Raw genomic sequence first — 57,052 nt, forward strand, 5'->3', positions numbered from 1 at the left:
GTACTTCCTGCCGGGAGACAAGGGCGCGACCGTGCAGCTGACCGTCTACAACTTCCTCGGCCAGTTCAACGCGCAATGGAACTTCCTGTTCATGGACATCCTGCTCATCACCATCCCGATGCTCGTGATGTACATCATCTTCAACCGACAGATCGTCGCCGGCATGACCTCCGGCGCAGTGAAGGGGTGACCGTGCCGACCGCCACCAGCGTCAGCGTCCTGCTCGAGAGCGGCACGTTCGGCGAGATCGTGATGACCCGCACCCCGCGCCTGTCGTGGGCGACCGCGACGGACGCGGCCGACTGGGAGCAGGACGGCGCCGAGGTCGAGTGGGACTCGACCGGCGGCGCGCTGATCCGCGAGCTCGCGGGGCCCTCCGCCGCCGCGGTCGCCTGGCCGTTCTCGCCCCTCGCGACCGGGCAGCGCGGCACCGTCCGCGTGCGCGTCCACGCGAAGGCCACGGGCTGGAGCCCGTGGAGCGAGCCCGTTCCTGTCCGATGCGGTGTCACCGACGGCTGGTCCGCCGCGTGGATCGCGCATCCGGGCGCCCGAGCCGAGCAGTGCCCGGTGCGCCTCCGCCAGGCGGTGAGCGTCCGTCCCAAGCTCCGGTCGGCGCTCCTCTACGCCACCGCGCACGGCGTCTACCAGGCCTCGGTCGACGGGATCCCCGTCGACGACGAGCGCATGAAGCCCGGCTGGACCCACTACGGCGACCGCGACACCTACGCGTGCACGGATGTCACGGCGCTCCTCACGGAGGGCACCCACGCGGTCGCGGTCGACCTCGCGGCGGGCTGGTACGCGGAGAAGTTCGGCTTCAACGGGCTCGAGCGGTACATCTACGGCTCGCAGCCCGCGTTCTCCGCGGTGCTGCGGCTCGAGTACAAGGACGGCACCGTCGAGGAGGTCGTCACCGACGGCACCTGGGACGTCACCGACGAGGGCCCGATCCTGTCCTCCGGCATCTACGCGGGCGAGCAGGTCGACGCCCGGCGGCGGGAGCCCGGCGGCTGGGTGCCGGCGGCGGCATCGCCCGTCACGCACGTGCCCGTGCCGCGCACCAGCCCGCCGGTCCGCGTCACGGAGGAGCTGTCGCCCGTCGAGGTGATCCGCACCCCGGGAGGCGCCACCGTGCTCGACTTCGGTCAGAACCTGGTGGGCCGGCTGCGGATCTCGGTCGACGGGCCGGCGGGCACCACCGTCACGCTGCGCCACGCGGAGGTGCTGGAGCACGGTGAGCTCGCGCTCCGACCGCTGCGTCGCGCGACGGCGATCGACCGCTACACGCTCGCGGGCGGCGGTCCGGAGACGTGGGAGCCCCAGTTCACGTTCCACGGCTTCCGCTACGCGCAGGTCGACGGCTGGCCGGGCGAGCTCGACCCCGCGGACGTCACGGCGCTGGTGATCCACTCGGACATGCGCCGGACGGGCGCCTTCGAGTCCTCGCACGGGCTGCTCGACCGCCTTCACGAGAACGTGGTGTGGTCGATGCGCGGCAACTTCCTGTCGATCCCGACGGACTGCCCGCAGCGCGACGAGCGGCTCGGCTGGACCGGCGACATCCAGGTGTTCGCCCCCACCGCATCGTTCCTCCACGACTCCGACGCCTTCCTGTCGTCGTGGCTCGAGGACCTCGCGCTCGATCAGACCTCGGACGGCTCCGTGCCGTTCGTCGTGCCCGACGTGCTCGAGTCCGCGGCGATCGGCACGGCCGCGTGGGGCGATGCGTCGACGCTCGTGCCATGGACCCTCTACCAGCGCTTCGGCGACCTCGACACGCTCGCGCGGCAGTTCCCGTCGATGCGGCGCTGGGTCGACTGGATGGCGTCGCGCACGGGGGAGAACCTGCTGTGGGAGGACGACTTCCAGTTCGCCGACTGGCTCGATCCGACGGCTCCTCCGGACCGCCCCGCGGATGCGAAGGCGGACAAGGACCTGGTCGCGACGGCCCACCTGTTCCGGTCCGCCGATGTGGTCGCCCAGGCGGCGGGCGTGCTCGGGGACGATGCGGCGGCGCAGCACTACGGCGACCTCGCCGCCCGTGTCCGGGAGGCGTGGCTCCGTCAGTACGTGACCGCGTCCGGCCGGCTCATGTCCGACGCGCAGACCGCGTACGCCGTCGCGATCGGCTTCGGGATCGTGGACGACGAGCGTCGCGACGCGATGGGGGCGAGGCTCGCGGAACTGGTCGAGCGGGCGGGCTACCGCATCTCGACGGGCTTCGTCGGCACGCCGCTGATCGCGGACGCGCTCACCGACACCGGCCACGCGGACGTCGCGGGCCGGCTGCTGCTCAACGACGAGAACCCGTCGTGGCTCTACCCGGTCACCATGGGCGCGACCACCATCTGGGAGCGCTGGGACTCGATGCTCGAGGACGGCAGCGTCAACCCGGGCGAGATGACCAGCTTCAACCACTACGCGCTCGGGGCGATCGCGGACTTCCTGCACCGCCGCGTCGCCGGGCTGGCGCCCGCGGCGCCCGGCTACCGGGAGGTCGAGGTCAGGCCGCTGGCGCTCGACGGGCTGGACCGCGCGAGGGCCACCTTCGAGTCGGCCTACGGCACCCACGAGGCCGGCTGGGAGCGGGTCGGCGAGGGGGTGCGGCTCCGCGTGGTGGTGCCGCCGAACACCCGTGCGACCGTGCACGTGCCCGGCGCCGACGCGCCGGTGACCGTGGGGTCCGGGACGCACGAATGGGTCGCCCCCGCGACCGTACGGACCGGAGGAACGGCGTCGTTCTCGGTCGACACGCCCCTGGTCGAGATCCGACGCTCCGACGTCGCCTACGGGGCGGTGCGCGAGGCGCTGATCGCGATGCTCGGTCGGGAGGGCGCGAGCGACCTGCTGCGGACCCTCGAGTGGGGCCCGCGCGGGACCTTCCGGATGCAGGCGCTGCTGCTGCCGCCGGGCGTGGTCGACGCGGTCGATCGCGCGCTCGCCGCGGTCTGACGCGGAACGCGAGGGGCCCGGCCGGAACCCGGCCGGGCCCCTCGCGCGTTCACCTGGCATGCGAACCGTCTCGCTGGCCGGCGCCGTCGCCCTCGCCGCGATGCTGTGCGCGTGCTCGGCCTCCGAGACGGACGTGCGCGACACCCGCGAGCCCGACGCCGTCGGGACGGTCGTGAGCGTCGAGGCCGGCGCGGGCTCGTTCGACGTCGAGTTCGCGCCCGACGCCGGCTACGAGTACTTCGACGGCACCACCTTCGCGTTCGCCGACGGCGGCGCGCTCGAGTCGGCGACGGGGGAGGCGCTCACCGCCTCGGACCTGGCGGTCGGGGACCACCTGGAGGTCTGGGTCGAGTCGTGCGCGGAGTCGTTCCCCGTGCAGTGCCCGGATCCGGTGGGCAGACTGGTGCCGTGACCCCGGTCGAGATCTCGCTGGTCGGCGGCCCCACCGCGGTGCTGCGGTATGCGGGGCTGACCTGGCTGACCGACCCCACCTTCGACCAGCCGGGCGTGTACGGCAACCTCGAGAAGACCGCCGGCCCCGCGTTCGGGCCCGAGCACATCGGACACGTGCACGTGGTGCTGCTGAGCCACGACCAGCACGAGGACAACCTGGACCGCTCCGGCCGGGCGGCGCTCGCGGAGGCGGGCCACGTGCTCTCCACGCCGTCCGCGGCGGACCGGATCCCCGGCGTCACCGGTCTGAAGCCCTGACACAGCGTCTCGGTCCTGGGCCATCACGCGCCCGTGACGGTGACCGCCGTCCCCGCGCAGCACGGCCCCGACGCGGTGGCCGAGCAGCTGGGCGACGTCACCGGCTTCGTGCTCGAGGCGCCCGGCTGGCCGACCCTGTACTTCTCCGGGGACAACTCGGAGACCGCGGTGGTCGCGCGCGTCGCGCGCCGCTTCCCCGACGTCGAGATCGCGCTCGTGTGCGCGGGCGCCGCGCGGGTCGCGCGCCTGGACGATGCGCTGCTCACCCTCGACGCCGCGCGCACGCTCGAGGTGGCCGGGCTGTGGCCCGCCGCGACGGTGGTGCCGATCCACGTCGACGACTGGGCGCACTTCTCCCAGCCCCGCCACGACCTGCGCGAGGCGGTGCGCGACGCGCCTGGTCGGGACCGCATCGTCCTGCTGGAGAAGGGCGCCTCGACCCGTCTCCCGCGCGCGAGCGCGGCCCTCCTGCACGCCTAGACTGGACGGGTGACACCCGAAGAGCTCTCCGCCACCATCCGCACGTGCCTGCTCGAAGGCATCGACGACTCGGACTTCCAGCTGTCCCCGTTCGACGTCCCGGAGGTGCGCGTCGAACGCCCCCGCCAGCGCGAGCACGGCGACTGGGCCACCAACGTGGCGATGCAGCTCGCGAAGAAGGCGGGCTCGAACCCGCGCGACTTCGCCGCCACGCTCGTCGAGCGGCTCGCCGCCGTCGAGGGCATCGACTCCGCGGAGGTCGCGGGCCCCGGGTTCATCAACATCCGCCTGGCGGCCGACGCCGCCGGCCTGCTCGCCAAGGGGATCGTCGACTACGGCAAGGACTACGGCCGGGGCGAGTCGCTCACGAGCCACACCGTGAACCTCGAGTTCGTCTCCGCGAACCCGACCGGTCCCGTGCACCTGGGTGGCGCCCGCTGGGCCGCCGTGGGCGACTCCCTCGCCCGGCTCCTCGAGTTCCACGGCGCGACGGTCATCCGCGAGTACTACTTCAACGACCACGGCGTGCAGATCGACAACTTCGCGCGCTCGCTCGTCGCGGCGATCCTCGGTGAGGACACCCCCGAGGACGGCTACGGCGGCGACTACATCCAGGAGATCGCCAACCAGGTGCTCATCCAGGCCATGGAGGTGGGGGAGAGGGACCCGCTCGAGCTGCCCCGCGAGGAGCTGCAGGAGTTCTTCCGCGCCCGCGGCGTGCACCTGATGTTCGACCAGATCAAGGAGCAGCTGCACGACTTCGGCGTCGACTTCGACGTCTACTTCCACGAGGACTCGCTCCACAAGTCGGGCAAGGTCGAGAAGGCCGTCAAGGAGCTCAAGGAGTCGGGTGCGCTGTACGAGGCCGACGGCGCCTGGTGGCTCCGGTCGACCGATCATGGCGACGACAAGGACCGCGTGGTGATCAAGTCGGACGGCCATCCCGCGTACATCGCCGGCGACATCGCGTACATCCGCGACAAGCACGAGCGCGGCGCCGACCGCTTCATCTACCTGCTCGGTGCCGACCACCACGGCTACATCGCCCGCCTCAAGGCGGCCGCCGCGGCGCTCGGCTACGACCCCGACGCCGTCGAGGTGATCATCGGCCAGCTGGTCAACCTGGTGAAGGACGGCCAGCCGGTGCGCATGTCCAAGCGGGCCGGCACCGTGGTCACGCTGCTCGACCTGGTCGAGGTGGTGGGCGTCGACGCCGCCCGCTACGCGCTCGCGCGCTCGAGCGCGGACTCGACGCTCGACATCGACCTGGACCTGCTCGCCTCGGCGACCAAGGAGAACCCGGTCTTCTACGTGCAGTACGCGCACGCCCGGACCGCCGGCGTCGCCCGCAACGCCGCCGAGTACGGCATCCACCGCGAGGACGGCTTCGACCCGTCCGCGCTCACCCACGAGACGGAGTCCGTGCTGCTCGGCGTGCTGGGCGAGTTCCCGCGCGTGGTCGCGCAGGCCGTCGAGTTCCGCGAGCAGCACCGCGTGGCCCGATACCTCGAGGACGTCGCCGCGGCGTTCAACCAGTGGTACGACCGCACCCGCGTCACCCCGCAGGGCGACGAGGAGATCACCGACCTTCACCGCACCCGCCTGTGGCTCAACGACGCCGCGGGCCAGGTGCTCCGCAACGGCCTCCACCTGCTCGGTGTGAGCGCGCCCGAGAGGATGTGACCATGAGCGCCACGGCAGCCCCCCACGCAGTGTTCTCGCACACCGTCGAGCGGGGGGAGGACGGGGCGCTCAGCGTCGGCGGCGTCGACGTCCGCGAGCTCGCCGGCCAGTACGGCACCCCGCTCTACATCATCGACGAGCAGGACATGCGCGACCGCGCCTGCGCGTTCCGCGACCAGTTCGCCACCGCGTTCGGCCGCCACGGCGCCGAGGTGGACGTCTACTACGCGTCGAAGGCGTTCCTGTCCTCGAAGGTGGCGCGCTGGATGCGCGCCGACGACCTCTGCATGGACGTCGCCTCCGGCGGCGAGCTCGAGATCGCGCTGCGAGGCGGCATGCCCGCGGCGCGGCTGGGCCTCCACGGCAACAACAAGTCCGACGCCGAGCTGCGCCGGGCCCTCGAGGTGGGCGTGGGGCGGATCATCGTCGACTCGTTCACCGAGATCGAGACGCTCGACGCGATCGCGCGGGAGATGGGCACGGTCGCCCCGGTGCTGGTGCGCGTCACCACCGGCGTGCACGCGGGCGGCCACGAGTACATCGCCACCTCCCACGAGGACCAGAAGTTCGGCCTCTCCCTCGCCTCGGGCGCGGCGTTCGAGGCGCTCCTCGAGTGCCACGACGCCGAAGGGATCGACCTGCGCGGCATCCACACCCACATCGGATCCCAGATCCTGTCGCTCGCGGCGTTCCAGGAGAGCGCGGAGCGCATGCTGGGCCTGCGCGCGTCGTTCCTGATGGAGGCGGGCGTCGAGCTCCCGGAGGTGGACCTCGGCGGCGGCTACGCGATCCAGTACACGCCGCACGGCGAGGCGCTGAGCCCGCACGATGCGGCCTACGGCATGGCGGACGCGGTCGCCGCCGCGCTCGCCAAGGTCGGCGGCTCCTGGCCGCACTTCAGCATCGAGCCCGGACGGGCGATCGCGGGCCCCGCGGGCATGACGCTCTACCGCGTGGGCGTGGTCAAGCACGTCGCCCTCGATGACGGCGGCGAGCGCCAGTACGTCGCTGTCGACGGCGGCATGAGCGACAACATGCGCACCATCACCTACGGCGCGGAGTACACCGCGACCGTCGCGTCGCGGCTCTCGGACGCGGAGCCCGCCCTGTCGCGCGTGGTCGGCAAGCACTGCGAGAGCGGCGACATCGTCGTCCGCGACGTCGAGCTGCCGCACGACATCGCGCGCGGCGACCTGCTCGCGGTGCCCGCCACCGGCGCCTACGGGCGCGTGATGGCGCACAACTACAACGCGATGCTGCGGCCTGCCGTGGTCTCGGTCCGCGACGGCGAGTCGACGGTGCACATCCGCCGCGACACCCTCGAGGACCTCTTCGCCTGGGACGTCGCGCCGGACTGAGTCCGCATCGTCCCGGACGGGACGAGGCCCGCGCCCCCCAGGGGGTCGCGGGCCTCGCGCGCGGTGCGGAACGTCAGACGGCGGCCTTGACCGCGGCCTCGAGCGAGGTCGGCGCACGGCCGATCAGCTGGACCAGGTCCGTCGAGCCGGTCTGCAGGTCGCCCTGGGCGATGGACGCGTCGATCGAGGCCCAGAAGCCCGCGGTGCCCTCGTCGAGGCCCGCCTCCACCATGCCGGCGGCGAGCTGGTCGACGGTGACGTTGGTGTAGGTCACCTCGGTGCCCGACGCGGCGGTGACGGTCGCCGCGAGGTCCGCGAGAGTGAAGTCGACGCCGGCGAGCTCGTAGACCGGCTTGACCGCGTCGGCGGTCACGGCGGCCGCGGCGGCCTCCGCGAAGTCCTGGCGCGTCGCGGCCGAGATCACGGCCCCGTCGGTCGCGCCGACGATCGCGCCACGCTCGACGTAGCCGGGGACCTGGCCCGTGTAGTTCTCGATGTACCAGGAGTTGCGCAGCGCGACCGTCTCGATCGGGGAGGCGGTGAGGCGCTCCTCGGTGGCGAGGTGCTCGGGTGCGAGCGCGTTCGAGGTGGTGTCCGCCTTGAGGATCGACGTGTAGACGATCCGCGACACGCCGGCCGCCTCGGCGGCCTCGATCACCGCGACGTGCTGGGGAAGACGCCGGCCGGGCTCCGAGGCGGACACGAGGACCAGGCGGTCGACTCCCTCGAGCGCGGTGGCCAGGGTCTCCGGCCGGTCGTAGTCGGCCTCGCGGGTGCGCACGCCCAGGGCGGCGAGCTCCTCGACCTTGTCGGTGTCGCGGGCCAGCGCGACCACGTCGAACGGGGAGAGGTGGAGGTCGAGCAGGGCGCGGACGATCTTCTCGCCCAGCTGGCCCGAGGCTCCGGTGACGGCGTACGTGGTCATGGTGATCCTTTCGAGACGCGGGGCGGTCTGCCCCTCCGACGCCCATACTAACTAAACGAAAGCGCTATCCATTCCACAGCGTTCACGTATCCTGAGCGCATGACCGAGGAGACCGGGCCGGACCAGGAGCTGATCGCGAACGTGTTCGCGCGCGGCTGCTCCTCGCGGGCAGCCTTCGAGACGGTCACCGGACGGTGGGCATCGCTGGTGCTGCTCGCGCTCGCCGACGGGCCGCACCGCTTCGGAGAGCTGCGCCGCCGGGTCGAGGGCGTGAGCGAGAAGATGCTCTCCCAGGCGCTCCACGGGCTCGAGCGCGAGGGCCTGCTGGTGCGCACCGACCATGGCACCCTGCCGCCGCGGGTGGACTACGCGCTCACCGAGCTGGGCGCGGACATCGCGGGGCGCCTCCGCGCCCTGGCCGACCTGCTGGAGGGCGCCGTGCCCGAGCTCGACGCCGCCCGCGCGGCGTACGCGCGCGACTGAGCCCCCGCATCGTCCTCTCTCCGGTGGCGGGCCCCGCCCGCGCGCGGTTGACTGGAGGGCGACGCGCAAGGAGGTGCGACCGTGACCGTGCAGCCCGAGCCCGACAAGAAGCCGAGCATCTTCGACCACGTGGAGGAGGAGGTGTGGGACGAGCCCGACGACGACCCGGGCGAGGCCGGATCCCCCGCCGAGGGCCCCATCATCTGACGCCCGGGCGCGCACGGCGCTCCCGGTAGAGTGGGGGCCGTGTCTGACCCCCTCAAGCCCGTCTCCATCGCCATCCTGGGCCCTGGCACCGTCGGCTCCGAGGTGGTGCGCCTCCTGACCGCGCAGGCCGAGGACCTCGCCGCGCGCGTGGGCGCGCCGCTCGAGATCGCGGGCATCTACGTCCGCGACACGTCGAAGGATCGCGGGCCGAACATCCCGCGCGCACTGCTCACCGACGACGCGTCGGCGCTCGTCGCGAAGGCCGACGTCGTGGTCGAGCTCATGGGCGGCATCGAGCCGGCGCGCACGCTGATCCTCGAGGCGATCGCCTCCGGCGCCTCCGTGGTGACCGCCAACAAGGCGCTGCTGGCGCAGCATGGGCCCGAGCTCTACGAGGCCGCTGACGCCGCCAACGTGGACCTGTACTTCGAGGCGGCGGTCGCCGGCGCGATCCCCCTGGTGCGTCCGGTGCGCGAGTCGCTCGCCGGCGACCACATCTCGCGGATCCTCGGGATCGTGAACGGCACCACCAACTACATCCTCGACGAGATGACCATGCGGGGGCTGGACTACGACGTCGCGCTGAAGCAGGCGCAGGAGCTCGGCTACGCCGAGGCCGACCCGACCGCCGACGTCGAGGGGCACGATGCGGCGGCCAAGGCCGCGATCCTCGCCTCCCTCGCCTTCCACCAGCGGGTCGCGATGGACGACGTCTACTGCGAGGGCATCTCCGCGGTCACCTCCGAGGACGTGATCGCCGCGCGCGAGACCGACCAGGTGATCAAGCTGCTCGCGATCGCGGAGCGCACCGCCGACGGCGTCGCCGTGCGCGTCCACCCCGCCCTGGTGCCCATGACGCACCCGCTCGCGGGCGTGCACGGCGCCTTCAACGCGGTGTTCGTCGAGGCGGAGTCCGCCGGCGGGCTGATGTTCTACGGCCAGGGCGCCGGCGGCACGCCCACCGCGTCGGCGGTGCTGGGCGACCTGGTGTCCGTGGCGCGCCACAAGGCGAGCGGCGGCAAGGGCCCGCACGAGTCGAACTACGCGGAGCACGAGGTGCTGCCGATCGAGGCGGCGCTGACGCGCTACTGCGTGCGCATGTCCGTCGAGGACCGCCCGGGTGTGCTGTCCGCGGTCGCCGAGGTGTTCGCGCGCCACGACGTCGGGATCGAGATCGTCCGACAGGTGCCCGGTCAGACCCACGCGGGGCTGATCCTGTCGACGTACTCCGCGCCCGAGCGCGATCTGCGCGCGACCGTGTCCGACCTCGAGGCGTCCGACGCCGTCGCCGAGGTCAAGTCCGTGCTTCGTATCGAGGGGGAGTAAGCCGTGGCGCACGTGTGGCGCGGGATCATCCGCGAGTACCTGGACCGTCTGCCGTTCTCCGCGGAGGACCGGATCGTCACGCTGGGAGAGGGCGGCACGCCGCTGGTGCCGGCGCCGTCGATCTCGGCCGAGGTGGGCGCGGACGTGTTCGTCAAGGTCGAGGGCATGAACCCGACCGGCTCCTTCAAGGACCGCGGCATGACCTCCGCGATCACGCAGGTGGTCAAGGACGGCGACCACACCGTGGTGTGCGCCTCGACCGGCAACACCTCCGCGTCCGCGGCGGCCTACGCGGCGCACGCGGGGCTGCGCTGCGTGGTGATGATCCCGCAGGGCAAGATCGCCGCGGGCAAGATGGCGCAGGCGATCGTGCACGGGGCCGACCTGGTGCAGGTCGACGGCAACTTCGACGAGTGCCTCGACATCGTGCGCGAGCTCTCGGAGTCCTACCCGATCGCCCTGGTGAACTCCGTCAACCCGTACCGCCTGCAGGGGCAGAAGACCGCGGCGTTCGAGATCGTCGACCAGCTGGGCGACGCCCCCGACATCCACATGCTGCCGGTGGGCAACGCGGGCAACATCTCCGCGTACTGGATGGGGTTCAAGGAGGCCGTCGAGGGTGGCAGCGCCACCCGCACGCCCAAGATCTGGGGAGTCCAGGCGGCCGGGGCAGCGCCCTTCGTGGCCGGGCACCCGATCAAGGACCCCGAGACGGTCGCGACCGCGATCCGCATCGGCAAGCCCGCGTCCTGGGACCTCGCCGTCGCCGCGCGCGACGAGTCCGGGGGCTGGATCCGCGCCGTCTCCGACGAGCAGATCCTCAACGCGCAGGCGCGCCTCGCGGCCGACGTCGGCGTCTTCGTCGAGCCCGCCTCCGCGGCGCCGATCGCCGGGCTGCTGGCCGCCGCCGCGCTCGGCGAGGTGCCGCGGGGCGCCACGATCACCTGCACCGTCACCGGCAACGGGCTCAAGGACACCGCGACGGCGCTCGCCGGACGCGAGGTCGAGCCGCTCGTCATCCCCGTCGATGTCGAGGCCGCCGCCGCGGCGCTGGGGCTCTGACATGCGCCTGGCCGCCGACCACGTCCGCGTGACCGTGCCCGCGACCGCGGGGAACCTCGGTCCGGGATTCGACGCGCTCGGGATGGCGCTCGGGGTGGTCGACGACCTGGAGGTGCGGGCCGTCGCCTCCGCCTCCGTGGCCATCGAGATCGAGGGCGAGGGGGCCGACTCGCTCGCACGCGACGAGTCCCACCTGGTGGTGCAGGCGCTGCGCGCCGCGCTCGACCACGTGGGCGCCTCGCAGACCGGCCTGCACATCCGTGCCGTGAACCGGATCCCGCATGGCCGGGGCCTCGGCTCGTCGGCCGCGGCGGTGGTGGCGGGCGTCGTCGCCGCGCGCTCGCTGATCGCCGAGCCCGAGGCGCTGCCGCCGTCCGAGGTGCTCCGCCTCGCGAACGCCTTCGAGGGCCATCCGGACAACGCCGCCCCCGCCATCTACGGCGGTGCGACCGTCGCGTGGAAGGACGCCGACGGCGCGCACGCCCGCGCGCTCACCGTGTCCGACGAGCTCGAGACCGCCGTCCTGATCCCGTCCTCCGTGCTGCCGACCAAGCAGGCGCGCGCCGTGCTGCCGGCGAAGGTGCCGCACGTCGACGCCGCCTTCAACGTGGGCCGCGCGGCGCTGCTGGTCCACGCGCTCGCCGGGTCGCCGGAGGACCTGTTCACGGCGACGTTCGACACGCTCCACCAGGGCTACCGCGCCGACGTGCTGGGACCCGCGACGCTGATGGTCAAGACGCTCCGGGACCGCGGCCTCGCGGCCGTGGTCTCCGGCGCCGGCCCGTCGGTGCTGGTGCTCGGAACCGGACTCGCGGAGGTCGGGCTCGAGTCGGGGACCCCGGACTGGCTGCAGGGCATCGGCGGCGACTCGTGGCGGGTGGTGCACACCACCAAGCGGGTCCCGGGCGCGCAGGGCGTCCGCCTGCAGAGCTGATCTGCCCCCACTAGCCCACCCCTCCCGGCCCACCCGCCCCTCCCGCCCCGCGGCCCTGGCCGGCCCACCCACCCCGCGGCCCGCGGCCCTGGCCGGCCCACCCACCCCGCGGCCCTGCCGGCCCACCCGCCCGGCGGCCCATGAAGCGAATCGTGTCGCTTGAGGACCGGTATCGACTGCTAGGAAGCGAATCGTGCCCGTGCGCGCAGTGCAGCGCGCACGGTCTCGCGGCACCACTCGGGCCGACGCGTGATCTGCGCGTAGGTGAAGTGGAGCGTGGAGATCCCGAGCGTCGCGAGGTCGGCGTCCCTCTCCGCGTCGGCCTCGCGCTGCTCGCCTGCGAGGTGGTACCGCGACCCGTCCAGCTCGACCGACGTCATCGTGGCGGGATCGAACATGTCAAGGTATCTGCGCTTCCCCCGTGCGATCACCGCGTGCTGACGGACGAACCGCCGGAACTCCGCTCCCGTGAACACCTTGGTGAACGCCTCGTGCTCGAGCCACGAGTGCACGCCCGACTCGAATGCGGCGATCACGTTCTCCAGCCCGGCTCGGTCTCGGATCCGCTGCCGAGCTCCGGCGCCCTCGCGGAGCTGGTGCGCGGTCAGCGCGCGACGCTGGAGCGCGGTCAGCACCGCGCCCACCCGCCGGTCCATCGGGCCGCGTGACCAGGCGTCGAGGGAGGCTTCTGTGATCCACGCGATGTCGAGCTCGCCGATCGCGGTGGACCCGGGCGCCGTGCCGGGCTGGAAGGTGCGCAGCCACGAGGTGCCCTCGATGCGCCGGCCACGCGCCGCGGCCACGAGGATCTGGCGTGGCGGCCGGTCGACGACGCCCCGCAGGAACAGTGCGCACTCGCCGGTCAGCACTCCGCGCGTCGCGGTCATCGCTGCGTGCGCGCGCGGCACGGTCGCGAGCTGGTGCGGCGCCGAGACGTACCGACCCGGGAGCACGGCGACCACCTCGCCCGCAGCGATCGCCGTCCGGACGGTGCGGGCGGAGGTCAGCGCGCTCAGCTCGGCGCGGGTCCATGAGCGGTCCCCGCGGTGGACGACCGGTGGGAGGCGGCCTGGGAGCTGACGTGGCATCGCGTCAGGATGCTGGTCAGGTCAGGTGATAGGGGCCTCGGCATCGAGATCTGTGGAGGAGCCGGCACAGAAGTCTTCATGGGGACGATGCGAGGGTTCAGATCGACACGATCCGCGTCATGAGCGGGGGTGGGTTGGAGGGCGGGGGAGGGATGGGGGGCGGGTTGGGGGGCGGGGGAGGAGGGGACTGGGGGCCGGGCTCGGGTCCTTCAGGCTCCCGCCTTGTCCTCCGGGTCCGGCTCGTCCGCCTCGACCGACGCCGCCCATTCCTCCGAGGGCGAGGCGTGGCCCAGCCCTGGCGCGTACTCGTCGATGATGAGCGTCTCGGTGGGCGGGCCGGAGTCCAGCGGCTCCTCGGCCTCCTCCCAGGCCGCGGGCTCCTGCGCCGCCTGCGGCTGCGGATGCGCGAGCGTCACCGCCGCGAGCGAACCGGTCGCGGGGCTCAGGTCGCCGACGCCCTCGGGCAGCGTGCCGTCCTTGCGCGCCCGGCGGAACGCCCGCCGCATCTTCAGCTCGTACGCGTGCTTGCGCGGCTGCGGGACGTTGACGTGGAGCAGGGGCCCGGACAACCGGATCAGCACCGCCACGGCCGTCGAGATCACGAGCGTCACGATCGGCTCCGTGGGCCGCGCGAGCAGCACGTACGTGATGCCCGCGCCCAGGCCCGCGATCGCGTTCGGCGGGCCCATGTACATGATCGACGAGGGTCTGCCCTGGAGCACGTCGCACAGCATCAGCCCTCCCACCGAGGCGATGGTGCCGATCACGACCGCCGGCAGCCACCGCACGCCCGCAAGAAGGGCGGTGTTGACGCCGACCACCGCGAACACGCCGATGATGATCGAGTCGAGCCACCACAGCAGCCGGCCGAGCTTCCGCAGGTAGTACAGGAACAGCATCCCGACGCCGGCGGCCGCCCCGGCCGCGATGAAGTAGGACGGGTCGCGCAGCGACTGCGGGGGGAGCCGTCCGAGCAGGATGTCGCGGATGATCGCACCGCCGAAGCCCATGGCGGCCGAGAGGGTCAGCACGCCCACCAGGTCCGTGTGCTCGTCCTCGCCCGCGCGGATCGCACCGCCGAGCGCGCCGATGAAGACGGCGGCGACGTAGATCCACTGGGGCATGTCGATGAGATCTGCTGCGACGATCACGGCACGAGCCTACGGGCGCGGCCCTAGGCTCGTCGCATGGGATCCCCGCGGACAGCTCTGGTGCCCCCGATGCCGGCGGTGCGGCTCGCCTCCACGGTGGTCGGCGTGCTCGTCGCAGTTGCCGTCGCGGTCGGGCTGGTCGCGGGCGTCGGCGCCGGGGTCGGCGCCGCGCTGGGCGGACTGACCGTGGTGATGGTGTCGCTCATGAGCGGACCGCGCTGGCATGCGGTCGCGCTCGGCGCGGCCGTCGGCGTCATCGCGGCGCTCGCGACGCTCGCGAGGGACGATGCGCTGCTCCTGGGCGTTCTGACCGCCGTCGCCGCGGCGGTGACGCTGCCCGTGGTGCTGCGGTACGGCCCGGTGTGCGGCACTGCGCCGGTGGTGGCCGCGGTCGCGGGGACCGCGGCGGCCGAGATCGGCCCGTGGGCCGCGGCGGTGGGCGTCGTGGTGGCCGCGGTCGCGGTGCCGCTGGCGCTCGCCGCCCTCGGGCTCGCGCGCCTGCCGGCCACCCCGCTTCCGCGTCGCACGACCGCGGCCTACGTCGCGGCGCTCGCCCTCGGGTCGGGGGCGGCGATCGCGATCGGGAGCGCCCTCGAACTCGAGCACGCGCTGTGGCTGGTGGTCGCGCTGAGCGCCGTGCTCGTGCCCGTGAGCGGCGAGACCACCTCGCGTGCGCGCCGCCGCGTGATCGGCACGGTGCTGGGCACGCTCGCCGGCGCCGTCCTCGCGTCGTTCCTGCCCACGTGGCTCGGGATCGCGCTGGCGGTCGCGGCGGCCGTCGGCGGCCTGGCCTGGAGCATCGCCAAGGACGAGATCCGCGGCTCGGCCTTCACCGCCGCGGTGATCGTGCTGCTGGCGGGCGCCGCGTCGACCGCCGGGGCCTGGGATGCGGCGCTGCAGCGGATCGGCCTCACGGTCATCGGGGTGGTCGTGGCGATCGCCCTGGCCCTGCTCATCGCGCGAGTCGAGCGGGAGGAGGAGGCGCCGTGACCATCCGGCCGGCCGCGCCCACGGACCACGACGCGATCGCGCGCGTCTGCCTCCTCACCGGCGCCCAGGGCGGCGATGCGACCGGACGCTTCGGCGACGACTCGTCGTTGAGCGACGTGTACGCGACGCCCTACCTCCACGGCCCCGGTGCCTTCTGCCTGGTCTGGGACGTCGATGGCGAGGCCCGCGGCTACGTGCTCGGCGCGGCGGACACGGGGGCCTTCCAGGACTGGTTCGTCGCCGAGTGGTGGCCGCACGTGGGCCCCCGGCACGTCGCGCGCACCGCCGCGGACGCGTGGCTCCTGCCCTCTGCGGCCGACCCCGGCCGCATGCTGATCCCGCAGCTCGCCGACTACCCGGCGCACCTGCACATCGACCTCCTTCCCGATCAGCAGGGCAGGGGCGCGGGCCGCGCCCTGATCGACGCCGCCTGCGCCCTGCTCGCGGAGCGCGGCGTGCCGGGCGTCCACCTGGTCGCGGAGCGTGCGAACCGAGGCGCGCAGGCCTTCTACCCGCGCGTGGGCTTCCGCGCGGTGGGCTGGGACGATGCGACGGTCACCTTCGCTCGGACCCTCCCGGGCGACCCGCCGGTTGCGAAGTGAGCACTCACTCACTTACGATGCGCTGGTGAACGCCACCCGCGCCCCCCGCATGTCCCCCGAGGACCGGCGCGCGCACATCGTCGCGGCGACCGTCCCGCTGATCCTCGAGCACGGCGCGGAGGTCACCACCCGCCAGATCGCGGACGCGGCGGGCATCGCCGAGGGCACGGTGTTCCGTGCGTTCGCGGACAAGCACGAGCTCATCGACGCGTGCATCGCGCACGTCATGGACCCGGCGGACTCGATCCGCGTGCTCGAGGGCATCGACGGTGCGCAGCCGCTCGAGGCCAAGATCGAGCAGGTGGTGACCCTGCTCCACGACCGCGTCGGGGCCGTGGTCCGCTTCATGACCGCCCTCGGGCCACGCGATCACGAGCGTCACCGCAAGGGCCGCCCCGGCGACCACCACCACCCTCCGCTGGGCGAGGTGACGGACGTGGTCACCGACCTGCTCGCGCCGGACGCCGACCGGCTGCGCGTCCCCGTCGCGACAGCCGTCGAATATCTGCGCATCCTGGTGTTCGGCACCGCGATGCCCTTCCTCTCGAGCGGGGCGGCGTCCGATCCGGCCCAGCTCGCCACCTTCATCCTCCATGGCATCGCCAAGGAAGGGGACTGATCCCATGCTCTGGCCGCTCCTCGTGAGCTCCGTCAAGCCGTACTGGCGCCTGCTGGTCGGCGTGATCGTCTTCCAGTTCGCGCAGGCGATGGTCAACCTGTACCTGCCGACCCTCAACGCCGACATCATCGACAAGGGCGTCGCCGTGGGCGACACGGGCTACATCTGGCGGATGGGCGGCTGGATGCTGCTGCTGTCCTTCGTGGGCATCGCGTGCACCATCACCGCGGTGTACTTCGGCGCGAAGATCGCGATGCGCGTCGGCCGTGACCTGCGCGGGGACATCTTCGGCCGGGTCGGGACGTTCTCCGAGGCCGAGGTCCAGCGCTTCGGCGCCCCCTCGCTCATCACTCGCACCAGCAACGACGTCCAGCAGGTCCAGATGCTCGTGCTCATGACCTGCACGCTGCTGATGACCACGCCGTTCACGCTGATCGGCGGGATCATCCTGGCGCTCGAGCAGGACGTCGAGCTCTCCTGGATCATGGCGGTCGCGATCCCGCTCCTGCTCGTGATCGTCTCCCTGATCGTGTGGCGGATGGTCCCGCACTTCCGCCGCATGCAGGTGCGGATCGACGGCATCAACCGGGTGCTGCGCGAGCAGCTGACCGGCATCCGCGTGGTGCGCGCCTTCGTGCGCGAGCACGTCGAGGAGGAGCGCTTCGGCGACGCGAACGACCTGGTGACGGAGTCCGCCCTCAAGGCCGGACGGCTCATGGCCGCGATGTTCCCGCTCGTGCTGCTCGTGGTGAACATCAGCTCCGCCGCGGTGATCTGGTTCGGCGGCTACCGGATCGACGCAGGCGAGATGCAGGTGGGCGCGCTGACGGCGTTCCTCAGCTACCTCATCCAGATCCTCTTCTCGGTGCTGATGGCGACCTTCCTCTTCGTGCTGGTGCCCCGCGCCGCCGTCTCCGCTGACCGGATCGGGGAGGTGCTCTCCACGCGCTCCACGGTCACGGTGGACGATGCGGCGGTCGAGGTCCCCTCGACCGGGGAGGTGGTCTTCGAGGACGTCACGTTCACCTACCCGGGCGCCGAGCAGCCGGTGCTCGCCGGCATCTCGTTCACGGCGCGGCGCGGCACCACCACCGCGATCATCGGCTCGACCGGCGCCGGCAAGTCCACGCTCGTCAACCTGATCCCGCGGCTCTACGACGCGACCGGCGGCACCGTCCGTGTGGGCGGCGTCGACGTGCGCGATGCCGACCTCGAGTCCCTGTGGACGCGGATCGGCGTGGTGCCGCAGCGTCCCTACCTGTTCGCGGGCACCGTCGCGAGCAACCTCCGCTACGGCCGCGAGGAGGCCACCGACGACGAGCTGTGGGAGGCGCTCGCGATCGCGCAGGGCGAGGACTTCGTGCGTGCCATGCCCGAGCGGCTGGACACGCCCGTCGCCCAGGGCGGCACCACCGTGTCCGGTGGCCAGCGTCAGCGCCTGTCCATCGCCCGCGCGCTGGTGCGGCGCCCGGACATCCTCGTGTTCGACGACTCGTTCAGCGCGCTCGACACGGCGACCGACGCCCGCCTGCGGGCGGCCCTCGACCGTGACGTCACCGACGCGACGGTGATCGTGGTCGCCCAACGCGTGAGCAGCATCGTCGACGCGGACCAGATCCTCGTCATGGAGGACGGCCGGATCGTCGACCGCGGCACCCACGCCGAGCTCCTCGAGACGTCCCCGACCTACCAGGAGATCGTCAGTACCCAGCTGCGAGCCGAGGAGGTGGCGGGATGAGCGAGCGCACCGAGACCGTCAAGCGCCCTCAGGAGCGCCAGCACGGCCCGATGGGTCCCGGCATGGGCGCGCCCTCCGAGAAGGCCTCGAACTTCGCGGAGTCCGGCAAGCGCCTCGCGGGGCTGCTCCGGCCCGAGCTGGCGCTGGTGGTCCTCGTGGTCGTCGTCGGCGCGGGATCCGTCGCGCTGTCCGTGGTCGGGCCCAAGATCCTGGGCAACGCCACCACCGTGATCTTCGAGGGATTCCTCGCGGGCGGGGTCGACTTCGACAGGCTCCACGGCATCCTGCTGTGGGTCGTCATCATCTACATCGGCTCGGCCATCCTGGGGCTGCTCCAGGGCTTCATCCTCAACGGGGTCACCCAGCGAACCGTGTTCCGGCTGCGCGAGAGCGTGGAGCAGAAGATCCACCGCCTGCCGCTCAGCTACTTCGACCGTCACCAGCGCGGCGACCTGCTCAGCCGCGTCACGAACGACATCGACAACATCTCCCAGACCCTCCAGCAGACGCTGAGCCAGGTGTTCATCTCGGTCCTCACCGTGATCGGCATCCTCGGCATGATGTTCTCGATCTCGTGGGAGCTCGCGCTGGTCGCGCTGGTCTCGATCCCGCTCACCGCGGTCGTCGTCGCCCAGATCGCCAAGCGCTCGCAGCCCAAGTTCGTCGCCCAGTGGAAGCACACCGGCGAGCTGAACTCGCAGATCGAGGAGGGCTACACCGGTCACGCGCTGGTCAAGGTGTTCGGCCGTCAGCGCGAGTCGCGTGCCGAGTTCGCGCGCAAGAACGAGGAGCTCTACGAGGCGAGCTTCGGCGCCCAGTTCATCTCGGGCATCATCATGCCGAGCGCCATGTTCATCGGGAACCTGGTCTACGTCGCGATCGCCGTGATCGGCGGGCTGCGGGTCGCGAGCGGCACCATGACCCTCGGCGATGTGCAGGCGTTCATCCAGTACTCGCGCCAGTTCCAGCAGCCCATCAGCCAGCTGGGCTCGATGGCGAACCTGCTGCAGTCCGGCGTCGCCTCCGCCGAGCGCGTGTTCGAGCTGCTCGACGCGGACGAGCAGGGCCCCGACCCTGACCCGGCGCAGTCGCCGGACGACGACCACGGCAGGCTCGTGTTCGAGGACGTGGCCTTCCGCTACGTCGAGGACAAGCCGCTCATCGACGGCCTCGACCTCACCGTCGAGCCCGGCCGCACGGTGGCGATCGTGGGGCCCACGGGCGCGGGCAAGACCACGCTGGTCAACCTGATCATGCGCTTCTACGAGCTCAACGCCGGGCGCATCACGCTGGACGGCACCGACATCGCCCAGATGACCCGCGAGGACCTGCGCGCCCGCACGGGCATGGTGCTCCAGGACACCTGGCTGTTCGGCGGCACCATCCGCGACAACATCGCGTACGGCCGCACCGGGGCCACGGAGGAGGAGATCCTGGCGGCGGCGAAGGCGGCATATGTCGACCGGTTCGTGCACTCGCTGCCGGACGGGTACGACACCGCGCTCGACGACGACGCGACCAACATCTCCGCGGGCGAGCGCCAGCTGATCACGATCGCCCGCGCGTTCGTGGCGCAGCCGCAGGTGCTGATCCTCGACGAGGCGACCAGCTCCGTCGACACCCGCACCGAGCTGCTGGTGCAGCGCGCCATGGCCGAGCTGCGCAAGGACCGGACCGCGTTCGTGATCGCGCACCGCCTCTCGACCATCCGCGACGCGGACCTGATCCTGGTGATGGAGAACGGCGGGATCGTGGAGCAGGGGAACCATGCCCAGCTGCTCCGGGCTAAGGGCGCCTACGCGCGGCTCTACGAGGCGCAGTTCGCGGCGCCGATCGACGAGGTCGAGCCGCCGCTCGACCCGGTCGACCCGGCCACCGGCGAGATCGCCACCGTCTTCGACGCGCCGGGCGTGGTGCCCCACTCGGACTCCCCGCGGCACGCGGGCGAGGACCTCGACGACCCCGACGTCGAGCGGGGCTGAGCCACCGGGACCACGGCACCCCCGCATCGTCCCGGCGCGCGCCTACGATGCGGGGGTGACCTCCTCCGCCATCCCCACCCCGTCAGGAATGAACCGCCTCTGGTACGGCGGCGACTACAACCCCGAGCAGTGGCCGCGCGAGGTCTGGGACGACGACATGCGGCTGATGAGCCGCGCCGGCGTGACCGTCGCGACCATCGGCGTGTTCTCGTGGGCGCGCCTCGAGCCGCGTGACGGCGAGTACGACCTCGCGTGGCTCGACGACCTGATGGACCTGCTCCACGCCACCGGGGTGCGCGCGGACCTCGCCACCGCGACCGCGTCGCCGCCCAAGTGGCTGATCGACAAGCACCCGGAGATCCTGCCCGTCACGCAGGACGGCACGGTGCTGAGCCACGGCGGCCGGCAGCACTACCGGCCCGCGTCGGCGGCGTACCGGGAGCACGCGACGCGGCTGGTGCGGGTGCTCGCCGAGCGCTACGGCGACCACCCCGCGCTCGAGGCGTGGCACGTGAACAACGAGTACGGCTGCCACGTCAGCCGCGACTACTCGGACGATGCGGCGGCGGGCTTCCGCGCCTGGCTCGCCGAGCGCTACGGCACCATCGACGCGCTCAACGCGGCCTGGGGGACGGCGTTCTGGTCACAGCTGTACACCTCGTTCGACCAGGTCGACCCGCCGCGGGTGACGCCCGCGGGCACCAACCCCACGCAGACGCTCGACTTCGACCGCTACAGCTCGGACGAGCTCCGCGCGTGCATGCGGGCCGAGATCGCCGTGCTCCGCGAGGTCACGCCCGAGATCCCGGTCACCACGAACTTCATGGGCTTCTTCAAGGGCCTCGACTACTGGACGTGGGCCGGCGATCTGGACTTCGTGACCGACGACCACTACCCGGACCCCGAGGACCCGGAGGCGTACGTGCTCGCGGCGATGACCCGCGACCTCATGCGGGGGCTGGGAGGCGGTCGCCCGTGGATCCTCATGGAGCAGGCGACCAGCGCGGTCAACTGGCGGGACTTCAACGCGCCCAAGCCGGCGGGGATGCACCGCCTGCTGTCGCTCCAGTCGGTGGCGCGCGGCGCCGACGGCATCATGCAGTTCCAGTGGCGGCAGTCGAAGGCGGGCTCCGAGAAGTTCCACTCCGCGATGGTGCCCCACGCGGGCGAGGACTCCAGGGTCTATCGGGAGACCGAGGCGCTCGGGGCGGAGCTCGCGTCGCTGTCGCACCTGCGCGGCACCCGCAGCGAGGCACGCGTCGCGATGGTGGTGGACTGGCCCAGCTGGTGGGCCCTCGAGCAGGACTCGATGCCCGCGCGGATCTCCTACGTCGAGCAGCTGCTGCGCTGGTACCGCGCGCTCCACCGGCGGGGCGTCCTGGTGGACATGGTGCCGGCCGCGGGCGACCTCGACGGCTACGACGTGGTCGTGGTCGCCGGCGCGCTCGCGCTGTCGGACGATGCGGTGGCGGCCCTCGCCGCCGTGCCCGCCCGCGGCGGGCAGCTGGTGGTCGGCTACCAGACGGCGGTGCTCGACGAGCACGCGCACGCGCGGCTCGGCGGCTACCTGGGCGACCTCCAGCAGACTCTCGGGGTCTGGATCGAGGAGCTGTGGCCGCTGCGCTCCGGCGCGCTCGCCGGTGTGGCCGCGGGGCCGGTCTCCGAGTGGGGCGAGCACGTGCGCGTACGCGACGCCGAGGTGCTGGCCACCTTCTCGGGCGGGGACCTCGACGGGCTGCCCGCGATCACGCGCCGCGCCGACGGCGACGGCGCGGGCTGGTACGTCGCGACGGCGCCGGGGGCCCTCGGGGAGCTCGTCGAGCGCGTGCTGGACGATGCGGGGGTCGCGTGGTCCTCGCTGCCCGCGGGCGTCGAGGCGGTGGAGCGGGGCGGGCACCGGTTCGTGCTCAACCATTCCGCGGTGCCGGTCGAGGTCGAGGTGGCGGGCCGGTCCTACGGCGTCCCCTCGCGGGACGCGGTGATCGACCCGCTCTGAGCCGTCACCCCACGGTCTCCGGGGCCTCCAGGTGGTCGGCGTCGTACGTGTAGGTGGGCACCAGCTCGATCGTGATCAGCGAGGTGTCGAGGCCGTTGGCCTCCATGTCCGCGTACACCGGCGCCATGTCCGGCAGAGGTGGCTGGCCCTTGACGATCACATGGAGCCGGTCGTTCTCGCGCAACGCGACGGAGACGATCTCCCACCGCGTCCCCTCGGTGATGTCCTCGATGTAGGTCGTGATGCGACCGATGCGGGAGGTGTCCTCGAGCGCCTTCAGGGACGAGTACGTCAGGGGCACGGCGACGATCAGCAGCATCACCATGGTGGTGAGGTAGGCGCGGGCGCGGCGGCGACGCTCCGCCTCCTTGTCCTCGGCCATCTCGATGCGCACCTTGGCGAACCCGTACACCGCCATCGTCACGGATCCGGTGGCGAGGATCGCCGCGACGTTGGTCACGAACAGCAGCAGCGCGCCCACCGACTGCGCGTAGGCGCCCGACTCGAGCGTGAGGCCCACCACGCAGAGCGGCGGCACCAGCGAGATCGCGATGGCGACGCCGGGGAGCGTGTCGGAGATGTCGGAGCGCAGCAGCGCGACGGAGCCGACCAGGCCGGTCGCGAGAGCGGCGACCAGGTCGATCAGGCCGGGGGAGACGCGGCCGGCCACCTGGGCGTTGGTCTCGGCGACGATCGGCTGCACCATCAGCAGCCCCATCACGAACCCGACGCCGATCGCGGCGGCGACCCCGGCGACCATCATCCCGACGGACTTCATCAGGTTGCGATGGTCGCCGAGCACCGTGGCGAGCATCGTCCCCTGGATGGGCCGCATCAGCGGGGCCACGATCATCGCGCCGATCACGGTCGCCGTGGAGTTCGCGATCACGCCCGCGCTCGCGATCGCCGAGGCGAGCAGCAGCAGGAGCCAGAACCGCGTGGTCTGGGAGCGCACGGTGGGGCCGTCGAAGAAGACGGCGTCGCGCATGTAGTCGACGGTGTTGAGCTTCGCGCCCCAGCGCGTCTCGCGGGGCGTGGAGGCGGCGGTCATGTCAGCCCAGGAGCTTGGCCTTGGCGGCCGCGAACTCCGCGTCCGAGAGGAGCCCCGCGTTCTTCATCTCGGCGAGCTGCGCGAGCTTCGCCATCAGGTCGTCCCCGCCGGCCGTCGGAGGCGCCACCTGCGCGGGAGCGGGCGCCGCGGCGACCACCTGTGGCTCGGGAGCGGCGTACTGGGGCTGCTGTGCCTGCGCGCGCGCCGCCTGCCGCCGCGCGACGTTGCCCGACACCGCGGTCGCCGTTCCCGAGATGACCGCCGTGCGAGCCATCGTGCCGAGGAGCCCCGGCCGTCCCATCCTGCGAGGCATGTGCGTCCCCTTCCTCTCAGGCCTCGGCGCCGATGGCGTCGAGGACCTCCTGCACGACCGGACCCGGCACGCGGACGCTGTCGAGCAGCTCGCCGCCCGCGGCGGTGATCGCGTCCCGCAGCGGCTTCACCCACGTGTGCTCGAAGCAGAGCACGGCGGCGGCGGCGCCCACCGGCAGCTCGTCGATGAGCGCCTCGACGTCCTCGTCGTTGAGCAGCCCGTCGATCTCGCGCACGATCGCCCCGAGCTGCGCGATCGCCGGGTCGTCCGTGGCCTCCTCGAGCTCGAGGATCTCGACCGAGTCCTCGGCGTCCTTGCGTACCACGACGCCGTCCACGATCGAGATGGTGCCCGAGGCGACCAGCCTCTCGAGCTCCGGCATGATCGACCCGTCGAAGCGCCCGTGGGCGAAGCCGATGGTGACGATCTCGACAGGTCCCAGCGTCATGACGCACCCCCGCACTCGGCTCTCGGACGGAGCCCCTCCTCGCAGGCTATTGCGCGGTGGCGGGGGCGGCAACAGGAGCGGGACGTGCATGCCGACACGCGCGCCACCAGGCGCGATTGTGCGTCATCCGGCGGCGGTGCTAGCCTGGACCCGCTTCCTCCGGCTGGCATTCGGGCCACGGAGAGCAGGCAATCCACGTTTCAGGCGGCTAGCCGATGATGACTTCCGTGAGCCGTACCCGCGTGGACCGATCTCGCATTTCTGGAGCCGCAGGGGCTCGTGCGAGGAAAGGAAAGTACGTGACCGACACGACCGTGGCGCCCGACCAGACCGCCACCCTCACCGCGATGAAGCTGCCGCAGCTCCAGGCCCTCGCTGCCGAGCTCGGCGTCTCCGGCACCGCGCGCATGCGCAAGAAGGACCTGATCGAGGCCATCAAGAACGGCGGCATCGTCCCCGCGAAGGCGCCCGCCGCGCCCGCCGCGAAGGACGCCGAGAAGGCCACGGAGGCCCCCGCCGACCAGGCGGCCGACAAGCCCGCCACCCGTTCCCGCTCCCGCCGGGCGCAGCGCCCCGCCGAGGCGCCGGCCGAGAAGGCGGCCCCCGCCGCCGACGAGGACCCCGCGGAGCGCAACCGCCGCGCCAAGGAGGAGCTCGCCGCGGACCTGGCGCAGGCCGCCGGGAAGCCCGCCGCATCGTCCTCCGAGGGGGAGGACGCCGAGTCCCGCGCCCGCCGCGCCAAGGACGCGATCAGCTCCTCGCTGCCGCAGGGCGACGGCGATCAGGCGTCCGGCGACGGCCGACAGCAGCAGGGCCGTCAGCAGCAGGGCGGCCAGGCGGGCCAGGACGACGACGAGCGCGGCGGCCGCCGCCGCCGCGGACGCGGTCGTGGCCGCAACCGCGGGCGCGAGCGCGACGGCGCCGAGGGCACCGCCCCGCAGCAGCAGGTCGACGAGGACGACGTCTTCGACGACGAGGAGGTGACGCCCGTCGGCGGGATCGTCGACATCCTCGACAACTACGCGTTCATCCGGACCACCGGCTACCTCCCGGGCAAGTCCGACGTGTACGTCTCGATGAACCAGATCAAGAAGTACGGCCTGCGCAAGGGCGACGCGATCACCGGCACCGTGCGCCCGCCCCGTCCGGGCGAGCGCGGCCAGCGCCAGAAGTTCTCCGCCCTCGCGGGCGTGGACACGGTGAACGGCCAGACGCCGGACGACGCGCGCCACCGCCCGGCGTTCGGCGACCTGACGCCGCTGTACCCGCAGCAGCGCCTGCACCTCGAGACCGACCCGCGCAACATGACCAACCGGGTGATCGACCTCGTCGCGCCCATCGGCAAGGGTCAGCGCGGCCTGATCGTCTCCCCGCCGAAGGCCGGCAAGACGCTCGTGCTGCAGTCGATCGCGAACGCGATCACCACGAACAACCCCGAGGTCCACCTCATGGTCGTGCTCGTCGACGAGCGCCCCGAGGAGGTCACGGACATGCAGCGCACGGTGAAGGGCGAGGTCATCGCCTCGACCTTCGACCGCCCCGCCGACGACCACACCACGGTCGCCGAGCTCGCGATCGAGCGCGCCAAGCGCCTGGTCGAGATGGGCCACGACGTGGTCGTGCTGCTCGACTCGATCACCCGCCTGGGCCGCGCCTACAACATCGCCGCCCCGGCCTCGGGCCGCATCCTGTCGGGTGGCGTCGACTCGTCGGCGCTGTACCCGCCCAAGCGCTTCTTCGGCGCCGCGCGCAACATCGAGGACGGCGGCTCGCTCACGATCCTCGCGACCGCGCTGGTCGAGACCGGTTCGAAGGCCGACGAGGTGATCTTCGAGGAGTTCAAGGGCACCGGCAACATGGAGCTCAAGCTCTCGCGCACGCTCGCCGACCGCCGGATCTTCCCCGCCGTCGACGTCAACGCGTCGGGCACGCGCCGCGAGGAGATCCTCATGGGCCCCGACGAGCTCAAGATCCACTGGAAGCTGCGCCGCGTGCTGACCGCTCTCGAGCAGCAGCAGGCGATCGAGCTGCTCCTGGGCCGGCTCAAGGAGAACAAGTCCAACGCCGAGTTCCTGATGCAGGTCGCGAAGACCACGCCGGGCTCGGACGAGGAGAAGTAGCAGCACCTGCGCCTCCGGCTGCGGCCCGCGAGGGTCGCGGTCGCGCGCCCGTGATGGCGGATCGGTGCACGGAACCGAGCGGTTCCGTGCACCGATCCGCCATTTCACGTGCAGGCGGCGGGGCGCGGTCGCGACGATGCGGCGGTTCCCGCCCCTTGACACGTCTGGCATAATCGAACGTTGGCCAGCCGGTTCACCGACGCGAAGTACGCCTAGGACCCGGCGGCACCTCTAAGGGAGATCATGAAGAAGGACATCCACCCCGAGTACGTGGCCACCACTGTCACGTGCACCTGCGGCAACGAGTTCACCACCAAGTCCACCGTGACGGCCGGCGCGATCAGCGTCGAGGTCTGCTCGGCCTGCCACCCGTTCTACACCGGCAAGCAGAAGATCATGGACACCGGTGGTCGCGTGGCGCGCTTCGAGCGCCGCTACGGCAACAAGAAGTAACCAGCGTCACCCGCGCGACGACGTGGCCGAAGCCTTCGCAGCCGTCCAGCCGATGCTGGACGAGTACGCCGACATCGAGCGTCAGCTCTCCGACCCCGCGGTTCACGCGGACGGGGCACGGGCGCGCTCGCTGGGGCGTCGCTTCGCGGAGCTCGGCCGCGTCGTCGCTGCGCATCGTGCATGGCAGACAGCCCACGATGACCTCGAGGCCGCCCGTGAGATGGCGGAGCTCGATCCCGAGTTCGCCGCCGAGGTGCCCGCCCTCGAGCAGGCGGCGGACGAGGCGACGGAGACCCTGCGCCGGATCCTGATCCCGCGCGACCCCGACGACGCCCGCGACGTGATCGTCGAGATCAAGTCCGGCGAGGGCGGCGAGGAGTCCGCGCTGTTCGCCGGCGACCTGCTGAAGATGTACCTCAAGTACGCCGAGTCCCGCGGCTGGAAGACCGACGTGCTCGAGGCGACCCACACCGACATGGGCGGGTACAAGGACGTCTCGGTCGCGGTCAAGGCGCCCGGCAACGTGGCGCCCGAGGACGGCGTGTGGGCCCATCTCAAGTACGAGGGCGGCGTGCACCGCGTGCAGCGCGTGCCCGCCACCGAGTCGCAGGGCCGCATCCACACCTCCGCAGCCGGCGTGCTGGTCTACCCGGAGGTCGAGGAGGTCTCCGAGGTGGAGATCGACATGAACGAGGTGCGCGTCGACGTGTACCGCTCGTCCGGCCCCGGCGGCCAGTCGGTCAACACGACCGACTCGGCGGTGCGGCTCACCCACCTGCCCACGGGCATCGTCGTGAGCTGCCAGAACGAGAAGAGCCAGCTGCAGAACAAGGAGTCGGCGCTGCGCATCCTGCGCGCCCGGCTCCTCGCCGCGCAGAAGGAGGCCGCGGAGGCCGAGGCGTCCGACATGCGCCGCTCGCAGGTGCGCACCGTCGACCGCTCGGAGCGCATCCGCACCTACAACTTCCCGGAGAACCGGATCGCGGACCACCGCACCGGGTACAAGGCGTACAACCTGGATCAGGTCCTCGCCGGCTCGCTCGAGCCGGTGATCCAGTCGGCGATCGACGCCGACGAGGCGGCCCGGCTCGCCGCCGGCGACCGCTAGGCCCTAGGCTCCCCTCCATGCCCACCGTCGGCACGCGTCTGCGTGAGACCACCCGCCGCCTCTCCGAGGCCGGCGTCGCGTCCGCGCGACACGACGCGATCGTGCTCATCGCGCACACGCTCGGCCTCGAGCCCAGCTACATCCGCACGGCTGCGGCGCGCGACGACGAGTGGCCCCCGGGCGCCGACCTCGACCTGCTCGAGGCCCGCGTGACCCGCCGCATCGACCGCGAGCCGCTCCAGCACATCACCGGCAAGGCGTACTTCCGCTCCATCGAGCTGCAGGTGGGGCCCGGGGTGTTCATCCCGCGCCCCGAGACCGAGGTGGTCGCCGGCGTCGCGATGGCGTACGCACGCGAGGCGCTCGAGATGCGCGGCGAGGTGCGCGTGACGGACCTGTGCGCGGGCTCGGGCGCGATCGGCATCGCGGTCGCCACCGAGGTGCCGTACGCCGAGGTCTCCATGGTCGAGGCGTCGGAGGAGGCGCTCGTCTACCTGCGGCTCAACGCGCGCTTCCAGCCGCCCGAGGTGAGGCGCCGCCTGCGCGCGGTCTACGCGGACGCCCGCAACTGCCTCCGCCAGTTCGACGCGTGCGCCGACGTGGTCGTCACCAACCCGCCGTACGTGCCGATCAGCGCCGTGCCGCGCGACCCCGAGGTCGCGCTGCACGACCCGCCGCAGGCGCTGTACGGCCTGGGCGACGACGGCCTGGACGTGCCCCGCGCGATCCTCGACGAGGCGCAGCGGCTGCTGCGCGTCGGCGGCGTGGTCGTGATGGAGCACGGGGACGACCAGGGCGCGGCGCTGCGCGAGTACGCCGAGTCGTCCGAGTGGTGGGGCGACGCGCACACGCTGACCGATCTGACGGGACGCGACCGCATGCTCGTCGCGACGCGCGTGGGCGTCTGAGAGACTTGCAGCGTGATCCTGCCGTGCCATGACCCCTCGGCGTGGGGGCCGTCGCTCGACGCCGCGGTCGACGCGGTCGCCCGGGGCGCCGTCATCGTCCTGCCGACCGACACGGTCTACGGCGTCGGCGCCGACGCCTTCCAGCCGGACGCCGTCGCGGCCGTGCTGGCGGCGAAGGGCCGCGGCCGCCAGATGCCGCCTCCCGTGCTCATCCCCGACGTCCGCACCGTCGACGGGCTCGCCCGCGACGTGCCGCAGTCGGCGCGGACGCTGATGGAGGCCTGCTGGCCGGGCGCGCTCACGGTGATCGTGCACGCCCAGCCGTCCCTGGCCTGGGACCTCGGAGACACGGGCGGCACCGTGGCGCTCCGGGTCCCCGACCACCCTGCCGCCCGCGCCCTGCTGTCCCGCACCGGGCCGCTCGCCGTCACCAGCGCGAACCGCACGGGCGAGCCCGCCGCGACCACCGCCGCGGACGCCGAGACACAGCTCGGCGAGGCGGTCGCCGTCTACCTCGACGCGGGCGACAGCCCGCTGGGCGTCGCCTCGACCATCGTCGACGCCACCGGGGAGACCCTCCGCATCGTCCGGGACGGAGGCGTCACCCGCGAGCGTATCGAGGAGCTGGTGGGGGCCGAGGCGCTGACCCCCGGTGACGACGGGTGAAGGTCTACCTGACCCTGATGGCCATCGCGGCCCTGGTCACCTACGTGTCCACCCCCGCGATGCGGCACCTCGCCTTCCGCGTCGGCGCGATCACCGCGGTGCGTGCCCGGGACGTCCACACCACGCCGATCCCGCGGCTCGGGGGCATCGCGATATACCTGGGCATCCTCGTCGCGGGGATCGTGGCCAGCGCGATCCCGTTCCTCAGCCCCGTCTACGAGAGCAGTCGCGTCCCGTGGGCCGTGCTCGGCGCGGCCGGCATCGTCTGCGCCCTCGGGATGCTCGACGACATCCTCGACCTGGACTGGATGGCCAAGCTCGCCGGGCAGATCCTCGCGGGCCTGGTGCTCGCGTGGGGAGGGGTCCAGCTGGTGACGGTGCCGATCGCGGGCGTCACCATCGGCAGCTCCTACGTCTCGCTGATCGCCACCGTGCTCGTGGTGGTGGTCGCGATGAACGCCGTCAACTTCGTGGACGGGCTCGACGGCCTCGCCGCGGGGACCATCGCGATCGGCGGCCTCGCGTTCTTCACCTACTCGTACCTGCTGGCGCGCTCGTCGTCACCGGGCGACTACTCGTCCGTGGCGACCATCGTGGTGGCCGTGCTCGTGGGCGCCTGCCTGGGCTTCCTGCCGCACAACGTCCACCCGGCGCGCATCTTCATGGGGGACTCGGGATCGATGGTGCTTGGGCTGGTGCTCGCCGCAGCCGCGATCACCGTGACCGGGCAGATCGACCCGCAGATCATCTCCGAGCGCGAGCGCATCCCCGCGTTCATCCCGATCCTTCTGCCGCTGGTGGTGATCGCCGTCCCCCTGGTGGACATGGCGCTGGCGGTGGTGCGGCGCACGGCGAAGGGCAAGTCTCCGTTCTCGCCCGACAAGCACCATCTCCACCACCGGCTCCTGCGCCACGGCCACTCGCACCGGTGGGCCGTCGCGGTGCTGTGGATGTGGACCGCGGTGCTGTCGCTGGGCACCGTCTCCGTGATGTTCCTGCGGCTGCGCGGAGCGCTGCTGCTGACCCTGATCGGGGTCGCCGTCGCGGCCGCGATCACCTCGTCCCCCCGGCTCGCGCGGGTCTTCTCGCGCCAGTGGCGGCGGATGGGCCATCTGATGTTCGCGCTCCAGCGCGCGACCCCCGAGGGACGGGAGCAGCGGGCGCGCACGCGCGCGGTCGACGCCGGCCCGGACGATGCGGGGGATGAGGACGACGCCGCGGTCGCGTCCGCGCGCAAGGAGGAGACATGAGCGCCGAGTCCGCGCTGTACCGCCGGGCCATCCGGAACAGCACGATCGCGCTGGTCGCCCTAGCGGCGGTCGGGGCGGCGGTCGGCGCCGCGATCGACGGGGTGTCGGGAGCGGTCGCGGCCGTGGTCGGCGCGGCCGTCGCGGCGCTCGGCGCGATCTCGACGCAGGTCGCGATGCTGGTCGGCCACACGCGCTCGCCGCAGGCGCTCGCGGGGATCGTGCTCTTCGCCTTCCTGGGCAAGATGCTGATCCTCATCGTCGCGCTCCTGGTACTCCAGGGAATCGACGGTTTCAACAGGCCAATATTTGCGGTTGTCACAATAACGTGCCTGGTAGCGACCCTCGCGATCGAGATTCACGCGCTGCGCCATGCACGGGTGCCGTACGTCGATCCGGGTACTTAGTCCCGCGCGAAATACGTTAGGATTTCGGCAGTCAACGGGGCCTCGACTCTGTCGCGGCCTCCAAGCGTCATGGCACAGGAGACTTCGTGGGCAACCTACTGGCAGCGGTCGTCAATGCGGAGGCCGCGGGCTCTGACGAGTCGCTGAGCTACTGGCAGCAGCTCTTCACCTCGGACGGCTTCCACGCACCGTCGATCGCGGAGTTCTTCCCGCCGGCCATCCTCTGGGAGGGCACCCTCTTCGAGTTCAACCGCATCATGCTGGTGCGCGTCATCGCGGCCGTCGTGCTGCTGGCGATCTTCTGGATCGTGGCCTCGCGGGCGAAGGTGGTCCCCGGCCGGATGCAGGGCGCGCTGGAGATGGGCCTCGAGTTCGTCGACAAGCAGATCGTGACCCCGGTCATGGGCGACGAGGGCAAGAAGTTCCTGCCGTTCCTCACCACGCTCTTCTTCGCGATCGTGTTCTTCAACATCACGGGCGTGATCCCGTTCCTCAACATCGCGGGAACGTCGCTGATCGGCCTGCCGCTGTTCATGGCGCTGTGGGTGTACGTGCTCTACCTGGGCCACGGCATCAAGAAGCACGGCCTCGGCGGGTACCTCAAGAACAACCTGTTCCCCCCGGGCGTGCCGAAGCCGATCTACATCCTGCTGACGCCGATCGAGTTCCTGCAGGTGTTCATCCTCCGCCCGGCGACGCTCGCCCTGCGACTCGCGGCGAACATGATCGCCGGCCACCTGCTGCTGGTGCTCTGCTTCGCCGCCACCCAGTACTTCTTCTTCGCCGCCGCCGGCGCGATGAAGGCGATGGGCGCGGTCACCTTCGCGGCCGGCTTCGCGTTCGTGCTGTTCGAGATCTTCGTCGCGCTCCTGCAGGCGTACGTCTTCACCATGCTCTCGTCCGTGTACCTCAACATGGCGCTCGCCGACGAGCACTGATCCACCCACCACCAGGTAGAAAGCTTGCTCCGCCACCACGGCGGCGCACCAACGGAAGGAAACACACAGTGGACACCACCACTCTCGCGGAGGTCTCCGGCAACGTCGCGACCATCGGCTATGGTCTCGCCGCCGTGGGCCCGGGCATCGGCCTCGGCATCCTGATCGGCAAGACCATCGAGGGCATGGCGCGCCAGCCTGAGGTCTCGGGCCAGCTCCGCACCACCATGTTCATCGGTGTGGCGTTCGTCGAGGTGCTCGCGCTGCTCGGCCTGATCACCGGCTTCCTCTTCACGTGATGATCGCCCAGACGCTGCTCGCAGCGGCGGAGGAGCACGCGACGGAGGCCGAGGGCAACGTGATCCTGCCCGCGCCCTACGACCTGCTGTGGTCGTTCGTCATCTTCACGATCATCGTCGTGGTGTTCGTGAAGCTCCTGCTGCCCAAGCTGCAGAAGGTGCTCGACGAGCGTGCGGAGCTGATCCAGGGCGGCATCGAGAAGGCGGAGATCGCTCAGGCGGAGGCTGCGGCCGCGCTCGAGGAGTACACCGCCCAGCTCACCGCCGCCCGTGCCGAGGCCGCGCGCATCCGCGAGGACGCGCGCGTCGAGGCCGCCCAGATCCTGTCCGAGGCGCGCAAGCGCGGCGGCACGGACGCGGAGCGCATCGTCGAGACGGCCCAGCGCCAGATCGAGGCGGAGCGCACGCAGGCGGTCATCTCGTTGCGGTCCGAGGTGGGCTCGCTCGCCACGGAGCTGGCGTCGCGGATCGTGGGCGAGTCGCTCGCCGACGACGCGCGTCAGCAGCGCGTGATCGACTCGTTCCTCGACGACCTCGAGTCGACGGTCAAGGCGAAGGGATAGGCCATGCGTGGAACGAGCCAGGCGTCGCGAGACGCCGTGCTGCGCGAGTTCGAGCCGGTGGTGACCGCGAGCGGTGCTGACGGGCTCGTCATCGCCGACCAGCTGTTCACCGCGGTCGACGCGCTCGACGCGTCGGGCTCGCTCCGCCGTGCGCTGACCGATCCGGCACGTCCGGCAGGGGACAAGGCCGCGCTGGTGGCGCGACTGTTCTCCTCCTTCGATGCGCGGGTGCGCGACGTCCTCGTGGCGTTCGTGCAGGCGCGCTGGTCGGACGAGGCCGACCTCGCCGAGGCCATCGACGATGCGGGCGAGCGCGCGATCTTCGCGTACTCGCTCGAGCAGGGCACGCTCGACCAGGTCGAGGAGGAGCTCTTCCGCGTCCAGCGCGAGCTGGTCGCGAACCGTGAGCTCCTCACGGCGCTGGGCAACCGGTCCGCCACCAAGGAGACGCGCCTGGCGCTCCTCTCCGGCGTGCTCGGCGGCAAGCTCCTGCCGACCACGGAGGCGCTGCTGCGCCGGGTCGTGGGAACGCCGCGCGGCAACCGCCTCCTGGTGGCCATCGACGGCCTCCTCGAGTCGGCGGCCACGCACCGGGAGCGCCTGGTCGCCAAGGTGGACGCCGCGGTCGAGCTCAGCGCCAAGCAGCGCGCCCGGCTCGCGTCGATCCTGAGCGAGGCGTACGGCCGCGAGGTCACGATCAACGTCGCCGTGGACCCCGAGGTCCTGGGCGGCATCCGAGTCCAGGTCGGGTCCGAGGTCGTGGACGGCACCGTCCTCGCCCGGCTCGACGAAGCACGACGACGACTTGTCGGCTAGCCCCGACGCACCGAAGACCGCGCGAGCGGCACTGACAGGAGAGATGGCATGGCAGAGTTGACGATCAGCCCCGACGAGATCCGGGCTGCACTCGACAGCTACGTGAAGTCCTACGAGCCGAAGGGCGCCGTGGTCGACGAGGTCGGCCGCGTGACGCTCGCGGCCGACGGCATCGCGCAGGTCGAGGGGCTGCCGGGCTGCATGGCCAACGAGCTGCTGCGGTTCGAGGACGGCACGCTCGGCCTCGCGCTCAACCTCGACGTCCGCGAGATCGGCGTCGTCGTGCTGGGCGAGTTCACCGGCATCGAGGAGGGCCAGACGGTCCAGCGCACCGGCGAGGTGCTCTCGGTCGCCGTCGGCGACGGCTACCTCGGCCGCGTGGTGGACCCGCTGGGCAACGCGATCGACGGTCTGGGCGAGATCGCGACCGAGGGCCGCCGCGCGCTGGAGCTCCAGGCTCCGGGCGTCATGGCGCGCAAGTCGGTCCACGAGCCGCTGCAGACCGGCCTCAAGGCGATCGACGCGATGATCCCGATCGGCCGCGGCCAGCGCCAGCTGATCATCGGCGACCGCCAGACCGGCAAGACCGCGATCGCGATCGACACGATCATCAACCAGAAGGCGAACTGGGAGACCGGTGACCCGACCAAGCAGGTGCGCTGCATCTACGTCGCCATCGGCCAGAAGGGCTCGACCATCGCCTCCGTGCGCGGTGCCCTCGAGGAGGCCGGCGCGCTCGAGTACACGACCATCGTCGCGGCCCCCGCGTCCGACCCGGCCGGCTTCAAGTACCTCGCGCCCTACACCGGCTCGGCCATCGGCCAGCACTGGATGTACGACGGCAAGCACGTGCTGATCATCTTCGACGACCTGTCGAAGCAGGCCGAGGCCTACCGCGCCGTGTCGCTGCTGCTGCGCCGCCCGCCGGGCCGCGAGGCGTACCCCGGCGACGTGTTCTACCTGCACAGCCGTCTGCTCGAGCGCTGCGCGAAGCTGTCGGACGAGATGGGCGCGGGCTCGATGACCGGCCTCCCGGTCATCGAGACCAAGGCGAACGACGTGTCGGCGTACATCCCGACCAACGTCATCTCCATCACGGACGGCCAGATCTTCCTGCAGTCCGACCTGTTCAACGCGAACCAGCGTCCCGCGATCGACGTCGGCATCTCGGTGTCCCGCGTCGGCGGCTCGGCGCAGGTGAAGGCGATGAAGTCGGTCTCCGGAACGCTGAAGATCGACCTCGCGCAGTACCGCTCGCTCGAGGCGTTCGCGATGTTCGCGTCCGACCTGGACGCGGCCTCGCGTCAGCAGCTGACCCGCGGCGCCCGCCTGATGGAGCTGCTCAAGCAGCCCCAGTACTCGCCGTACCCGGTGGAGGAGCAGGTCGTGTCGATCTGGGCCGGCACCAAGGGCAAGCTCGACAAGATCGCCCTGGGCGACGTGCTCCGCTTCGAGCGCGAGCTGCTCGACCACCTGGGCCGCAACACCTCGATCCTGAGCGACATCGCGTCGACGGGCCTCCTCTCGAAGGAGAACGAGGCGGCGCTCGAGAAGCACGTCGACGACTACGTCTCGACGTTCCTCGAGTCCGAGGACACCGCGCTCACCACGAGCTCCACGGTGGACGACGGCGCCGAGGTCGCGGTCGAGCAGGAGCAGATCGTCACGGAGAAGAAGTAGCCGATGGCCGGACAGCAGCGCGTCTATCGCCAGAGGATCAGGGCGACCAGCTCGCTCAAGAAGATCTTCCGCGCGATGGAGCTCATCGCGGCCTCGCGCATCGGCAAGGCCCGTCTCCGTGTGGACAAGGCGACGCCGTACACGCGCGCCATCACCCGCATGATCAGCGCGGTGGCCGCCCACTCGACGGTCGACCACCCGCTGACGACGGCCCGCACCGACACGGGACGCGCGGCGGTGCTGGTGATCAGCGCCGACCGCGGCATGGCGGGCGCCTACTCGGCGAACGTCATCCGTGAGTCGGAGCGTCTGCGCGGCCGCCTGATGGCGGACGGCAAGGAGGTCGTGCAGTTCGCCTCCGGCCGTCGTGCCGTGTCGTACTTCGCGTTCCGTCGTCGCGAGCTCGCCGGCCAGTGGACCGGCGGCTCCGACGCCCCGAGCCGCGAGACGGCGCAGGAGATGGCCAAGGCCCTCTTCGCCCGCTTCATGGCCTCGAAGGAGGACGGCGGTGTCGACGAGATCTACCTGGTCGGCACCCGGTTCGTCTCGATGGTGACCCAGCAGGCGATGGTGCTCCGCCTCCTGCCGCTGGAGCTCGTCGAGGGCGTCGAGGAGACCGAGGCGGGGGAGATCGAGCCGCTGTACGACTTCGAGCCGACCCCGGAGCAGGTGCTGGACTCGCTCCTGACGCCGTACATCGAGTCGCGCATCTACGGCAGCCTGCTGCACTGCGCGGCCTCGGAGCTCGCGAACCGTCAGCGCGCGATGAACACCGCCACCTCGAACGCCGAGGACATCATCCGTAACTACACCCGGCTCGCCAACCAGGCGCGCCAGGCAGAGATCACCCAGGAAATCAGCGAGATCGTCTCGGGCGCCGATGCGCTCGCGGCCTCGTGACCGGAAGCGAGAGATCCATGACCACCACCGCAGAGACCTCCCCGGCCAAGGCCGCGGACGCGCCCGTCGTCGGCCGCGTCGCGCGCGTCGTCGGCCCGGTCGTCGACATCGAGTTCCCGGCCGACGCGATCCCCGACATCTACAACGCGCTCACGGTCGACATCGACCTCAGCTCGCAGGGCGAGGACGAGGGCGTGCTCCACATGACGCTCGAGGTCGCGCAGCACCTGGGCGACAACATGATCCGCGCGATCGCCCTGAAGCCGACCGACGGCCTGGTGCGCGGCGCCACCGTCACGGACACCGGCGCCCCCATCTCCGTCCCCGTCGGCGACGTCACCAAGGGCCACGTGTTCAACGTGACCGGTGAGGTGCTGAACGCCAAGGAGGGCGAGACGATCGAGGTCACCGAGACCTGGCCGATCCACCGCAAGCCCCCGGCCTTCGACCAGCTCGAGTCGAAGACCCAGATGTTCGAGACCGGCATCAAGGTCATCGACCTCCTCACCCCCTACGTGCAGGGTGGAAAGATCGGCCTCTTCGGCGGTGCGGGCGTCGGCAAGACCGTCCTCATCCAGGAGATGATCTACCGCGTCGCCAACAACCACAACGGTGTGTCGGTGTTCGCGGGCGTGGGCGAGCGCACCCGTGAGGGCAACGACCTCATCGAGGAGATGACCGACTCCGGCGTCATCAAGCAGACCGCCCTGGTGTTCGGCCAGATGGACGAGCCGCCGGGCACGCGTCTCCGCGTCGCGCTGTCCGCGCTGACCATGGCGGAGTACTTCCGCGACGTGCAGAAGCAGGACGTGCTGCTGTTCATCGACAACATCTTCCGCTTCACGCAGGCGGGCTCCGAGGTGTCGACGCTGCTCGGCCGCATGCCCTCCGCGGTGGGCTACCAGCCCAACCTCGCGGACGAGATGGGCCAGCTCCAGGAGCGCATCACCTCGACGCGTGGTCACTCGATCACCTCGCTGCAGGCGATCTACGTCCCCGCGGACGACTACACCGACCCGGCGCCGGCCACCACGTTCGCGCACCTCGACGCGACCACCGAGCTGTCCCGTGAGATCGCGTCGCGCGGTCTCTACCCCGCGGTGGACCCGCTGGCGTCGACCTCGCGCATCCTCGACCCGCGCTACGTGGGCCGCGACCACTACGAGACCGCGAACGCCGTGAAGTCGATCCTCCAGCGCAACAAGGAGCTGCAGGACATCATCGCGATCCTCGGTGTGGACGAGCTCTCGGAGGAGGACAAGATCATCGTCGCCCGCGCGCGCAAGATCCAGCAGTTCCTCTCCCAGAACACGTACATGGCGACCCAGTTCACCGGCGTCGAGGGCTCGACCGTGCCGCTGTCGGAGACCGTCGAGGCGTTCTCCGGCCTGGTCAACGGCGCGTACGACCACATCTCGGAGCAGGCGTTCTTCAACATCGGTGGCCTCGAGGACCTCGAGCGCAACTGGGCGCGCATCCAGAAGGAGATCGGCTGATCATGGCCGGTTCCCTGACCGTCGACGTCGTCGCCCCCGACCAGGTGCTCTGGTCGGGGACGGCGGAGCGCGTCGTCGCGCCGACCGTGGAGGGCGAGATCGGCCTCCTCACCGGGCACGAGCCGGTGCTGTCCGTCCTCAAGGGCGGCACCGTGCGGGTGCGCGGCGGCGCGGACGGCGACGCCGAGTTCGCCATCGACTCCGGATTCCTGTCCTTCGACCGCGACGTCATCACGATCATCGTCGAGCCGCACGTCAAGAAGGCGGCCGAGGAGACCCCGGCGCCCGACGCGGCCTGACATGCGGGTGGTGATCGCGCGCTGCGCGGCCCGCTACTCCGGCAGGCTCGCGGCGCACCTGCCGCTCGCGACCCGGGCCATCATGGTCAAGGCAGACGGCTCGGTGCTGCTGCACTCCGACGGCGGCTCGTACAAGCCGCTCAACTGGATGAGCCCGCCCTGCACGCTTCGCACGGCCGTCGTCGACGAGACGGCGGCCGAGCGCGGCGTGGTCGAGCTGTGGGTGGTCCAGCACGACAAGACCGACGACCGGCTCGAGATCGAGCTCCACGAGGTCCTGTCGGACACCGAGCACGAGCTCGGCAGCGATCCGGGCCTGATCAAGGACGGCGTCGAGGCGCACCTCCAGGAGCTGCTCGCGGAGCAGATCGCCCTGCTGGGTGACGGCCACACGCTGATCCGTCGCGAGTACATGACCGCGATCGGACCGGTCGACATCCTCGCGCGCGACTCCAGCGGCGCGTCCGTCGCGGTGGAGATCAAGCGCCGCGGCGAGATCGACGGCGTGGAGCAGCTCACCCGGTACCTCGAGCTGATGAACCGCGACCCGCTGCTCGCGCCCGTGCAGGGCGTGTTCGCCGCGCAGGAGATCAAGCCGCAGGCACGCGTGCTCGCGGAGGACCGCGGCATCCGCTGCGTCGTGCTCGACTACGAGGCCATGCGCGGCGCCGAGGACCCCACCACACGCCTCTTCTGACGCCGCCCCGGCCCAGCCCGGCGCCCGCATCGTCCCCCCTCCCTCCCCCCGCGGGACACTCCGCACGGAGTCGGTCCCGGATCTGCGGTGTGTCGGCCGATGTCGCGCCGCGACACGCCGGGAAACCGGGACGCATTCCGTGCGCACTGTTCGGCGGTGGGCGTGGGGGAGGGCGAGCGCGACGGGGAGAGCCGGGGAGGGGGCCCGACTCGAATCGTTTCGGCTAGGATTCCGGCATGACGTCGACCTTCCCCGCGGGCTTCCTGCTCGGCTCCGCCACCGCCGCGTACCAGATCGAGGGCGCGGTCGCCGAGGGCGGTCGCGGCGCATCGATCTGGGACACCTTCACCCGCACGCCCGGCACCATCACGGGCGGTGACACCGGCGACGTGGCCTGCGACCACTACCACCGGTGGGAGAGCGACGTCGAGATGATGGTCGAGCTCGGGCTCGAGGCGTACCGCTTCTCCATCGCCTGGCCGCGCGTGCAGCCGGCCGGCACCGGCGCGTTCAACCCCGAGGGCATCGCGTTCTACCGCCGCCTGGTCGAGCGCCTGGTCGAGCGCGGCATCACCCCGATGGTGACCCTGTACCACTGGGACCTCCCGCAGGCGCTCGAGGACTCGGGCGGCTGGCTCAGCCGCGACACGATCGACGCGTTCGTCGTCTACGCGACGCGGATGGTCGAGGAGCTCGGCGACCTGGTGACGCACTGGGCGACCTTCAACGAGCCGTGGGTGAGCTCGTTCGTCGGCTACGCCACCGGGTCGCACGCGCCGGGACGCGTCGACGACGAGGAGGGCCTCACCGCCGCGCATCACCTGCTGCTCTCGCACGCCCGCGCCTACCGGGCGATCAAGGAGACGCGGCCCGATCTGCAGGTGGGGATCGTCAACAACTCCCACACGCCGCGGCCCTGGGACCCGTCGAACCCGGCGGACCGGGCCGCCTCCGCGCACATCGACGCGCTCGCCAACGGGATGTTCCACCAGCCGTTCCTCGACGGCACCTACCCCGAGGTGCTGCGGCCCAACACCGCGCACCTGACGGACTGGTCGTTCGTGCACGACGGCGACCTGGAGGAGATGCGGGGCGCGGTCGACTGGTTCGGCCTCAACTACTACGCGTCGCACGTGGTGCGCCACAACCCCGCCAAGGGCGCCGCGACCTCGGACGTCGCCACCCTCGCGGACGGCCACAAGGCGGGCAGCAGCTCGCCGTGGCCGGGCGACGAGGAGATCGAGTTCATGCGCCCTCCCGGCGAGCTGACGGCCATGGGCTGGAACATCGACCCCGGCGCGCTCACCGCGCAGCTCCTGCGTCTCCAGCGTGAGGCGGGCCTCCCGATCTACGTCACCGAGAACGGCAGCGCCTGGGACGACCAGGTCGACGGCGACGGCGACGGCCGCATCCGCGACCGCGACCGCACGCGCTACCTCCGTGCCCACCTGCAGGCGGTGCTGGACGCGATCGACGAGGGCGCCGACGTGCGCGGCTACATGGCGTGGAGCCTGATGGACAACTTCGAATGGGCGCAGGGCTATGCCAAGCGCTTCGGGATCGTCCACGTCGACTACGACACCCAGGTCCGCACCTGGAAGGACACCGCGTACTGGTACCGGGAGGCCATCCGGGCCCGGGGCATCGTCCCTCTCGAGGCGGGCGAGGCCGCCGCCGAGACGCCGCCGCGGACGTTCTGACCCCGACCGAGCCCGCCTAGACTGGGGCGCATGCCGTCCGGACGTCGCTCGAACAAGCGCCCGTACGGACAGCCGCACCAGGAGCTCGACGTCGACCGGGTGTGGGGCAACCGCGCACGGATCGAGCGCGGGCCCGGCGGTGAGGACTACTACGTCGCGGTGCCGCGCCCGACCGACCGGAGCTTCGTGTGCCCGGGCTGCCAGGGCGAGATCGACGGCGAGACCCCGCACGTGGTCGCGTGGGCGGTCGAGGGCATCATGGGCGCGGAGGCGGCGGCGGAGGCCCGCCGCCACTGGCACACGGGATGCTGGAGCTCGTTCGGGAGGGCGCGTGGCTGAGGACGGGACGATGCGGGAGGCGACGATGCAGGAAACGGCGGGAGACGAGCCGGTCGAGCTGCGCTCGATGAGCGTGCTGCGGGCCGACCGGGAGGACATCGAGCTGGTCACCGAGGACGGGCTGCGCCTGGTCGGCGAGCTCGCCCTGCCGGCAGACGGGCCGGTGACGGCGACGCTCATCACGCTGCATCCGCTGCCCACCCACGGCGGCTTCATGGACTCCCACGTGTACCGCAAGGCCGCGTGGCGGCTGCCTGCGCTGGCGGGCGTGGCGGTGCTCCGCTTCAACACTCGCGGCACGTCGTCGCCGCGCGGCACGTCCGAGGGCGAGTTCGGCGAGGGCGTCACGGAGGCGGCGGACGTGCGCGCCGCCGTCGACTTCGCCGTCGCGCGGGGTCTGCCGCACCGGTGGCTGGTCGGCTGGAGCTTCGGAACGGAGCTGACCCTCATGCACGGCGCCGACCTCGACGTCGAGGGGGCGATCCTGCTGTCGCCGCCGCTGCACCGCGCCACGGATGCGGATCTCGAGCGCTGGGCGGAGTCCGGCAAGCCCGTGACCGCGCTCGTGCCCGAGCACGACGACTTCCTCCAGCCCGCCGAGGCGAGGGAGCGGTTCGCGCGGCTCACGCAGCTCGAGCTGATCGACGTGCCCGAGGCGAAGCACCTGTGGGTGGGGGAGAGGTTCGTGCGCGAGGTGCTCGACGTGATCGTCGGACGCGTCGCGCCCGACCGCGCGCCGCTGCCCGTCGCGGTGCCCGCGTCCATGGTGGAATGAGACCAGGCCGCACCCGAAGGAGACGCCTGTGAGCATCGTTCCCGATGGCACGCCCCTGGTCCTGCTCAACGCGTTCCCCGTGGACCGCTCGCAGTGGGACCCCCTGGTGGACGCGCTCGCGGGCCGGGTCCCCGGCGACATCATCACCTTCGACGTGCCCGGGATCGGCGACATGCCGCTGCCCGACGAGGAGCCCTCGGTCGAGCTCATCGCGGACGCCGCGGTGCTCGCGATGCGCGAGGTGACCGGGCATCCGGCCGCGGTGTGGGTCGGCTGCTCGATGGGCGGCTACATCGCGATGGCCGTCGCGGAGCGCCACCCCGAGGCGGTCGCGGGCCTCGGGCTGCTGGGCACGCGGTCGACGGCCGACACCGACGAGGCCCGCGCCGGTCGCCTGGCGATCGCCGAGAAGGTCGACGGCGCGCCTGGCCATCCGGACCCGCGCGGCGCCGCCGAGGGGCTCGTCGGGACGCAGGGCGACGGGCGTGAGGCGCTGGTGGCCACGGTCGCGGCGAACATCGCTCTGCACGAGGGCGACGGGATCGCCTGGGGGCAGCGGGCCATGGCCGCGCGCCCCGACCGCACCGAGGTGCTGCGCGCGCTCGACGTGCCCGCGTTCGTCGCGGTCGGGGAGAACGACGGGATCGCCGGTCCCGCGGAGGCGGCCGTGATGGCCGACGCGCTCGGCGTCGACCCGGTCGTGCTCGGCGGTGTGGGCCACCTGTGCGCGCTCGAGGCGCCCGGTCCCGTCGCCGACCTGGTCACGGGGCTCCTCGACTCCGTCTGAGCGGCCGAACGCCCCCGATGTGAAGAATGTGTAAATTCTCCCGCCCTGGCGTGGTGCGCCGGGTGCCATGGTGCGACCATGGAATCCGCGGGGGTCACCTCACCCTGAGGGGGGTGTGAGGCGGCCCCCGCTTCACACGTCCGGGCGTGCGGCCCGCGTCAGGGGATCCGGCTCAGCCCGGCCAGGCCGCGCCGGCCTCGAGCCGCGCGGCGAGGGCCTCGGCCAGCGGCATCGACTCGCCGTCCCTGGCCCCCCGTCCGAGCTCGAGGGGCGCGTCGGACGCGCTCAGCGTCACGCCCCGGAACCGCTCCGCCAGTCCGCCGTGGGCCGCGAGCACGTAGAACAGGCCATCGGTGCCCACCGCGACCGACCGGTCCCGCTTGAGGTACCAGCCCTCGACCTGGGTACGGAAGCGGGTGGAGCCGCTGTACGCGCGCGCCGTGAGGCGCTCGGCCGGGATCCCGGCCTCGACCGCCTGCTCCGCGAACCTCGCGACCAGGGCGCCCGCCTCGCGGGCCTCGTGCTGACGCCGACGCTCGAGCGCGTCGGCCATCCGCAGCCGCGCGTCCCGGTCGTCGGCGTCGCTCACCGGTCGCCCGCGTCGGCGCCCACCTCGGCCTCGGCCTGGGCCGCGAGACGGCTGGCCTTGGCGAGGTTGCCCACCGGGTCGTTCGTGAGGAGGCCGCGCAGGTCGTCGAGGTAGGTGGTGATCGACTCGCGCTGGCGGTTGAGCTCGTCCACCTCGCGCTGCGCCATGGTCCGCTCGCGCTCGGCGTCGGTGACGGCCTCGGAGATGATCGCCTCGGCGTGCTCGCGGGCCTCGGACACGATCTCGTCCGCGTTGTTGCGCGCGTTGGTGAGCAGCGTCTGCGAGTGCGCCTCGGCCTCGCGGCGCACCTGCTCGGCGCGGGCGAGCGTGGCGCTGAGACGCTCCTCGGCCTCGGCGGTGCGGCGCTTGGCGTCGGCCACCATCGCGGCGGTCTCGGCCTTGGCCTCCTCGTGCCGGCGGGTCAGCTCCTGCTCGGCGCTCTCGCGGGCGTTCGCCACCTCGAGCTCGAGGTCCTCGCGGGCGCGACGCGCCTCCTCGCGGGCGGCCTCGGCGTCGGCCTGGGCCTCCTCGCGCAGCGCCGTGGTCTCCGCCTGGGCCTCCTCGCGCAGCGCGGTGGCCTCGGACTGGGCGTCGGCCAGGAGGTCCTTCGCGTCCCGCTCCGTCGAGGCGCGCAGGTCGGAGGTCTCCTTGAGCGTCTTCGCGTGAGCGGACTCGGCCTCGCGGTTGAGGCGTGCCGCCTCCGCCTCGGAGGCCGACCGGAGCTCCGCGAGCTCGGCCTTGACGGCGGCCCGCAGGTCGGCGGTCTCGCTCTCCGCGGTCTGACGCAGCTGCAGCGCCTCGGTGGTGCTGGCCGCCTTGAGCGCGGCGGCCTCCTCCTCGGCGGCACGGCGCAGGTCCGCCGCGGCGCGGCGGGTGTCCTTCTGGTGGGCCTCCGCCTGCGCACGGAGGTCGTCGGCCTCGGTCTGCGCGGCCGCGCGGAACGCGGCGATCTCGGCGTCCACGCTCTCGTGCAGCGCCTCGACCTCCTCGTCCGCGGCCTCGCGGGTCTGGGTCGCGTAGGTGTCGGCGTCGCGGCGCTGCTGGGCGGCGTAGGCGTCGGCCTCGCGGCGCTGCTGGGCGGCGTAGGCGTCGGCCTCGCGGTGCTGGTCCGCGGCGTAGCCCTCGGCGGCCTGGCGCTCCTTCACGGCGTAGGCGTCCGCCTCCCGGCGCTCGTCGGCCGCGTAGGCGTCCGCCTCGCGCTGCTGCGTGGCCGCGTAGGCATCCGCATCGCGACGGGTGTCGGCGGCGTAGGCCTCCGCCTCGCCGCGGGTCGCGGCGATCCACGCCTCGGTGTCCTTGCGCAGCTGGCCGGTCTCGGCGTCGGCGGTGCCGCGCGTCTCGGCGGCGTAGGCGTCCGCCGCGGCGCGGGTCTCACCTGCGTAGGCGTCCGCCGCGGCGCGGGTCTCACCGTCGAAGGCCTGGGCGGCCCCGCGCAGCTGCGCGGCCCACGCCTCGGTCTCCTCGCGCAGGGCGGCGGCGTCCTGGTCGGCGGTGCCGCGCGTCTCGGCGGCGTAGGCGTCGGCGGCGTCCTGCGTCTCGGTCGCGTAGGCGGCGGCGGCGCGACGCTCCTCGGCGGTGGTCTCCTCGGTCTCGGCGCGCAGCTGCGTCGCCCACGCCTCGGTGGAGCGGCGCAGCGCGACGGCCCAGCCGTCGGTGTCCTGGCGCTGCTGCGCGACCACGGCCTCGGTCTCCTGGCGGAGCTGCGCGGCGTAGGACTCGGCGCTCTCCCGGAGCTCGACGGCCTCGGTCTGCGCGGCGGTGCGGGCCGCGGCGATCTCGCGCTCGGCCGTCCCGCGCTGGTCGGCGATGTCGCGGTCGGCCTGGTGCCGGAGCTCCGCCACCTCCTGCTCGGTGGTGTGGCGCAGCTCGGCGGCGTAGGCGTCCGCCTCGCGGCGCTGGTGCGCCGTCTCGCGCTCGGCGAGGGCGCGCAGCTGGGCGGCCTCCTCCTCGGCGCGCTTGCGCAGCTCGGCGCCGTCGGCCTCGGCGCGCTCACGCGCCTCCCGTGCGTCGTCGTCGGCCTGCGCCAGCGCGGCGGCGGCGTCGTTGCGCAGGGTCGCGGCGTCCGCCTCGGCGGAGATGCGCATGTCGGAGGCCTCAGCCTCGGCGATCGCGCGGGCGTTGGCTGCCTCGCGCTGCGCCTCGTCGAGCAGGCGGGTGGCGTCGGCGTCGGCCTCCTGCTTCAGCGCGGCGGCGGCGTCGCGAGCCTCGGCTCTGACGCGGGCGGCGTCGGCCTTCAGGCGCTCCGTCTCGAGCCGCGTGGCCTCGGTGAGCTCGTCGGCCTCGGCATGCGCGGCCGCGAGGAAGCTGGCGGCCTCGTCGCGGAGACGCGAGGACTCCTGGTGCGCCGCGGCGAGCTTCTGCTCGGAGTCGGTGCGGGCCGAGTCGACCAGGTCGGCCGCGTCGCGCTGCGCGGTGACGCGCAGCTCCGTGGTCTCCCGCTCGACGGAGGCGCGCAGCGCGTGGGCCTCGCGCTCGCCGGTGGCGCGGACCTCCGCTGCCTCGGCCTCGGCGCCCGACCGCAGGCGGTGGGCCTCGCGCTCCGCCTTCTCGATCGACTCGGCGGCCTGGCGCTCCGCGGCCTCCTTGACCGCGCCGGCGGCGTGCTCGGCCTGGGTCTTGATCTCGTCGGCCTCACGGCGGCTCTGGGCGAGGATCTCCGCGACCTCGTTGTCCGCACGGGCGCGCAGCTGCTGGGCCGCCACGTTGGCGCGCGCGACGGTGTCCTGCGCGTGGGTGGTCGCCCGGGCGACCACATCCGACGACTGCTCCTCCGCGGAGCGCAGGAGCTGCTCGACGCGGGCACCGAGGCCCTTGTAGGTGGGCTGCTCCGCCTCCCGCAGGGCGCGCTGGCTGTCCTCCAGCGAGGAACGCGCCTGCTGGGTCTCCCGCCGCGCGGTCTCGGCGGCGGTGGTCGCCTCCTTGACCGACTCCTCCAGCCGCGAGATGTGGGCGGCGACGGCCTCACGGTCGTACCCCCGCATCGTCACAGGGAACGGCAGGTTCTCTTCAGCCATGGCTCTCCTCGATTGCGTCGGCGGTGACGCCGACACGGTCACGCACTCGCCCTCAGGGTAGTGCGACCCCCGACGATGGAACAAAGCGACGAGAGGCGTCGTTGGTGCCATGTCTCGTAGAGTGAAGGTCGACGAACGGAGAGAACAGGTGACATTGCGGACCACGGCGCTGATCGCCGGCGCGCTCGGGCTGCTGCTGTTCATCGGCGGTCTGATCGCGGATGCGGTGCGCCCGTCCGATGTCGGGGAGCCCCGCGCCACGCTGGATACCTCGGTCGTCGTGCTCGAGCCGGACATCCTCGCGCTGTCGCCCGAGGCTCAGCTCACCGTCGAGGGCAGCGGCGAGATCGCCGCGTACGTGGGCCGCACGTCCGACGCCGAGGCCTGGATCGCGACGCGCGATGTGACGTTCGTCACCGGCGTGCCGGTGTGGGAGGAACTCGCCGTCGAGGCCCGCGACGCACAGCCCGTGGAGAGCTCCGCGAGCCCGTCTCCTAGCGCCTCGGCCTCGGCCTCGGCCTCGGCGGAGCCGACCGCCGGCGCGTCGCCCTCCGCCAGCCCGTCCGCCTCGCCCGCGCCCTCCGAGGCGCCGGTCGCGGACATCTGGCGGCAGCACTGGACCGCGACCGGCACGCTGGAGATGCCCGTCGCGCAGGTGCCGGTCGGCAACACCCTGGTCATCGAGTCCGTCGACGGCACCCCGCTCGAGGCGGTGCAGCTGACCATCCCCCGCGCGATCGACGACGCCTGGGTCGCCCCCCTCAAGTGGTGGGGAGCGATCCTCGCGGTCATCGGCATCATCGCGCTCGGCTCGCTGATCTTCGACATCCGCGCCGCCCGCGGTCGAGGGGAGTCGTGGGCCGCAGCCCGGCGCCAGGCCAGCCCGGCGCGTCCGGGAGGCCGGCGGCACCGCCGCGAGGAGCTCGCGGCAACCGGCGGGATCCCGGTGGTCGCCGAGGGCGACGTCGCCGAACCCGCTGTCCATGCCGACGGCGAGGACGATGCGGACCGAGGCTCCGAGGCACCGGAGCCGGAGGCGGCGGCACCGGATGGCGACGACGACGAGGACGGGGAGGTGACACGATGAGGCGCAGGAGCGTGATCCTGGCGGCGCTCGCGGTCGCACCCGCGCTCGCGCTCGCGGCGTGCACCCCCTCGGTGCCGCAGCCCGTGGCCGCGGTGCCCGCGCAGGAGACGTCCGCCGTGACCCAGGTGCAGATCGACAGGATCGTGCCTGAGACCTTCGCCGAGCTCGCCGCCGCGGACGAGGCGGCGGATGCCTCGCTGCTGGGTGAGCGGATCACCGGCGACGCGGTCACGGTCCGGACCATGGAGTACGCGATCGCGGAGGTCGACGGCGCAGGCGATCCCGATGTGATCCCCGAGGACATGCAGGCGGTGTACGTGACCGACGCCGAGACGTGGCCCCGTGTGATGGTGGGTGTCACCGAGGCGCCCGACGAGTCGACCACGCCCGTGGTGGTGCTCTGGGTCCAGGAGGACGTCGAGAGCGACTACCGGATGGTCGGCTGGGCCCACATGATCCCGGGCGCCACCCTGCCCGCCATGCCCGGCGTGAGCGTCGGCGCCCCCATGGTCGACCTTCAGGACGCGGAGCTGCAGCCGCAGGAGGTGCTCCATGGCTACCTGGACTACCTGCGCAAGGGCAACGGGTCCGACTACAAGGACGCCTTCGAGGACGACAGCTACCGCGACCAGATCTTCGCGAACCGCAAGCAGCTGCGTGAGACCGCCGAGAAGGCGAGCGGCACCTACAAGGAGACCTACGAGCCGAACCTCGAGTCGACGTATGCGATCGGCACCTCGGACGGCGGCGCCCTGCTGTTCGCACCGGTGACCGTCGAGGGGCTCTTCACCGTGGAGGACGGCGCCACCGTGACGCTGTCCTCGCTGGACAAGTCGCTCATCTCCGGCAGCGTCGAGGACACCGTCCGTCATACGTACACCGACCTGCTGGTGATCAGCATCCCCGCGGACGCCGATGCGCTGCCCGTCGCGGTCGCGGCCGACCACCAGCTCACCGCCGTCAGCGCCAAGTAGAGGAGACCATGTCCGAGACCCCGCTGCCGCTCCGCGGCGCCGTCGATCTTGCCGCGCTCGCGGCCCAGTCCAAGCGCGAGGAGAGCGGCCTGGCCACCGTGGACGAGGCCGGTCTGCAGGCGCTGGCCGAGCAGTCGCTCCAGGCGCCGGTGATCATCGCGTTCGTCTCGAGCCGGGTGCCGGCCAGCGACCAGGTCGCGACCCAGCTGGACCGGCTCGCCAGGAGCCAGGGCGGGATCTCCGTCGCGGCGTGCGACGTGGACGCCGAGCCGGCGATCGCCCAGGCCTTCCAGATCAGCACCGTGCCCGCGGCGGTCGCGCTGATCGGCGCGCGGCCCGCCCCGCTGTTCCAGGGCGCGGCGACCGCCGAGCAGCTCGAGCAGCTGGTCGGCCAGGTCGCGCAGGTGGCGCAGCAGGCCGGTCTCGGGGGAGGGGCCGCCGCGGAGCAGCCCGCGGCGCCCGAGGAGCCGCCGCTCCCGCCGCTCATCCAGGAGGCGTACGACGCGGTCGAGCGGGGCGACCTCGCCGCCGCGGAGGCCGCCTTCGACAAGGCGCTCACCGAGAACCCGAAGGACGAGGAGGCGCGCGCCGGTCGCGCCCAGGTCCGTCTGATGGCCCGGTCGCGGACCGCGGACCTCGGCGCGGTGCGCGCCGCGGCGGCCGCGGCGCCGGACGACGTCGACGCGCAGCTGGCGGTCGCCGACATGGACGTGCTCGGCGGGCAGGTCGAGGACGCCTTCGTGCGCCTGATCGACGTGGTGAGGGTCACGGCCGGCGACGACCGCGACCGGGTCCGCGCGCGCCTGCTCGAGCTCTTCGACGTGGTCGGGGGCCAGGACCCGCGCGTGCTGCGCGCGCGCCAGACGCTCGCCTCCGCCCTGTACTGAGGCACGCCCCCGGACAGCCCGCACGGAACGCGGGACGACACGCCGGTCGGCACCGCGCATCGCCCCCGCCCTCGCGGCGTGTCGCCGCGAGATCCGTGCGCAGCGTCCGGTGCCGTGACCGGCGGGGGGTCAGCCCGCCGGTCGGAGGATGACCGCGCCGAGCGGCGGCACCCGCAGGCGGGCTGTCGCCGGGAAGCCGTGGCGCTCCTTGGCCTCCGCCTCGACACGGCCCATGTTGCCCACGCCCGAGCCGCCGTAGACGTCGGCGTCGGTGTTGAAGACCTCGTCCCAGGCGCCGGCACGCGGAAGCGACAGCCGGTAGTCCTCGTGCGGCACGCCCGCGAAGTTCACCACGACCGCCACCGGCTCGCCCGCATCGTCGAACCGCAGGAAGGCGAGCACGTTGTGGACGGTGTCATCGGCCTCGATCCAGCGGAAGCCCGCGGGGTCCGAGTCCCGCTCGTACAGCGGCGGGAGCTCGCGGTAGAGCCGGTTGAGGTCCCCGACCATGCGGCGCACGCCCTCGTGGAGGCGGTCGTCGAGGTGCCACCAGTCGAGCGACCGGCCCTCCGACCACTCGGCGTACTGGCCGAACTCGCACCCCATGAAGAGCAGCTGCTTGCCCGGGTGGGTCCACTGGTAGGCGAGCAGCGAGCGCAAGGTGGCCATCTTCTGCCAGTGGTCGCCCGGGAAGCGGTCGACCAGCGAGCCCTTGCCGTGCACGACCTCGTCGTGGGACAGCGGCAGCATGAAGTGCTCGGAGAAGGCGTACATGAGCGAGAACGTCACGGTGTGGTGGTGGTACGAGCGGTGCACGGGCTCCTCGCCCATGTACCGCAGCGTGTCGTTCATCCAGCCCATGTTCCACTTGAGCCCGAAGCCCAGGCCGCCGGCGTTCGTGGGCGCCGTCACGCCCGGCCACGCGGTCGACTCCTCGGCGACCATCACCACGCCGGGCGCGTTGCGGTAGGCCGTCGCGTTGGCCTCCTGCAGGAACGCGATCGCGTCGAGGTTCTCGCGGCCGCCATGGATGTTGGGCCGCCACTGGCCGGCCTCGCGCGAGTAGTCCAGGTAGAGCATGGACGCGACGGCGTCGACGCGCAGGCCGTCGGCGTGGAACTCCTGCAGCCAGTACACCGCGTTGGCCACCAGGAAGTTGCGGACCTCCGCGCGACCGAAGTCGAAGATGAAGGTGCCCCAGTCGGGCTGCTCCCCGCGCAGCGGGTCCGGGTGCTCGTACAGCGGCGTGCCGTCGAAGCGCCCGAGCGCCCACTCGTCCTTGGGGAAGTGCCCCGGCACCCAGTCGAGCAGGACGCCGATGCCGGCCTGGTGGAGACGGTCGATCAGGAAACGCAGGTCGTCGGGCGACCCGAAGCGCGAGGTCGGGGCGTAGTAGCCCGAGACCTGGTAGCCCCAGGAGCCGCCGAAGGGGTGCTCCATGACGGGCAGGAACTCGACGTGCGTGAAGCCCATCTCGGTGACGTAGTCGACCAGCTGGTCCGCAAGCTCGCGGTAGCCGAGCCCCTGGCGCCACGAGCCCAGGTGGACCTCGTACACGCTCATCGCGCTGCGGTGCGGCTGCGACGTCGCCCGGTGCTCGAGCCAGGCCGCGTCGCCCCACTCGTAGGCGGGCTCGTCCACGACCGAGGCGGTCGCCGGCGGCACCTCGGTGCGGCGCGCCATCGGGTCGGCCTTCTGGCGCCAGTGCCCGTTCCGGTCGAGGATCTCGAACTTGTAGGCCGTGCCCGGGCCCACCCCGGGGATGAAGAGCTCCCACACGCCCGAGGCCCCCAGCGTGCGCATCGCGTGCGTGGCGCCCTGCCAGTGGTTGAACTCGCCGACGACCCTGACGGCGCGGGCGTTGGGCGCCCACACGGCGAAGTCCGTGCCCTCGACCTGGCCGAGCGAGGACTCGAAGCGGTGCACGTTCGCGCCCAGCACGGTCCAGAGCCGCTCGTGGCGTCCCTCCCGGATGAGGTGGAGGTCGAGCTCGCCGAGCAGGGGCAGGAACCGGTACGGGTCGTCGCCCGTGGCGGTGTGGTCCCCGTACGTGGTGTGGATGCGGTAGTCGGGGATGTCGGTGCCGGGGACCAGCGCCGTCCACACGCCCTCGTGCTCGTGCGCCGCGGGGAAGGTGCCCGCGAGGGTCTCGATCTCGACCGCGTCCGCGAGCGGCCGCAGCACGCGGACCGTCACCCCGGACGGGCCGGGGTGCGGGCCGAGCACGGCGTGAGGGTCGTGGTGCATGCCGCGCGCGATGTCGCTCAGCACCGCCGTGTCCACCTTCTTGGTCATCGGGTCACCGCCTGCTGGTCGTGGGTGGAGGGGGAGGGGAGGGACGATGCGCTCATCATGGCCTCACGGCGGCCACGTGGGCCATGGTGACGGCCGGGTCGAGCCGGACGTAGAAGTCGCGGCCCCAGGTGTAGGTCGCGCCGGTGAGCTCGTCGTCCACCACGATCCTGGCGTCGTCCTCGAGCCCCAGCGCCGCCATGTCGAGCGTGACGACGCCCGACTGCACGTGATGCGGGTCCAGGCTCGCGATGACGATCACCGTGTCCGCCTTGCCGGACGGCGACTCCTCGGCGGGGACGTGCCGGGTGAAGCACAGGAACTCGGGGTTGGTGGTGCGGTGGAGCGTGAGGCCGCGGAGGCGGCGCAGCGCGACGTGCCGACGCCGCGCATCGTTCAGCCGCGTCAGCAGCGTCTGGATCCCGTACCGGTCCGCATCGTCCCAGTCACGCGCCTTGAACTCGTACTTCTCGTTGTCGATCTGCTCCTCGACGCCCGGCCGTGGCACGTTCTCCACGAACTCGTAGCCGGTGTAGATGCCGTAGGAGGGGGCGCCGGTCGCGGCGAGCACGGCACGCGCGCGGTAGAGCGCCGGCCCGCCGTGCTGCATGTCGGGGGTGAGGATGTCGTGGGTGGTCGGCCAGAAGTTGGGCCGCATGTAGAAGGACGCGTCACCCGAGACCTCCTCGAGGTACTCGCCGAGCTCGGCCGCGTTCTGCCGCCACGTGAAGTACGTGTAGCTCTGGTGGAAGCCGATCTTGGCGAGCGTGTGCATCATCGCGGGCCGCGTGAACGCCTCGGAGAGGAAGATCACCTCGGGGTGGTCCTGGGCGATCTCCCGCAGCAGCCGCTCCCAGAACGTCAGGGGCTTGGTGTGCGGGTTGTCGACGCGGAACAGCGTCACCCCGGCGTCGATCCAGACCTGGAGCATGTCCCGGATCGCGTGGTAGATGCCCTCGGGGTCGTTGTCGAAGTTCAGGGGGTAGATGTCCTGATACTTCTTGGGCGGGTTCTCGGCGTACGCGATGGTGCCGTCGAGGCGCTGGGTGAACCACTCGGGGTGCTCCGTCACCCACGGGTGGTCGGGCGAGCACTGGAGCGCGACGTCGAGCGCGACCTCGAGGCCCGTCTCCCTGGCCTTCTTCACGAACGCCTTGAACGTGCGCATCGTCCCGAGCTCGGGGTGGATCGCGTCGTGGCCGCCCTCGGCCGCGCCGATCGCGTACGGGCTTCCCGGGTCGCCCGGCTCCGCCTTGAGCGAGTTGTTGCGGCCCTTGCGATGGGTGATGCCGATCGGGTGGATCGGCGTGAGGTACACGACGTCGAAGCCCATCGCGGCGATCGCGGGCAGGCGCTTCGCGGCGGTGGTGAAGGTGCCCGAGTGCCACTCGCCCGTGCGCTTGTTCCGCCGCGCCCCCTCCGAGCGGGGGAAGATCTCGTACCACGCGCTGACGAGCGCCTTCTCGCGCTGGATCAGGATCGGGTACTCGCGGGACGTCGACACCGAGTCGCGCAGCGGCGCCGCGGTGAGGATCGCCTTGAGCTCGGGGGAGAGCGCGGGCTGCAGGCGCGCCTCGGGGTTGACGGAGCCGTCCCGCAGCGCGTCGATCGCGGACTGCAGGACCGCCTGCTTCGCGGGCGCGCGGCGGACCTCGGTGAGCGCGCGGGTGAGGACGTTGACGCCCTCGTCGAGCATCAGCTGGACGTCGACGCCCGCGTGGATCTTCACCTCGGCCGCGTGGGCCCAGGTGGCGACCGGGTCGGACCACGCCTCGACGCGGAACGTGTGGAGGCCCTCCCGCCGCGGGATCCATGGCGCCCGGTAGGTGCTCGTCCCCCAGTCGTCGAGCGGCATCGGCAGGCGCTCGCGGCGGCCGTCGGGCCGGGTGATCACCACGGTGGCGCCCTCGGAGTCGTGCCCCTCGCGGAAGATCGTGGCGGTGATCGGCACGGCCTCGCCGACCACCGCGCGGGCGGGCCAGCGCCCTTCCTCCAACGCCGGGCTCACCCCCACGATCGGGATGCGGCCGACAGACGTCTCGGGAGAGGGGTCCATGGTCCGAACCTACTCGTAAACATGCGCGGGTGGGTACCCGCCCCGCACCCGCGGGACGGCGCGGTCGCACGGGTCGCGACGATGCGCCGCACGGGCCCGTCGGCGTCGCGCGGTCCGGCCGACGGGGGCGGGCGAGGTCGCGTGGTGGACCGGCGTCCACGGGGGAATTCAGGAGGCCCGCGCTGTGTGCGGTCACAGATTGATAACGCTCGGATACGAATCGGTCACGAGCGGATCTCCGGTTTGCCTGCGGCTCGCGTCCTGTGTGAGACTGTGAACGGTCCCAGTGAAGTGGTGGGGGCGTGCGCAGCGCCTCCCGACGCGTGGGCTCGACGGCGAGACCGCGGACGCGGCTCGGATGCGAGCCCGAAGGAGCAGCATGACGGCAGCAGCGGGGTGGCCCCGTATCGACGGTCTCGTCTACGGCGGCGACTACAACCCCGAGCAGTGGCCCCGCGAGACGTGGGACGAGGACATGGCGCTGATGCGCGAGGCCGGGGTGACCCTGGTCTCGGTCGGGATCTTCTCCTGGGCGATGCTCGAGACCAGCGAGGGCGAGTTCGACTTCGGCTGGATGGACGACCTGCTCGACCTGCTGCACGCGAACGGCATCGCCGCGGACCTGGGCACGCCGAGCGTCTCCCCGCCCGCATGGTTCTTCCATCGCTACCCGCAGGCCCGCGTCGTCGACAAGGACGGCACCGTGATGGGCTTCGGGTCACGCGGGATGGCCTCGCACGCCTCGCCCGAGTACCGGGAGGCGATCGTGCGCGTCGCGACCGCGCTGGCCGAGCGCTACGCGGATCACCCGGCGGTGGTGATGTGGCACGTCCATAACGAGTACGGCGTGCCGGTCGCCGAGGACTTCTCTCCCCGCGCGGTCGCCTCGTGGCAGGCGTGGCTGCAGCGGCGCTACGGGGCGCTCGACGCGCTGAACGCGGCCTGGGGCACCGCGTTCTGGGGCCAGCGCTACGCGGAGTGGGAGCACGTCGTGGCGCCCGCCGCGACGCCGTCGATCGCGAACCCCGCGATGAAGCTCGACTGGGCGCGCTTCACCGACGACCAGCTGCGCGAGTGCTTCCGCCTCGAGCGCGACGCGATCCGCGCGCACGCCTCGCAGCCGGTCACCACCAACTTCATGGCGCACCAGTCGTGGAACACGGATCTCTGGAAGTGGGCGCAGGAGGTCGACGTGGTCGCCGACGACCACTACCTGTGGTCGCCCGACCCGGACGCCCACGTCGGGCTCGCGCTGTCTGCAGACCTGACCCGCTCGGTCGCGGGCGGGAAGCCGTGGATGCTCATGGAGCACTCGACCTCGGCCGTGAACTGGCAGGGGCGGAACACCGCGAAGCGGCCCGGCGAGATGCGCCGGAACGCGCTCACGCACCTCGGTCGCGGCGCCGACGCGATCATGTTCTTCCAGTGGCGCGCGTCCCGGTCGGGCGCGGAGAAGTTCCACTCGGCGATGCTGCCCCACGCGGGTCCGCGGTCGCGGGTGTTCCGCGAGGTGGTCGAGCTCGGCGGCCACCTGAAGGACCTCGCCGAGGTGCAGGGCTCCGAGACCGTCGCGGACGTCGCGATGCTCTACGACTGGGAGTCCCTGTGGGCGCAGGACCTGGAGTGGCGCCCGTCGGACGACGTCCAGTTCCGTGAGCGCATGCGCGCGTTCTACGAGCGCCTGTGGCGCGACAACGTCACCGTCGACTTCGCCCACCCCGAGCACGACCTGTCGCGCTACCGCATGGTGGTGGCGCCGGCCTCCTACCTGCTGACCGAGGCCGCGGCGGCGAACCTGACCCGCTACGTGGAGTCGGGCGGGACGCTGGTGGTCAACTTCTTCTCCGGCATCGTGGACGAGCACGATGCGGTCCACGCGGGCGGGTTCCTCGCTCCGCTGCGGGACGCGCTGGGAGTGACGGTCGAGGAGTTCCTCCCGCTGCGCGAGGGCGAGACGGCCACCGTGGCGTGGGGCGACGACGGTCCCGTCGTGGGGTCCGATGTGTGGCAGGAGGACGTCCAGGTGCACGGCGCGGAGGTGCTCGCCACCAATGCGAGCGGGCCGGGCGCCGGGATGCCCGCGGTGACGCGCCACGCGCACGGCTCCGGGGCCGGCTGGTACGTGGCCACGCGGCTCGGTGTCGACGCGCTCGGCACGGTCTTCAGCGGCGCGTACCGGGACGCCGGCATCGTGCTCGACGGCGCACCCGAGACGCTCGAGGTGGTCACGCGGCGCGGACCGGACGCGGACTTCGTGGTCGCCGCGAACCACGGCGACGAGGAGGCGCGGCTGCCGGTGGCGGGTGTCGACCTGCTCACGGGGGACGGATCGGACGACGGGTTCACGGTTCCGGGGGGCGGCGTCGCCGTCGTCCGGGTCGCGCGCGCGTCCGAGGGAACGGGGGCCTGAGGACAAAGGTTTCCAAATCGTGATCCGCAGATGTCGCGTTTGTGACCTCGACGGCTCTGCAAGCGCTTACACTAGGCTGCACGGGGTCGCTGACAACCCCACCCACGCACCACCCAGTCGCAAAGACGCGAACTCGCCAGAGGCGCGCGATGTGGCCCTCTCTCTGGAAGGAAGATCCATGCGTAAGAAGATCGGAATGGCGGCCGCGATGGCCACCACCGTTGCCCTGCTCGCCGCCTGCTCGTCGGGCGGCTCCACCGAGGAGACGTCGTCGCCGGCGGCCTCCGAGACCACCCCCGCCATGTCCGGTGGCGAGCTCACCATCTGGGTCGACGAGAACCGCGAGCCCGCGGTCGCCGCCGCCGCGGAGACCTTCGAGGCCGAGACCGGCGCGACCGTCACCCTGATCCAGAAGAACTTCGAGGACATCCGCGCGGACTTCCTCGCCCAGGTCCCCACCGGTGAGGGCCCGGACATCACCATCGGCGCGCACGACTGGCTGGGCGCGCTCGTCGAGGGCGGCGTGGTGAACACGGTCGACCTCGGCGCCAACGCCTCGAGCTTCGCCCAGGTGGGCCTCGACGCCATGAGCTACGACGGCCAGCAGTACGGCATGCCGTACGCCCTCGAGGCCATCGCGCTGGTCCAGAACGTCGACCTGGTCGGCGAGGAGGCTCCGGCCACGTGGGACGAGATGATCCAGAACGGCATCGACTCCGGCGCGGAGCGCCCCTTCTGCATCACCACCAACGGTGAGGTGGGCGACGGCTACAACATGTACCCGTTCCAGACCTCGTTCGGCGCCCCGGTGTTCGTCCAGGAGGGTGGCTCGTACACCTCCGAGGTCGGCATGGGCGGCGACGCCGGCACGGCCTTCGCGACCTGGCTCTCGGAGAACGGCGAGGCGGGCGAGGGCTACCTCTCGACCACCATCGACTACGCCATCAACAACGAGCTGTTCAACTCGGGCAAGTGCGCGTACACGATCCAGGGCCCGTGGGCGCTCGGTGACTTCACCGACGTGAACTTCGTGGTCAACCCCGCGCCGTCGGCCGGTGGCGAGACCGCCGCTCCGTTCGTGGGCGTCCAGGGCTTCTACGTCTCCTCGCAGTCGGCGAACGCCCTCCTGGCGAACGAGTTCCTGACCAACTACGTCGCCACCACCGAGGCGATGCAGGCGCTCTACGACGCCGACCCGCGTCTCCCCGCCTTCGAGGGCGTGGACACCGCCTCGGCTCCCTACCCGGACGCGATCGCGGGCTTCCAGGCCTCGGCCGAGAACGGCGTCCCGATGCCGAACATCCCCGAGATGGGCCAGGTGTGGGACTTCTGGAACGCCGCCGAGTCGGCGATCATCAAGGGCGCTGACCCGGAGGCGACCTGGACCAAGATGGTCGACGACCTGACCGCGGCCCTCGCGGGCTGACACTCCATCGCCGTGGGGGG

General features: G+C 72.1%; 53 protein-coding genes (1 of these 53 running past the window's edge). 43 read left to right on the forward strand and 10 right to left on the reverse strand.

The window, feature by feature from the left end; all coding sequences use genetic code 11:
• The 7 genes in view from QQX10_RS13250 to lysA are tightly spaced (at most 58 nt apart) and all read left to right on the forward strand, a layout consistent with a single transcriptional unit that may run on beyond the window.
• Window positions 1-190 carry the 3' portion of a carbohydrate ABC transporter permease gene (locus QQX10_RS13250; protein WP_301121794.1) on the forward strand. Its footprint begins 665 nt before the window's first position, so the window shows 190 of its 855 coding nt (coding positions 666-855); its start codon lies beyond the left edge, outside the window; it ends in the stop codon at window positions 188-190.
• A 2-nt stretch (window positions 191-192) separates the two neighbouring features.
• The gene (locus tag QQX10_RS13255) at window positions 193-2,952 is read left to right on the forward strand and encodes an alpha-L-rhamnosidase (RefSeq protein WP_301121792.1); all 2,760 of its coding nucleotides are present in this window, start codon (window positions 193-195) and stop codon (window positions 2,950-2,952) included.
• A 58-nt stretch (window positions 2,953-3,010) separates the two neighbouring features.
• Window positions 3,011-3,364 (forward strand): hypothetical protein, encoded by a 354-nt coding sequence (locus QQX10_RS13260; RefSeq protein ID WP_301121790.1) that lies wholly within the window; start codon window positions 3,011-3,013, stop codon window positions 3,362-3,364.
• Window positions 3,361-3,663, forward strand: coding sequence for an MBL fold metallo-hydrolase (locus tag QQX10_RS13265; RefSeq protein ID WP_301121788.1), 303 nt, complete (start codon window positions 3,361-3,363; stop codon window positions 3,661-3,663). The genes QQX10_RS13260 and QQX10_RS13265 overlap by 4 nt, the downstream gene beginning before the upstream one ends.
• 33 nt (window positions 3,664-3,696) lie before the next feature.
• The gene (locus tag QQX10_RS13270; RefSeq protein WP_301121786.1) at window positions 3,697-4,143 is read left to right on the forward strand and encodes an MBL fold metallo-hydrolase; all 447 of its coding nucleotides are present in this window, start codon (window positions 3,697-3,699) and stop codon (window positions 4,141-4,143) included.
• 9 nt (window positions 4,144-4,152) lie between these two features.
• Complete coding sequence (gene argS / locus QQX10_RS13275; RefSeq protein WP_301121784.1) at window positions 4,153-5,826, forward strand: arginine--tRNA ligase; 1,674 nt, start codon at window positions 4,153-4,155, stop codon at window positions 5,824-5,826.
• Window positions 5,827-5,828: 2 nt separating this feature from the next.
• Complete coding sequence (gene lysA / locus QQX10_RS13280; protein WP_301121782.1) at window positions 5,829-7,184, forward strand: diaminopimelate decarboxylase; 1,356 nt, start codon at window positions 5,829-5,831, stop codon at window positions 7,182-7,184.
• Between the two features lie 73 nt (window positions 7,185-7,257).
• Here the strand turns inward: lysA and QQX10_RS13285 are convergent, their stop codons facing one another.
• Window positions 7,258-8,109: an NAD(P)H-binding protein gene (locus tag QQX10_RS13285; RefSeq protein WP_301121780.1), complete on the reverse strand. Its 852-nt coding sequence runs from the start codon at window positions 8,107-8,109 to the stop codon at window positions 7,258-7,260.
• A 99-nt stretch (window positions 8,110-8,208) separates the two neighbouring features.
• Here QQX10_RS13285 and QQX10_RS13290 point away from each other — a divergent pair, with 99 nt between their 5' ends.
• The 5 genes from QQX10_RS13290 (at window position 8,209) to thrB (ending at window position 12,121) form a co-directional block, all read left to right on the forward strand.
• Window positions 8,209-8,592, forward strand: coding sequence for a winged helix-turn-helix transcriptional regulator (locus QQX10_RS13290; protein WP_301121778.1), 384 nt, complete (start codon window positions 8,209-8,211; stop codon window positions 8,590-8,592).
• Window positions 8,593-8,673: 81 nt separating this feature from the next.
• Complete coding sequence (locus QQX10_RS13295) at window positions 8,674-8,799, forward strand: hypothetical protein (RefSeq protein WP_301121776.1); 126 nt, start codon at window positions 8,674-8,676, stop codon at window positions 8,797-8,799.
• A gap of 39 nt (window positions 8,800-8,838) precedes the next feature.
• Complete coding sequence (locus tag QQX10_RS13300) at window positions 8,839-10,125, forward strand: homoserine dehydrogenase (protein WP_301121774.1); 1,287 nt, start codon at window positions 8,839-8,841, stop codon at window positions 10,123-10,125.
• Between the two features lie 3 nt (window positions 10,126-10,128).
• Window positions 10,129-11,187 (forward strand): threonine synthase, encoded by a 1,059-nt coding sequence (gene thrC / locus QQX10_RS13305; protein WP_301121772.1) that lies wholly within the window; start codon window positions 10,129-10,131, stop codon window positions 11,185-11,187.
• 1 nt (window position 11,188) lies between these two features.
• The gene (thrB, locus tag QQX10_RS13310; RefSeq protein ID WP_301121770.1) at window positions 11,189-12,121 is read left to right on the forward strand and encodes a homoserine kinase; all 933 of its coding nucleotides are present in this window, start codon (window positions 11,189-11,191) and stop codon (window positions 12,119-12,121) included.
• Between the two features lie 179 nt (window positions 12,122-12,300).
• Here thrB and QQX10_RS13315 read toward each other — a convergent pair whose 3' ends face one another.
• Entirely contained in the window at window positions 12,301-13,209 is a 909-nt protein-coding gene (locus QQX10_RS13315) for an endonuclease domain-containing protein (RefSeq protein WP_301121768.1), read from the reverse strand.
• A gap of 209 nt (window positions 13,210-13,418) precedes the next feature.
• Window positions 13,419-14,360 carry a trimeric intracellular cation channel family protein gene (locus QQX10_RS13320; RefSeq protein WP_301121766.1) on the reverse strand — a complete coding sequence of 314 codons (942 nt, stop codon included), beginning with the start codon at window positions 14,358-14,360 and terminating at the stop codon, window positions 13,419-13,421.
• Between the two features lie 36 nt (window positions 14,361-14,396).
• On the opposite strand from QQX10_RS13320, the gene QQX10_RS13325 reads away from it, so the two are divergent.
• From QQX10_RS13325 to QQX10_RS13350, 6 genes are read left to right on the forward strand one after another with little or no spacing between them, the layout of a single operon-like run.
• Window positions 14,397-15,350: an FUSC family protein gene (locus QQX10_RS13325; protein WP_301121765.1), complete on the forward strand. Its 954-nt coding sequence runs from the start codon at window positions 14,397-14,399 to the stop codon at window positions 15,348-15,350.
• Window positions 15,347-15,952 carry a GNAT family N-acetyltransferase gene (locus tag QQX10_RS13330; protein WP_301121764.1) on the forward strand — a complete coding sequence of 202 codons (606 nt, stop codon included), beginning with the start codon at window positions 15,347-15,349 and terminating at the stop codon, window positions 15,950-15,952. Before QQX10_RS13325 ends, QQX10_RS13330 begins: the two co-directional genes overlap by 4 nt.
• A gap of 25 nt (window positions 15,953-15,977) precedes the next feature.
• Entirely contained in the window at window positions 15,978-16,571 is a 594-nt protein-coding gene (locus QQX10_RS13335) for a TetR/AcrR family transcriptional regulator (protein ID WP_301121763.1), read from the forward strand.
• 4 nt (window positions 16,572-16,575) lie between these two features.
• Complete coding sequence (locus tag QQX10_RS13340) at window positions 16,576-18,309, forward strand: ABC transporter ATP-binding protein (protein ID WP_301121762.1); 1,734 nt, start codon at window positions 16,576-16,578, stop codon at window positions 18,307-18,309.
• Window positions 18,306-20,291: an ABC transporter ATP-binding protein gene (locus QQX10_RS13345; RefSeq protein WP_301121761.1), complete on the forward strand. Its 1,986-nt coding sequence runs from the start codon at window positions 18,306-18,308 to the stop codon at window positions 20,289-20,291. The genes QQX10_RS13340 and QQX10_RS13345 overlap by 4 nt, the downstream gene beginning before the upstream one ends.
• Before the next feature lie 55 nt (window positions 20,292-20,346).
• The gene (locus QQX10_RS13350) at window positions 20,347-22,287 is read left to right on the forward strand and encodes a beta-galactosidase (protein WP_301121760.1); all 1,941 of its coding nucleotides are present in this window, start codon (window positions 20,347-20,349) and stop codon (window positions 22,285-22,287) included.
• Window positions 22,288-22,291: 4 nt separating this feature from the next.
• Here QQX10_RS13350 and QQX10_RS13355 read toward each other — a convergent pair whose 3' ends face one another.
• Genes QQX10_RS13355 through QQX10_RS13365 form a run of 3 tightly spaced genes read right to left on the reverse strand, consistent with a single transcriptional unit; the run spans window position 22,292 to window position 24,099 of the window.
• Window positions 22,292-23,338 carry a TIGR00341 family protein gene (locus QQX10_RS13355; RefSeq protein WP_301121758.1) on the reverse strand — a complete coding sequence of 349 codons (1,047 nt, stop codon included), beginning with the start codon at window positions 23,336-23,338 and terminating at the stop codon, window positions 22,292-22,294.
• A gap of 1 nt (window position 23,339) precedes the next feature.
• On the reverse strand, window positions 23,340-23,651 hold the full coding sequence (locus QQX10_RS13360; RefSeq protein ID WP_301121756.1) for an SHOCT domain-containing protein: 312 nt from the start codon (window positions 23,649-23,651) through the stop codon (window positions 23,340-23,342).
• Between the two features lie 16 nt (window positions 23,652-23,667).
• Window positions 23,668-24,099: a DUF6325 family protein gene (locus QQX10_RS13365; RefSeq protein ID WP_301121754.1), complete on the reverse strand. Its 432-nt coding sequence runs from the start codon at window positions 24,097-24,099 to the stop codon at window positions 23,668-23,670.
• Window positions 24,100-24,317: 218 nt separating this feature from the next.
• On the opposite strand from QQX10_RS13365, the gene rho reads away from it, so the two are divergent.
• The 20 genes from rho (at window position 24,318) to QQX10_RS13465 (ending at window position 42,297) form a co-directional block, all read left to right on the forward strand.
• Window positions 24,318-26,219 (forward strand): transcription termination factor Rho, encoded by a 1,902-nt coding sequence (gene rho, locus QQX10_RS13370; protein ID WP_301121850.1) that lies wholly within the window; start codon window positions 24,318-24,320, stop codon window positions 26,217-26,219.
• A 243-nt stretch (window positions 26,220-26,462) separates the two neighbouring features.
• Complete coding sequence (rpmE, locus tag QQX10_RS13375; RefSeq protein WP_301121752.1) at window positions 26,463-26,672, forward strand: 50S ribosomal protein L31; 210 nt, start codon at window positions 26,463-26,465, stop codon at window positions 26,670-26,672.
• Window positions 26,673-26,694: 22 nt separating this feature from the next.
• Window positions 26,695-27,780 carry a peptide chain release factor 1 gene (prfA, locus tag QQX10_RS13380; RefSeq protein ID WP_301121750.1) on the forward strand — a complete coding sequence of 362 codons (1,086 nt, stop codon included), beginning with the start codon at window positions 26,695-26,697 and terminating at the stop codon, window positions 27,778-27,780.
• A gap of 17 nt (window positions 27,781-27,797) precedes the next feature.
• Window positions 27,798-28,688 carry a peptide chain release factor N(5)-glutamine methyltransferase gene (gene prmC / locus QQX10_RS13385; protein WP_301121748.1) on the forward strand — a complete coding sequence of 297 codons (891 nt, stop codon included), beginning with the start codon at window positions 27,798-27,800 and terminating at the stop codon, window positions 28,686-28,688.
• Between the two features lie 12 nt (window positions 28,689-28,700).
• A complete protein-coding gene (locus QQX10_RS13390) occupies window positions 28,701-29,354 on the forward strand; it encodes an L-threonylcarbamoyladenylate synthase (RefSeq protein ID WP_301121745.1) in 654 nt (217 codons plus the stop codon).
• A complete protein-coding gene (locus tag QQX10_RS13395; protein WP_301121743.1) occupies window positions 29,351-30,604 on the forward strand; it encodes an MraY family glycosyltransferase in 1,254 nt (417 codons plus the stop codon). Before QQX10_RS13390 ends, QQX10_RS13395 begins: the two co-directional genes overlap by 4 nt.
• Window positions 30,601-31,008, forward strand: a complete 408-nt coding sequence (locus QQX10_RS13400) for a Cg1360 family ATP-synthase-associated protein (RefSeq protein ID WP_301121741.1) — start codon at window positions 30,601-30,603, stop codon at window positions 31,006-31,008. Before QQX10_RS13395 ends, QQX10_RS13400 begins: the two co-directional genes overlap by 4 nt.
• An 86-nt stretch (window positions 31,009-31,094) precedes the next feature.
• A complete protein-coding gene (gene atpB / locus QQX10_RS13405) occupies window positions 31,095-31,946 on the forward strand; it encodes a F0F1 ATP synthase subunit A (RefSeq protein ID WP_436968558.1) in 852 nt (283 codons plus the stop codon).
• A gap of 68 nt (window positions 31,947-32,014) precedes the next feature.
• A complete protein-coding gene (locus QQX10_RS13410; protein ID WP_062312262.1) occupies window positions 32,015-32,245 on the forward strand; it encodes an ATP synthase F0 subunit C in 231 nt (76 codons plus the stop codon).
• Window positions 32,245-32,808 (forward strand): F0F1 ATP synthase subunit B, encoded by a 564-nt coding sequence (locus QQX10_RS13415; RefSeq protein WP_301121738.1) that lies wholly within the window; start codon window positions 32,245-32,247, stop codon window positions 32,806-32,808. Before QQX10_RS13410 ends, QQX10_RS13415 begins: the two co-directional genes overlap by 1 nt.
• Before the next feature lie 3 nt (window positions 32,809-32,811).
• The gene (locus QQX10_RS13420; protein ID WP_301121736.1) at window positions 32,812-33,624 is read left to right on the forward strand and encodes a F0F1 ATP synthase subunit delta; all 813 of its coding nucleotides are present in this window, start codon (window positions 32,812-32,814) and stop codon (window positions 33,622-33,624) included.
• A 48-nt stretch (window positions 33,625-33,672) separates the two neighbouring features.
• On the forward strand, window positions 33,673-35,304 hold the full coding sequence (atpA, locus tag QQX10_RS13425) for a F0F1 ATP synthase subunit alpha (RefSeq protein ID WP_301121734.1): 1,632 nt from the start codon (window positions 33,673-33,675) through the stop codon (window positions 35,302-35,304).
• A 3-nt stretch (window positions 35,305-35,307) separates the two neighbouring features.
• Entirely contained in the window at window positions 35,308-36,204 is an 897-nt protein-coding gene (locus QQX10_RS13430) for a F0F1 ATP synthase subunit gamma (RefSeq protein WP_301121732.1), read from the forward strand.
• 17 nt (window positions 36,205-36,221) lie between these two features.
• A complete protein-coding gene (gene atpD / locus QQX10_RS13435) occupies window positions 36,222-37,700 on the forward strand; it encodes a F0F1 ATP synthase subunit beta (protein WP_301121730.1) in 1,479 nt (492 codons plus the stop codon).
• Between the two features lie 2 nt (window positions 37,701-37,702).
• Window positions 37,703-37,999, forward strand: coding sequence for a F0F1 ATP synthase subunit epsilon (locus QQX10_RS13440; protein WP_301121728.1), 297 nt, complete (start codon window positions 37,703-37,705; stop codon window positions 37,997-37,999).
• Between the two features lies 1 nt (window position 38,000).
• A complete protein-coding gene (nucS, locus tag QQX10_RS13445; protein ID WP_301121726.1) occupies window positions 38,001-38,696 on the forward strand; it encodes an endonuclease NucS in 696 nt (231 codons plus the stop codon).
• A 236-nt stretch (window positions 38,697-38,932) separates the two neighbouring features.
• On the forward strand, window positions 38,933-40,396 hold the full coding sequence (locus QQX10_RS13450) for a glycoside hydrolase family 1 protein (protein WP_301121724.1): 1,464 nt from the start codon (window positions 38,933-38,935) through the stop codon (window positions 40,394-40,396).
• Between the two features lie 30 nt (window positions 40,397-40,426).
• Entirely contained in the window at window positions 40,427-40,735 is a 309-nt protein-coding gene (locus tag QQX10_RS13455) for an Rv1322 family protein (RefSeq protein ID WP_301121722.1), read from the forward strand.
• 10 nt (window positions 40,736-40,745) lie between these two features.
• Window positions 40,746-41,510, forward strand: coding sequence for an alpha/beta hydrolase (locus QQX10_RS13460; protein WP_301121846.1), 765 nt, complete (start codon window positions 40,746-40,748; stop codon window positions 41,508-41,510).
• A 28-nt stretch (window positions 41,511-41,538) separates the two neighbouring features.
• Complete coding sequence (locus QQX10_RS13465) at window positions 41,539-42,297, forward strand: alpha/beta fold hydrolase (RefSeq protein WP_301121720.1); 759 nt, start codon at window positions 41,539-41,541, stop codon at window positions 42,295-42,297.
• 172 nt (window positions 42,298-42,469) lie between these two features.
• Here QQX10_RS13465 and QQX10_RS13470 read toward each other — a convergent pair whose 3' ends face one another.
• Window positions 42,470-42,886 carry a hypothetical protein gene (locus QQX10_RS13470; protein WP_301121718.1) on the reverse strand — a complete coding sequence of 139 codons (417 nt, stop codon included), beginning with the start codon at window positions 42,884-42,886 and terminating at the stop codon, window positions 42,470-42,472.
• On the reverse strand, window positions 42,883-45,900 hold the full coding sequence (locus tag QQX10_RS13475; protein WP_301121716.1) for a hypothetical protein: 3,018 nt from the start codon (window positions 45,898-45,900) through the stop codon (window positions 42,883-42,885). The genes QQX10_RS13470 and QQX10_RS13475 overlap by 4 nt, the downstream gene beginning before the upstream one ends.
• Window positions 45,901-46,048: 148 nt before the next feature.
• On the opposite strand from QQX10_RS13475, the gene QQX10_RS13480 reads away from it, so the two are divergent.
• The 3 genes from QQX10_RS13480 to QQX10_RS13490 are packed head-to-tail and all read left to right on the forward strand — an operon-like array spanning window position 46,049 to window position 48,848.
• A complete protein-coding gene (locus QQX10_RS13480) occupies window positions 46,049-46,987 on the forward strand; it encodes a hypothetical protein (RefSeq protein WP_301121714.1) in 939 nt (312 codons plus the stop codon).
• A complete protein-coding gene (locus QQX10_RS13485) occupies window positions 46,984-47,961 on the forward strand; it encodes a DUF8094 domain-containing protein (protein WP_301121712.1) in 978 nt (325 codons plus the stop codon). Before QQX10_RS13480 ends, QQX10_RS13485 begins: the two co-directional genes overlap by 4 nt.
• Window positions 47,962-47,969: 8 nt before the next feature.
• Window positions 47,970-48,848 (forward strand): co-chaperone YbbN, encoded by an 879-nt coding sequence (locus tag QQX10_RS13490; RefSeq protein WP_301121710.1) that lies wholly within the window; start codon window positions 47,970-47,972, stop codon window positions 48,846-48,848.
• A gap of 129 nt (window positions 48,849-48,977) precedes the next feature.
• Here the strand turns inward: QQX10_RS13490 and glgB are convergent, their stop codons facing one another.
• On the reverse strand, window positions 48,978-51,143 hold the full coding sequence (glgB, locus tag QQX10_RS13495; protein ID WP_301121708.1) for a 1,4-alpha-glucan branching protein GlgB: 2,166 nt from the start codon (window positions 51,141-51,143) through the stop codon (window positions 48,978-48,980).
• 55 nt (window positions 51,144-51,198) lie between these two features.
• Window positions 51,199-53,196: an alpha-1,4-glucan--maltose-1-phosphate maltosyltransferase gene (locus QQX10_RS13500; RefSeq protein WP_301121706.1), complete on the reverse strand. Its 1,998-nt coding sequence runs from the start codon at window positions 53,194-53,196 to the stop codon at window positions 51,199-51,201.
• Window positions 53,197-53,575: 379 nt separating this feature from the next.
• Here QQX10_RS13500 and QQX10_RS13505 point away from each other — a divergent pair, with 379 nt between their 5' ends.
• Both QQX10_RS13505 and QQX10_RS13510 read left to right on the forward strand, forming a co-directional pair.
• A complete protein-coding gene (locus QQX10_RS13505) occupies window positions 53,576-55,606 on the forward strand; it encodes a beta-galactosidase (protein WP_301121704.1) in 2,031 nt (676 codons plus the stop codon).
• A gap of 178 nt (window positions 55,607-55,784) precedes the next feature.
• Complete coding sequence (locus QQX10_RS13510) at window positions 55,785-57,032, forward strand: sugar ABC transporter substrate-binding protein (RefSeq protein WP_301121702.1); 1,248 nt, start codon at window positions 55,785-55,787, stop codon at window positions 57,030-57,032.
• Window positions 57,033-57,052: the final 20 nt, after the last annotated feature.

It is taken from the genome of Demequina lignilytica, assembly GCF_030418305.1.
Lineage (GTDB): Bacteria > Actinomycetota > Actinomycetes > Actinomycetales > Demequinaceae > Demequina > Demequina lignilytica.

Excerpts from the sequence above, each read along its gene's own strand:
- QQX10_RS13285 (WP_301121780.1), bottom strand. The coding sequence starts at position 8,109 with ATGACCACGTACGCCGTCACCGGAGCCTCGGGCCAGCTGGGCGAGAAG.
- QQX10_RS13340 (WP_301121762.1), top strand. The coding sequence starts at position 16,576 with ATGCTCTGGCCGCTCCTCGTGAGCTCCGTCAAGCCGTACTGGCGCCTG.
- QQX10_RS13400 (WP_301121741.1), top strand. The coding sequence starts at position 30,601 with ATGAGCGCCGAGTCCGCGCTGTACCGCCGGGCCATCCGGAACAGCACG.
- QQX10_RS13505 (WP_301121704.1), top strand. The coding sequence starts at position 53,576 with ATGACGGCAGCAGCGGGGTGGCCCCGTATCGACGGTCTCGTCTACGGC.
- atpA (WP_301121734.1), top strand. The coding sequence starts at position 33,673 with ATGGCAGAGTTGACGATCAGCCCCGACGAGATCCGGGCTGCACTCGAC.
- rpmE (WP_301121752.1), top strand. The coding sequence starts at position 26,463 with ATGAAGAAGGACATCCACCCCGAGTACGTGGCCACCACTGTCACGTGC.
- atpD (WP_301121730.1), top strand. The coding sequence starts at position 36,222 with ATGACCACCACCGCAGAGACCTCCCCGGCCAAGGCCGCGGACGCGCCC.
- QQX10_RS13365 (WP_301121754.1), bottom strand. The coding sequence starts at position 24,099 with ATGACGCTGGGACCTGTCGAGATCGTCACCATCGGCTTCGCCCACGGG.
- QQX10_RS13440 (WP_301121728.1), top strand. The coding sequence starts at position 37,703 with ATGGCCGGTTCCCTGACCGTCGACGTCGTCGCCCCCGACCAGGTGCTC.
- QQX10_RS13290 (WP_301121778.1), top strand. The coding sequence starts at position 8,209 with ATGACCGAGGAGACCGGGCCGGACCAGGAGCTGATCGCGAACGTGTTC.
- QQX10_RS13345 (WP_301121761.1), top strand. The coding sequence starts at position 18,306 with ATGAGCGAGCGCACCGAGACCGTCAAGCGCCCTCAGGAGCGCCAGCAC.
- QQX10_RS13315 (WP_301121768.1), bottom strand. The coding sequence starts at position 13,209 with ATGCCACGTCAGCTCCCAGGCCGCCTCCCACCGGTCGTCCACCGCGGG.
- QQX10_RS13500 (WP_301121706.1), bottom strand. The coding sequence starts at position 53,196 with ATGGACCCCTCTCCCGAGACGTCTGTCGGCCGCATCCCGATCGTGGGG.
- rho (WP_301121850.1), top strand. The coding sequence starts at position 24,318 with ATGACTTCCGTGAGCCGTACCCGCGTGGACCGATCTCGCATTTCTGGA.
- QQX10_RS13360 (WP_301121756.1), bottom strand. The coding sequence starts at position 23,651 with ATGCCTCGCAGGATGGGACGGCCGGGGCTCCTCGGCACGATGGCTCGC.
- QQX10_RS13490 (WP_301121710.1), top strand. The coding sequence starts at position 47,970 with ATGTCCGAGACCCCGCTGCCGCTCCGCGGCGCCGTCGATCTTGCCGCG.
- QQX10_RS13325 (WP_301121765.1), top strand. The coding sequence starts at position 14,397 with ATGGGATCCCCGCGGACAGCTCTGGTGCCCCCGATGCCGGCGGTGCGG.
- thrB (WP_301121770.1), top strand. The coding sequence starts at position 11,189 with ATGCGCCTGGCCGCCGACCACGTCCGCGTGACCGTGCCCGCGACCGCG.
- nucS (WP_301121726.1), top strand. The coding sequence starts at position 38,001 with ATGCGGGTGGTGATCGCGCGCTGCGCGGCCCGCTACTCCGGCAGGCTC.
- QQX10_RS13450 (WP_301121724.1), top strand. The coding sequence starts at position 38,933 with ATGACGTCGACCTTCCCCGCGGGCTTCCTGCTCGGCTCCGCCACCGCC.
- lysA (WP_301121782.1), top strand. The coding sequence starts at position 5,829 with ATGAGCGCCACGGCAGCCCCCCACGCAGTGTTCTCGCACACCGTCGAG.
- QQX10_RS13460 (WP_301121846.1), top strand. The coding sequence starts at position 40,746 with ATGCGGGAGGCGACGATGCAGGAAACGGCGGGAGACGAGCCGGTCGAG.
- QQX10_RS13510 (WP_301121702.1), top strand. The coding sequence starts at position 55,785 with ATGCGTAAGAAGATCGGAATGGCGGCCGCGATGGCCACCACCGTTGCC.
- QQX10_RS13415 (WP_301121738.1), top strand. The coding sequence starts at position 32,245 with ATGATCGCCCAGACGCTGCTCGCAGCGGCGGAGGAGCACGCGACGGAG.
- QQX10_RS13475 (WP_301121716.1), bottom strand. The coding sequence starts at position 45,900 with ATGGCTGAAGAGAACCTGCCGTTCCCTGTGACGATGCGGGGGTACGAC.
- glgB (WP_301121708.1), bottom strand. The coding sequence starts at position 51,143 with ATGACCAAGAAGGTGGACACGGCGGTGCTGAGCGACATCGCGCGCGGC.
- QQX10_RS13260 (WP_301121790.1), top strand. The coding sequence starts at position 3,011 with ATGCGAACCGTCTCGCTGGCCGGCGCCGTCGCCCTCGCCGCGATGCTG.
- prmC (WP_301121748.1), top strand. The coding sequence starts at position 27,798 with ATGCCCACCGTCGGCACGCGTCTGCGTGAGACCACCCGCCGCCTCTCC.
- QQX10_RS13420 (WP_301121736.1), top strand. The coding sequence starts at position 32,812 with ATGCGTGGAACGAGCCAGGCGTCGCGAGACGCCGTGCTGCGCGAGTTC.
- QQX10_RS13455 (WP_301121722.1), top strand. The coding sequence starts at position 40,427 with ATGCCGTCCGGACGTCGCTCGAACAAGCGCCCGTACGGACAGCCGCAC.
- QQX10_RS13485 (WP_301121712.1), top strand. The coding sequence starts at position 46,984 with ATGAGGCGCAGGAGCGTGATCCTGGCGGCGCTCGCGGTCGCACCCGCG.
- QQX10_RS13355 (WP_301121758.1), bottom strand. The coding sequence starts at position 23,338 with ATGACCGCCGCCTCCACGCCCCGCGAGACGCGCTGGGGCGCGAAGCTC.
- QQX10_RS13430 (WP_301121732.1), top strand. The coding sequence starts at position 35,308 with ATGGCCGGACAGCAGCGCGTCTATCGCCAGAGGATCAGGGCGACCAGC.